This window comes from Paraburkholderia sp. GAS33 (assembly GCF_050436645.1).
Taxonomy (GTDB): domain Bacteria; phylum Pseudomonadota; class Gammaproteobacteria; order Burkholderiales; family Burkholderiaceae; genus Paraburkholderia; species Paraburkholderia phenazinium_B.
In genome coordinates this window covers 1257327-1314086 of the sequence record NZ_JBNDMP010000001.1, presented here as the reverse complement: position 1 = coordinate 1314086, position 56760 = coordinate 1257327, and the positions used below count along the sequence as shown (strand labels likewise).

The window sequence follows — 56760 nt, the reverse complement described above, 5'->3', positions numbered from 1 at the left end:
TACGCGCAAGACCGACCGGCTGACCTTCGCGATCGGTTGCGGCATGGCGGGTGTGGCCGGCGCCGCGTTCACCGCGATCGGCTCGACGGGGCCGACCAGTGGCTCGCTTTATATCGTCGATTCGTTCCTGGTCGTGACGTTCGGCGGCGCGGCCAGTCTGCTCGGCACGGTTGCCTCAGCGTTTGGCATTGCTCAGATGCAGTCGATCAGCGAGTTCTTCATGACCGGCTCGTCGGCCCGCGTGGTGACGCTGTTGACCATTGTCATCGTGCTGATGTTGCGCCCGCAGGGTCTCTTCGCTTCAAAGGTGCGCCGTGTCTGACGAGCGAAGCAAGACACTCGTGGGTGGGCGGCCGCGCATTGCGCCGCAGCGTGTTTCGCGTGCACCGCTAAGACGTACTTTCAATCGATTCAGCCCGGAGAAATGCGTATGGACCCGCTGAACCCTTCCGCCGCCTCTGCCACGCCGCCCGAGAGCGCTGGCGAGGCCACTCGCAGCGGCCTGCGGCCTACACTGCTGCGCTGGTTCACGACCGATGGCTACGGCAGCATCATCGTGCTGGCACTGCTGATTCTCGTGGTGTTTCCGCTCGCGCTCGATGCGTTCCGTCTCAACCTGATGGGCAAGTATCTGACCTACGCGTTCGTCGCCGTCGGCCTCGTGATGGCGTGGGGCTACGGCGGCGTGCTGAGCCTGGGGCAGGGGGTGTTCTTCGGCCTCGGCGGTTACTGCATGGCGATGTTCCTGAAGCTCGAAGCATCGGACCCGATCAGCACGAAGATCCAGTCGACGCCAGGCATTCCTGACTTCATGGACTGGAACCAGATCACGGCGCTGCCGGTCTGGTGGAGGCCGTTTCATTCGCTGCAGTTCGCGCTTGCCGCGGTGGTGGTCGTGCCCTGCGCGCTGGCGTTCGTGGTCAGCTTTGCGATGTTCAAGCGGCGCGTGGGCGGCGTCTACTTCGCCATCATCACGCAGGCGGTGGCGCTGATTCTCTCGGTGCTCATCATCGGCCAGCAAGGCTACACCGGCGGCGTGAACGGCATCACCGACCTGCGCACGCTGTACGGCTGGGACATTCGCGGCGACGGCGCCAAGCTGATCCTGTACTTCCTGAACGCGGTCCTGCTGCTGGTGGCGATCCTCTGCTGCCGGCTTATCCAGCGCAGCAAGCTCGGTACCCTGTTGCTCGCCATGCGCGACAAGGAAGACCGGGTGCGTTTCTCGGGCTATGACGTCGCCATGTTCAAGGTCTTCGCGTTCTGTGTCGCGGCGGTGCTGGCGGCCATCGGCGGCGCGATGTTCACGTTGCAGGTCGGTTTCATGTCGCCGTCCTTCGTGGGAATCGTGCCGTCCATCGAGATGGTGATCTACGCGGCGGTGGGCGGACGCATGTCGCTGGTGGGCGCGGTCTATGGCGCGGTGCTCGTCAATCTCGGCAAGACCTGGTTCTCCGAAAGTTTTCCGAACCTGTGGCTGTTCCTGATGGCCGGGCTCTTTATCGGCGTCGTGATGGCGTTTCCGAACGGCCTCGCCGGTCTCTACGACAGCCATGTGAAGCCCTGGCTGCTGCGCCGCGCCTTGCGGAGGACGACATGAGCAATACCGATTTCGTGCTGGCGGTCGAGGGCTTAAGCGTGTCGTTCGACGGCTTCAAGGCGATCGATGCGCTGAACCTCTATGTCGACCGTGGCGAGTTGCGCGTGGTGATCGGCCCGAACGGCGCAGGCAAGACGACACTGCTCGATCTGATCTGCGGCAAGACACGGGCCAGCGAAGGCAGCATCAAGTTTCGCAACGAGGAGATGACGCGGCTGCCGGAATTTCGGCGCGTACGCAAAGGGATTGGCCGCAAGTTCCAGACGCCGTCGATCTACGAAAACCTCACTGTGTTCCAGAACCTCGAAGTGTCGTTTCCGCGTGGGCGGGGTGTGTTCGGCGCGCTCGCGTTTCGCCGCACCAGCGATGTGCTCGACCGCGTGCGCGACGTGGCCGGCGAGATTGGTCTTGCCGCCCAGCTCGATCTCGAGGCCGGCCTGCTGTCGCACGGGCAGAAACAGTGGCTCGAAATCGGCATGTTGCTGATGCAGGAGCCGGAACTGCTGATGCTCGACGAACCGATTGCCGGCATGAGCGTGCGCGAGCGCGAGGTGACTGCTGAGCTGTTGAAGCGGATCTGCCAGAACCGCTCGATGATCGTGATCGAACACGACATGGCGTTCGTCGAGCAGATCGCGCACAAGGTCACCGTGATGCACCAGGGGAAGATCCTCGCGGAAGGGGCGATGGAGCAGGTGCAGGCCGATCCGCGGGTGATCGATGTATATCTCGGGCACTAGGTTGATCACGGAATCAGGCATTGAACCCGCATTGAATTCAGCTGCGAGACCAGCGAATGAGGAGCCCAGCATGTTGAATGTCGACGACGTATTTGTCAGTTACGGCCAGAGCGAGGCGCTGCATGGAATCAGTTTCCAGGCGGCTAAAAACGAAACCGTGGCGATCATGGGACGCAACGGCATGGGCAAGACCACGCTGTTCAAGTCGCTGATCGGCATCTTGCCGCTCAAAGGCGGTGCAGTGCGCGTGGATGGCGCAGATGTGTCGCATGACGAAAGTTTCCGGCGCGTTGCCAAAGGTATCGCGTACGTGCCGCAAGGGCGGCAGATTTTCGCCACGCTCACGGTGGAGGAAAACATCCAGACGGGCCTGGAAAACGCCCGTGACAGGCGCATCCCCGAAGAGATCTACGCGCTGTTTCCAGTGCTGTACGACATGCGCGCGCGCAAAGGCGGCAACCTGTCCGGCGGCCAGCAGCAACAGTTGGCTATCGCCCGTGCACTGGTTACACAACCCAAGGTGCTGCTGCTCGATGAGCCGACCGAAGGGATCCAGCCGTCGATCATCAAGGACATCGCCAAAGCGTTGAACGAGATTCGCAAGCTGCGCGATATCACGATCGTGGTGTCGGAGCAGGTGTTGAGTTTCGCGCTCGATGTCGCCGACCGGTTGTTCGTCATCGAAGGCGGGCGTCTGGTGCACGAGAGTCCGCGCAGCGCCGCCGACACCGCGAAGATTCGCGAGTACCTGTCGGTGTAAACCGGCTGTCCGTCATTTCCAAAAAGGAGGATTTGCAATGGCTGAAACGCTAATCAAGGTCGACCTGAACCAGTCGGCCTACGAGAACGAGAACATCCACAACCGCTGGCATCCGGACATTCCGATGGCCTGCTGGGTCAACCCGGGTGATGACTTTATCCTCGAGACCTACGACTGGACCGGCGGCTTCATCAAGAACAACGACAGCGCCGACGACGTGCGCGACATCGACCTGTCGATCGTGCACTTTCTGAGCGGCCCGGTGGGCGTGAAGGGCGCTGAGCCAGGCGATCTGCTGGTCGTGGATCTGCTGGATATCGGTGCGAAGCAGGAGAGCCAGTGGGGTTTCAACGGCTTTTTTTCGAAGAAAAATGGCGGTGGCTTCCTGACCGATCACTTTCCGCTCGCGCAGAAATCGATCTGGGATTTTCATGGCCTGTACACCAGTTCCAGGCACATCCCGGGCGTGAACTTCGCCGGTCTGATCCATCCGGGGCTGATCGGCTGCCTGCCTGATCCGGCGATGCTCGCGACGTGGAACGAGCGCGAAGCGGCTTTGATCGCCACTGATCCCGAGCGCGTGCCCGGCCTTGCCAATCCGCCGTTCGCCTCGACCGCGCATATGGGGCGGCTTGCCGGCGACGCGCATGCCAAGGCCGCGGCCGAAGGCGCCCGCACGGTGCCGCCACGCGAGCATGGCGGCAACTGCGACATCAAGGACCTGTCGCGCGGCTCCAAGGTGTACTTCCCGGTGTATGTGGATGGCGCCGGCCTCTCGGTGGGCGACCTGCACTTCAGTCAGGGCGACGGAGAAATCACCTTCTGCGGCGCTATCGAAATGGCCGGCTGGGTGCATATGAAGGTCGGGCTGATCAAGGGCGGCATGGCCAAATACGGCATCAAGAACCCGATTTTCAAGCCGAGCCCGATTACTCCGAACTACAACGACTACCTGATCTTCGAAGGCATTTCGGTAGACGAGCAGGGCAAGCAGCATTATCTCGATGTGCATATCGCCTACCGCGAGGCGTGCCTGAACGCGATCGAATACCTGACGAAGTTCGGCTACTCGCGAGCGCAGGCCTATTCGATTCTGGGGACGGCGCCTGTACAGGGGCACATCAGTGGGGTGGTTGATGTGCCTAACGCCTGCGCGACGTTATGGTTGCCGACCCAGATCTTCGACTTCGACATCCGGCCAACGGCGGCGGGTCCGATCCAGCATATTGCTGCGGGTGGGGTGGACTTGCCCTTGTCGCCGGATCTCGTTTGACGCGTAGCGGCCGCAGTGTGCCCGCCAGGTGGTGGGCACCTGGCGGGGCAGCACTGATTCACGGAACCTGAGAGGACATCATCATGCCGACTTACGACTACCGTTGCGACCATTGCGGCGCTTTTGCGGCGATTCGCCGGGTTGCGGAGCGCGATACGGCCTGCGCGTGCCCCACTTGCGGCGGCGAGGCGCAGCGCACGCTCAGTCTGCCGGTTTTATCGCTGATGCAGGCGACCACGCGCACGGCGCACGCGGTCAACGAGCGCGCGGCACATGCGCCGCAACGTTCAGGTGAGTACAAGCATCGCCATGGGCCGGGCTGCGGATGTGGGGCGAAGGCCGCCTCGGGGTCCACGACAGGCAGCGGACTCAAGACGAACCCAGCTGGCCGGCCGTGGATGATCAGCCATTGACGACGGTGACGGTAACGGTGGCTTCCGCCGACGGTGATGAGCCGTAAGCGGCGGTGCCGATCAACCCACCGTTACGGCAACGAAATCGTCAGATTGGCCGACTGCGGCCCGAGCTTGATGATCTGCGAATACGGCGCGAGCGTATGCAGTGTCGAGTCGCGCAGATAGTTGTTCAGCCCGAGATAGGCCAGCAGTCCCACCAGCGCAAACACCGCGCCGATGCTCCACAGCGGCACTTCGCGCTTGAGGCGGTGCGCGACCTGATCCGGCAGCGGCCAGTGCGGCGCGAACGGCGCACGCTTGCCCTTCAGATGCGCGATCTCATCACCGATCCGCGCGGTCAGATACGCGAGCTTCTCCGGTCCTTCAAGCAGATACTTGCCCTGAAAGCCGAGCAGCAGGCACATATGAAACACCTCCAGCGACTGCAGGCGCGCCGCGCCATGAGCACGGCATTCTTCGAGGTAATGGAAGAACTTCTCGCCTGCCAGTTGCTCGCCGAACAGCACGAGCTGCAACGGCCGCCGCTCCCATTCCGTGCGGATCTTGAACGACGACGACAGCACCGATTCGTCGACCGCCGCGCAGAACGCAAACTTCGACGCATACACATCGTCCGCCGACGCGTTCAGCTTTTTCGCACCGCGCTCGAAATCCGCCAGAAAGTGCTGGATGCGCTGGCTGAACTCGTTGGCGTCGCCAGGTTCACGACCGTTCTTCAACAGGAACAGCATGAAGAAGCCGTCGTACAGCAGATCGAGCAGCGAGCGGACCTGGTAGGTGGGCTCGACGGTGGGGGCGGGCGTGACAGACGGCGTGCTGTCGCCAAACAGGGAGGGCGCGTAGCTCATGATGTGACGGCGATCAGTTCGAGGTTGAGGTCGTTGATTCCTGACGGCGTGTAGATCATCGCCGACTGGGCCTGCAGCATGCGGTCATAGAGCGCGCCGCGCGGTTCGAACGAAAAGTAGCAGGCGCCGGGCCGCACCGGAATGGCGGGCGGCACCTGCGGCGTGTAGACGAGGCGCACGCCGGGCATGGCCGAGAGCACCAGCTTGTCGACGTCGTCCGGCGCGCCGACCTTGAAACGGGCCGGCACCGCTTCCACCAGTTCGACGGTTGGCATGTTCGCCGAGACGGCAATATAGAACATCGTCTTTTCGTCGATCTTGCCCGAGTCGAGCCGGCCCACGTGGAACGACGGCCGTACTTCGTCGAGGGCAATTGCGAAGTAGCGCGTGGAGATCACCGTCTCCAGCAGATCGCGCAGCATCGTATCGAGGCGTGCAAAGCCGGGGCCCGGGTCGTCGTGGCGATAGGCGGGCAGATCGGCGAGCGCATAGCCCTTCGAGAACGTCATCAACTGGCCGGCAAGGCGCAGCAGTTCCTGGAACAGCCGTTCCGGATGCAACGCAGCGTGCTGGTAAAGATGAGCGAGCGATGCAAACGCCGCGTTGGCCGTATGCAGCAGCCAGAACGACGCAATATCGCCAGAGCGGAATTCGATGATGTTCTTGGTCGGCTCACGATGGAAGCCATACAGCGCATTCACCTTGGCCTGCAGCGCGTCGATCAGCTGGCGCAGGCGCTGATGCAGGATCGGCGAGGCCTCGATGGCGAGCGAGGGCGGTACGAAGCTGTCGTCGAACTCGAAGCCGGAGGTGGCGGTGCGGCGAACGCGCGCGAGCGGCACCGAAAGCAGCTGATCGCGCGGCTCACTATGAGCGATCAGCTTGACGCTGGTTTTCAGGAACGTGATATCGGCTTCGGCAGCGTCCGTGAAGTGATCGGCGACCGACGACTGCTCGCTGACATAGCGCGAGACAAATCCCGTGTTGCGATCGGGCGAGTAGTTCGCGCCGGTTTCACGCAGCGGATGCAGCGCCAGATAGAACGTGAACTCGTTGATGCCGTCGGGCAGCGTGTCGAGCGCGATGGGCGGCGGCAGATCGTCGGCCTGCGGTGCGGAGTACAACGCGCCGTCTGGAAACACGAGCGACAGTTCGCTCACGCGCAGCACATTGCTGCCGAGTGCGTCGCGGTCGAACTTCACCGAGCGCACGCCCCAGTTGTAAGGCTGGATGGCCTGAAGCGATTCGAACAGGCGTGCCTCATGATAGGCGTCCTGACGCTGAAAATGCTGAGGCCTCAGAAACAGGCCTTCCCCCCAGAGCACCTTTGCGGAATAACTCATCTCAAACCTGTTATATGCGTCAAGCGGGTTGCATGCCCGATGATAATTGTATCCGGCCCTGCAATTGTTAAATCGTCAAATACGGTTAAATTGCCATTCAAATGCATTTTTAGCCACAACTCACCGAAGACAGCATATTCAGCGATTGAACCGGGAATCCCTGTTCAGGTGGGATCACAGTGCCGTTGGTCACGGTCATTGCACAGTTATGCAGACCGATCATAATGCCAGACTTCTCGGACTTTGCCGGATCGAAGGCGAATTTCCAACGCTGTATTGCCGGGTCGCGGAATAGCGCGACGATACCGAATGCCTGCGCTTCGCGCGAGACTTTCTCGGTTACGGTGTAGTGCTGCCCCGGAATCAGGGTGACTTCTCTCACACTCAGCAAATCGCCGCCCAACGTGCTTTTTTCCTTGTCGGGATCGGTGAACGCATTGAATGGCGCCTGCTGGAACGAGGTGGGATCTTTCAGTACATAGAGGCGCACCACCAGCGCCAGCGGCTTCTGGTCGTTGGCGGCGTTCAGATTCTGCGCGGCGTACAGCGTCAGGCCGAGGTCGCGCGGCGGCTTCTGGGCGTCCGGTACATCGGGCTTGCCGAGGCCGGTCATCTGCAGGGCGGCGGAAGCGGCCGACCCGAGCATCGGCACGGCGGCCGCACAACCCGCAAGAAGTATCGCGCTCATCGCCAGTAACGATGCATAACGAATAAAACGCAAATTCATTTACACCGATCGGTTCTGTGCCGATCGCCCCCGGTCGAATCGCTACTCAGCTAAACCAATCGGGGGAGTGCGCCTGTTCTATGCGTAATGCATTGAATGGCGCTACTACCCCGTCCGAATGGGCGGAAAAACTTTCCGTCCTCGAGAATAACGGGCTTTACGCCCGGAAACTATTTCTTATCCGGTCCTTATGTGATGCTTATGTGATGCGCTCTCGGTTTTTTCGTGCAATGCTTTGTCACACGAAAGTTGAATTATCAAAAATTGACCTGTACTATACCCGCGCACTTGAAGCAAAGCAAAACTCCAGTTTCTCGTTGAATTAAAAAACTCGCACGCCGGTGAAAAAGCGATGAAAGAGCGTCTCTTTGTAAAACTATCAGGGGTGGTGTTGGCATGTGGCGTGATCGCCGGATGTGCAAGCCAGAGCAACAACGTCGCGACCACGCCGGAGGCTTTCAACAAGTCGCTGGCAGACGCCGATACCGTCGCCAAGTCAGGTGACCAGGACAAGGCCATGGCGCTTTACCAGCAATTGGCCAAATCCGATCCGACGCGCGAAGAACCGTGGTCGCGCATGGCGCAGATCCAGTTCACACAGGGACATTACGGTCAGGCCATCGTCGACGCACAGGAAGCCTTGCAGCGCGACCAGACCGACCGTCAGGCGAAGAGCGTGCTGGCTGTGGCAGGCCTGCGCGTCGCCACGCAATCGCTGGGCGAGTTGCGCCAGGATGCGTCGCTCGCAGGCGATGCCAAGACCGATGCCCAGGCGCTCGCCAAGGAACTGCGCGACACGCTGGGCGAAGCCACGTTGTTCCCGCCGGACGACAGCGACAAGCCGGTGGTCAAGAAGAAGTACGTGAGGCGCGTCGCCAAAAAGCCGGAGGCCACCACGGCGGCGGCGCCGGCTGCACCGGCCACGCCGGCGCTGTCTGCTCCGGCGCCTGCAGCACCGGCTGCGCCCGCGAGAGCGGCACAAAGCGGTGGCGCGTCCGACCCGTTCAGCGCGCTTCGCTAATTCACCCGCAAGACCACCTGCTTCAGGGAGCCGACGATGGCGAAGAAAGAAAGTATTCAAAAGCGCTTGCAAAAAGTCCGGCCGCCGCGCGTTCAATTGACTTATGAGGTTGAGCGTGGCGATGCAATCGAGATCAAGGAGCTGCCCTTCGTCGTCGGCGTGGTTGCCGATCTGGCGGGGCAATCCGAAGTCGAGCAACCCAAGTTGCGCGATCGTAAGTTCGTCAATATCGACCGCGACAATTTTGACGATGTGATGAAAGGCATCGAGCCGCGGGCGGCATTTCAGGTGGAAAACCGCCTGAGCGAGGCCGGCGGACGCTTTGCGGTGGACCTGCGGTTCCGTTCGATGGCCGACTTCAGCCCGGACGAAGTGGTCTCGCAGATCGAGCCGCTGCGCCGTCTGCTCGACGCACGTTCGAAGCTGGCCGACCTGCGCAACAAGCTCGCGGGCAACGACAAGCTCGAAGACCTGCTGAGCGAGGTGCTGTCGAACACGCAGCAACTGCAGGCCCTTGCAAAAAGCCAGGGCGAAGCAGAAGAGCACGGCGATGCGCCGGGTAAAGACCAGCAGGGCGAATAAGTACGGGGTGTGAGATGAACCAGCAAACGGCAGCAGCCCAACTCGCCAGCGCGCACGACGGCGCTGAGACCTCGCTGCTCGACGAGATCGTCGAGAAGAGCAAGGTGGCGAAGTCCGATTCGGAACACGCGCGTGCGAAAGACCTGATCGGCGAACTCGTGCACCAGGTGCTCGACGGCACGGTGATCGTGTCGGACAACCTCTCGGCCACCATCGACGCCCGCGTGGCGGAGCTCGACCGGCTGATCTCCGCGCAACTGAGCGCGGTGATGCATGCACCCGAGTTTCAGCGCCTCGAAGGCACGTGGCGCGGTCTCGACTATCTGTGCAAGGAAAGCAACACCGGCTCGACGGTCAAGATCAAGGCGCTGCATGCTCCCAAGCGCGATCTGGTGCGCGACTTCAAGAATGCGATTGAATTCGACCAGAGCGCGCTTTTCAAGAAGGTCTACGAAGAAGAGTTCGGCACCTTCGGCGGCGCGCCGTTCGGCACGATCATCGGGGATTTCGAGGTGACGCGTCAGCCGGAGGACGTGTACTTCATCGAGCAGATGGCGCACGTCGCCGCTGCTGCGCATGCACCGTTTATCGCATCGGCGTCGCCGGAACTGCTGGGTCTCGAATCGTTTGCCGACCTCGGCAAGCCGCGCGATCTCGGCAAGGTGTTCGACACGGTCGAATACGCCAAGTGGAAGTCGTTCCGCGATTCGGAAGACTCACGTTATGTCGGTCTGACGCTGCCGCGCTTTCTGGGCCGCCTGCCGTTCAATCCGAAAGATGGCGCGACCGCTGAAGGCTTCAACTTCGTCGAAGACGTGGACGGCACCGATCACAGCAAGTATCTGTGGTGTAACGCGGCTTGGGCTTTCGCTGCGCGCCTGACGGCCGCATTCGACGACTTCGGCTGGTGCGCAGCGATTCGCGGCGTGGAAGGCGGCGGTCTGGTCGAAGACCTGCCCACCCATACCTTCAAGACCGACGACGGTGAAGTGGCACTGAAGTGCCCGACCGAAATCGCGATTACCGACCGCCGCGAAAAAGAACTGAGCGATCTCGGCTTCATTCCGCTCGTGCACTGCAAGAACTCGGATTACGCCGCGTTCTTTGCTGCCCAGTCGGTCCAGAAAGCCAAGAAGTACAGCACCGATAGCGCCAACGCGAACGCCGTGCTGTCCGCGCAGTTGCAGTACATCTTCTCGGTATCGCGCGTGGCGCACTACCTGAAGGCGATGATGCGCGACAAGATTGGCAGTTTCGCCTCGGCACAGAACGTCGAAGTATTCCTGAACCGTTGGATCTCGCAGTACGTCTTGCTCGACGACAACGCGACTCAGGAGCAGAAAGCGCAGTTTCCGCTGCGTGAGGCATCCATACAGGTCTCGGAGATTCCTGGCAAACCCGGTTCGTATCGTTCGGTCGCGTTCCTGCGCCCGCACTTCCAGCTGGATGAGCTTTCGATCTCTTTGCGGCTTGTGGCTGACCTGCCGAAGCCGGCAAATTCATAAATGAAGTCAACATGCCCGGGCTGGCCGCCCGGGTTGACTGTAAAAACCACCTCTTTGGGGAGTCGATGAGTTATGAAGGACATCTATTTAAAATTCGGCAATCCTGCGATCAAGGGCGAGTCTGCCGATAAGGACCATCAGGGCTGGATCGAGATCGACTCCTGGAGTCACTCCATCACGCAACCGCGTTCGGCAACGGCCTCTACCGCTGGCGGCCATACGGCCGAGCGCTGCGAGCACGGCGATATGGTCTTCACGAAAGATATCGACGTGGTCAGCCCGCTGATCTACCAACACGCATCGGGCGGTACGACGTTCGACGAAGTGACGGTCGACTTCATGCGTTCGGATGGCGAAGGCAACCGGATCAAGTATCTGGAAGTCAAGCTCAAGTACGTGATCATCTCGAGCGTGGCGCCGGCTGTCGGTTCGCCGACCGCGACGACGGGTACGAGCGACGCACCGGGCGTGTCGTTGCCGAACGAGCAGTTCACGCTGAAATACGCTGCGGTGCAGTGGAAGTACACCCAGCAGAAGATCGGCGGCAACCAGGGCGGCAACGCGCAAGGCGCGTGGAGCCTGACGAAGAACGACAAGACGTACGCAGTTTGATGGGCGGTGCGGCGTCCGTACTTGACCTGCGGGCGCCACACTGCGTTTTGCACCGCTTCTTCGGCAGCTGATGAAACGATTCGAACCGAGTTTCCTCGACAAGCTGTTCGACGACGAACCGCATTTGCCGGCTTCCCCGGCGATGCGGCAATTGTCGCTGGACGAGCTGAAGGCGACTGTCGCACGTGACGTCGAGGCCATCCTGAACACCCGGATCGCCTTGACCGAACACGAACTGGCGGCGCTGCCCGAGTGTCAGAAATCGGTCTTGACGTACGGTCTGAACGACTTCGCGGGCCTGAGTCTCGCGAGTCACTACGACCGGACGTTCATCTGCAAATCGATTCAGCAGGCCATTGCGCGGCACGAGCCGCGACTGAAGCAGGTGGCAGTCACGCTAGAACTGAACGAACAATCGACCAACGCGCTGTATTTTGCCATTCAGGCGTTACTGGTCGTACATCCGGCAGAAGAACCGGTGAGTTTTGATGCGATGCTGCAGCCTTCGACGTTGCAGTATTCCGTATCGCGCGCACGCGCGAAGCTTTAATACCGCATGCTGGCTGCCGTTACGCGCAACGGCGGCGCGGGTGTATCAGGTCCGGGGACAGGTTGATGGAAGAATTGCTGCCATATTACGAGCGCGAACTGGCATTCCTGCGGCGCTACTCGAACGATTTCGCAGATCGTTACCCGAAGATCGCCGCGCGCCTCGCGATGTCCGGCGAGCACTGCGAAGACCCACACGTCGAGCGGATGATCGAATCGTTCGCGCTGCTGGGCGCCCGCATCAACAAGAAGCTCGACGACGACTACCCCGAATTCACTGAAGCACTGCTCGAAGTGCTTTATCCGCACTATCTGCGGCCGTTTCCCTCGTGTTCGATAGCCCAGTTGGGCACCTCCGCTGCACTCAGCAATCTGACCGAACCGGTCACGATCGAGCGGGGCACCGAACTCAAATCGCGCACGATCCGCGGCGTACAGTGCCGCTTTCGCACCGCTTACGATGTGACGCTGGCGCCGATTCGCATCTCGGAGGCGAAGTACACGTCCATCGCGATGGCGCCGAGCGCGACTGTGTTGCCAGCCAACGCGTCGGCGATTGTCTCGATCACGCTCGAGTCGACCGCGCCGCAACTGGATCTCGGTGCGCTGAAGCTGTCCACGCTGCGCGCGCATCTGCATGGCGAGCAATCGTTTATCGCGGGTCTGACCGACTGCCTGTTCGTCAATGCAATGGCCACCTATGTCGAGGCTGACCGCCGCGGCGTGTGGACCGCGATGCGCACCTCGCCGCTCGCACAAGCCGGCTTCGACGAAGAAGATGCGTTGATCGACTACCCCGCCAAGTCGCATCCGGCGTACCGGTTGCTGACCGAGTACTTTGCGTTTCCCGACAAATTCAATTTCGTCGATTTCGATCTGGCGGCAATGACGCGCGCCAGCGGCCGCTGCAGCCGTCTGACGCTGCACGTCGTGCTGAAAGACGTGCGCAGCGACTCGCATGTCGCGCGGCTGCTCGAGACGCTCGCGACGCAGCACTTCCGCCTGTTCTGCACGCCGGTCGTCAACCTGTTCAAGCAGCACGGTGAACCGATCCGTCTGACTCATCAGTCGATCTCGTATCCGGTGATCGCCGAAGCGCGCCGGGCGTTTGCCTACGAGGTGTATTCAATCGATTCGGTGAAGCTGGTCCGGCAGCAGGCGAACCAGGAATCGGTGATCGAATTCCGGCCGTTCTACTCGCTGCATCACGGCGAACGGCAACGCGCCGGGCATTACTGGTTCGCGCGCCGCAACGACTGGGTGGCGGAGAAGAGCCCGGGCTACGAAACCGAGATTTCGATTGTCGATATCGATTTCGAACCAGCCGAGGCGCAAACCGATACGCTGAGTATCGAGCTGACCTGCACCAATCGCGATCTGCCGGCCGGACTGGCGATGGGCATCGAAGGCGGCGACCTGTTTCTCGAGGGCGGTTCGTTGACCGGCAACATTTCGATGCTGCGCCGCCCCACGCCGAGCGTGCGTTTCGAGCGTGGCCGTGCCGCGCACTGGCGGCTGATCTCGCACCTGGCGCTCAATCACGTCTCGCTTGCGAGCAATGGCCTCTCTGCGCTCAAGGAAATGCTGGTGCTGTACGACATGCGGCGCACGGCGGTCTCGGCGCGGCATATCGACGGACTGGTCGGCATCGAGCAGCGCGCGGCCGTGCAATGGCTGCCGGGCAAGCCGTTCGCTACCTTCGTGCGCGGCATGGAAATTCGCCTGACCATCGACGAGGACCATTTTGTGGGCACGAGCCTCGCGTCGTTCGTGCGTGTGATCGACACGTTTTTTGGGCTGTACGTGCATCTGAACAGCTTTGTGCAACTGGTCGTCGTGTCGAAGCGCACTGGCGAGGAGATTCTGCGATGCAAACCCCGCAGCGGCGAATCGATCCTGGCGTAATCGAGCAACTGCTCGACGAACCGCATCGCTTCCAGTTTTTTCAGGCAGTGCGGATTCTCGAGAAGTGGTTTGCCAGGGAGAACTCAACACGGCCCGGCGAGATCGTGGCGCAGCGTCTGGCGTTTCGCAATACGCTTTCGCTGGGCTTTCCGCCGAGCGAGATTCACAGCGCGCAGTCCTATGACGATGAAGGCACGGCGCTGAAGGACAAGCCGCAGCGTACCGCCGCCGTCGAAGACGGCAAGCTTGGCCGAGTCGATATCACGCCGGCGTTCTTCGGGCTGCTTGGCGGGCAGGGCGCATTGCCGCTGCACTATACCGAGCAGATCATTGCGCGCGAGCAACTCAGGCGCGACCGTGCGGCGCGCGAGTTCTTCGATGTCTTTTCGAATCGGGCCACCGCGCTGTTCTACTCGGCATGGAAGAAATACCGGCTGCCGTTTCATTACGAACTGGACCGCGACGAGCGCTATCTGCCGTTGCTGCTGGCGCTTGCCGGTGTCGCCGATGCAGAGAGCCGCAGCACTCTGCAGGAGGGCGACGGTGCGCTGTTCGACGAGGCGATTGCAGGCTATGCGCTTGCGGCGCGGCATCGGCCGGTGTCGGCGGCGTACTTGCAGCGGACGTTGTCCGAATACTTTCAGGTACCGGTGCGCGTCGATCAGTTTGTCGGCAAATGGTACGACGTGCCGCCGGATCAATTGACGGTGCTGGGCAGCGTCAACGCGACGCTCGGCGCCACCGCGCTGGCAGGCGAACGGGTCTGGCAGCGCGACATGCGTGCGCGGTTGGTGATCGGCCCGCTCGCAAAAAAAGACTATGAAGCCTTCCTGCCGGGCGCCGAACGTGCCATCGCACTGGAACGGATGCTGACGCTGCTGGCCGGCGTGACGCTTGAATACGAGGTCTCGCTGGTGTTGCGGCGCGCCGAGGTCGGCTCGATTCAGCTGGGCCACGGTGGACGGCTCGGCTGGGACGCGTTTCTCTGCACACACGACGCCGACCGCGACCGCTCCGACGCCCGCTATGAATTGCACGTCATCCACTGAACATCGCAACGCGCCACGCTATCAACAGAACCTGGACCGCACGACATGAGCACGCCCCTCAAGACGCTGATCGCGAAACTGAATCCGACCTGCCGCCAGGCCACCGAGCGGGCGGCGAGCAATTGCCTGTCGCGCGGTCACTACGAGGTGGACCTCGAGCATCTGTTTCTGGCCTTGCTCGACGAGCCGGCGAGCGATGCGACGCTGGTGCTGCGCGCGAGCCGTATCGACGCGCATGCGTTGCGTGCCGATCTCGAACGCGAGTTGCAGCGCCTGAAGACGGGCAACGCGCGCACGCCGGTGTTTTCCGTGCATCTGATCGCGCTGTTCGAGCAGGCGTGGCTGCTGGCATCGCTCGATGCGCAGATCGGCCGGATCCGCTCCGGCCATCTGCTGCTCGCGCTGCTGAGCGCACCGGATCTCGCGCAGTTTGCGCAGCGTATGTCGCCGTTGTTTCGCGACGTGCGTGTGACCGATCTCAAGCATAAGTTCGATGAACTGACGGTCGGCTCGTGCGAGGCAGAGCGCAATCCTGCGGCGTCCGACGATGCCGATGGCGATGACCGCGATGCCAGCCTGCAACCGGCACGAAGCGGTGGCCCTTCAAAGACGCCCGCGCTCGATACCTACACGACCAACCTGACGCAACGCGCCCGCGATGGCCATATCGATCCGGTGATCGGCCGCGAAGCGGAAATTCGCCAGACGATCGACATTCTGATGCGCCGCCGCCAGAACAATCCGATCATGACGGGTGAAGCGGGGGTTGGCAAAACCGCCGTGGTGGAAGGGCTCGCATTGCGTATTGCCGCTGACGACGTGCCCGCGCCGCTGAAAGGCGTCGCGCTGCACGTGCTGGACATGGGGCTGCTGCAGGCCGGAGCGAGCGTCAAAGGTGAATTCGAAAATCGCCTGAAAAACGTGATCGACGAGGTCAAGAAAAGCGCGCATCCGATCATCCTCTTTATCGACGAAGCGCATACGATCATCGGCGCGGGCGGTCAGGCTGGACAGAACGATGCGGCGAACCTGCTGAAGCCGGCGCTCGCACGCGGCGAACTGCGCACGATTGCGGCCACCACGTGGAGCGAGTACAAAAAGTACTTCGAGAAAGACGCGGCGTTGGCAAGGCGCTTCCAAGTCGTGAAGATCGAGGAGCCGAACGAGACGCTTGCGGCGTCCATGCTGCGCGGCATGGCGGCTTTGATGGAAAAGCACTTTAACGTGCGCGTGCTCGACGATGCGATTACCGAAGCGGTGCGCCTGTCGCATCGCTATATCAGCGGCCGTCAGTTGCCGGACAAGGCTATCAGTGTGCTCGATACGGCCTGCGCGAAAGTCGCCCTGGCGCATAGCTCGACACCTGCAACGATCGACGACACGAAAAAGCGGATCGAGAGAATCGATGCGGAAGTGAACGCGCTCGAACGGGAAGTCGCGAGTGGGGCGGTGCACGACGAGCGTCTTGCGGAACTGCGCAGCCTGCGGGAAGCGGACGTAACCGCGCTTGCCGCCGGCGAAGCGCGCTACGACAAGGAGCGCGCGCTGGTGTCGGAGATTGGCGAACTGCGGGCGCAAATCGATGCAACACGCGGCGGTAGCGCAGACGCGGAGCAGGCCGGGAAAGCCGCGAGTGCGCGTGAGACGCTCGCGGCGCGCGTGAGCGAACTGCGTGCGCTGCAAGGCGGCCAGCCGATGGTGCCGCTGCAGGTCGACGGCCACGTTGTCGCAGAGATCGTCGCGTCGTGGACCGGCATTCCGTTGGGACGCATGGTCAAGGACGAGATTCAAACCGTGCTGAACCTGCAACCGCTGCTGGGCGCTCGCGTGATCGGCCAGGACCACGCGCTGGAAGCGATCGCCCAGCGCGTGCGGACCGCCAGCGCGAACCTCGAAGATCCGAACAAGCCGCGCGGCGTGTTCATGTTCGTCGGCCCTTCGGGTGTCGGCAAGACCGAAACGGCGCTGGCGCTGGCCGACATCCTGTATGGCGGCGAACGCAAGATGGTCACGATCAACATGAGCGAGTATCAGGAGGCGCATAGCGTCTCTGGTCTCAAAGGCTCGCCGCCGGGTTACGTCGGGTATGGCGAAGGCGGCGTGCTAACCGAGGCGGTGCGTCGCAATCCCTATTCGGTGGTGCTTCTCGACGAAGTGGAAAAGGCCCACCCGGACGTGCTGGAAATGTTCTTCCAGGTGTTCGACAAAGGCACGATGGATGACGCGGAAGGCCGCGAGATCGACTTCCGCAATACTCTCATCATCCTCACCTCGAACGTCGGTTCGCAGGCGGTGATGCAGGCGTGTCTGAACAAGAGCGCGGAAGAACTGCCGGGCGCCGATGAACTCGCCGAGACGTTGCGCCCGCAACTGTACAAGACCTTCAAGCCGGCCTTTCTCGGCCGCATGAAGGTGGTGCCGTACTATCCGATTTCCGACGACGTGCTGGTGGAGATCATCGAACTGAAGCTCGAGCGGATTCGCCGGCGCATCGAAGCGAATCACAAGGCGACCTTCGAGTGGGACGAATCGCTCGTGGATGCCGTATTGGCGCGCTGTACCGAAGTCGATTCCGGCGCGCGCAACGTGGACCACATCCTGAACGGCACGTTGTTGCCCGAAGTGGCGCAACAGGTGCTCGAGCGCATCGCGGACGGCACGTCGCTTGAGCGCATCGCGGTGCGGGCGAGCGAGGCCGGTGAATTCGAATATACGGTCGCCTGAAGCGTGCGCGCGCGTGTCAATGTCGTCGCACGGGTCTTCCTGTTTTAACGCCTGAACCCAGGCACTTACGTTACGGCTTTCTGTCATGCTCATGCCCGCTAACATCACCACGCTGCTGGAACCGGTCAGCGAAACTTCGCCCTGCGGCGACGACCTGTTGTTCTCAGCCGATTTCGACGCGATCCAGAACGCGCGCCGCTTCGACGACCCCTCGCTCGATCAGGGCGAGTGGGTGACGGAGATCAAGGAAGCGAACTGGCCGTTTGTCGTCGAGCGCAGCACGAGCCTGCTCAAGACGCAGACCAAAGATTTACGGCTGGCGGTGTGGCTCACCGAGGGCCTGGCGCTCGAGGAAGGCATCACCGGCCTCACCGACGGCTACCGGCTGATTACGGGGTTGTCCGAGCGTTATTGGGATCATCTGCATCCGCTGCCCGAAGGGGACGATACCGAATATCGCCTCGGCAACGTGGCGTGGCTGGTGGGCCGCACGGCTGAGCTACTGCGCGCGATGCCGCTGACCGCGGCACCGGCGGATCTCTACAGCACGGTGGATTGGGAGGTGGCGACCCACGTCGCTCAGGCGGTCAAGCGCGATCCGGATCACGCTGACGATATCGCCCGGGGCAAACCGTCCGTCGAGCAGATCGAGGCATCGAAGCGGGCCACGCCGGTGCCGTTCTACGCCGGGCTGCTGGCCGATCTGGCGGCCTTTGAAGCGGCCATGCTGGCGCTCGAGCAGGAGCTGGACCGCCGCGCAGGCGATTCCGCGCCGAGCTTTCGTCAGGCGAAAGACGTGTATGAAGGGGTGTACCGGCTCGCCGAGCGCTTTGCGCGTGAAGTGGGTGTGACGGCCGAGAGCGCGGCCAAAGCGCAGAAACCGGAGGCCGTCGAGCGAGCCGAACCCAGTTTCAAGACCGCAACGCAACGGGAGGAACCCGTGTTGACGACCGTATCGACGAGCTCGCAAGCGAGTAGCGCTGGGATCCAGAATCGCGCGCAGGCCGTCGCGCAGTTGCGGGCGGTGGCGCGGTTTTTCCGGAGCACCGAGCCGCATAGCCCGGCTGCGTATCTGGCGGACAAGGCGGCGGAGTGGGCGGAGATGCCGTTGCATCAATGGCTGTCCACGGTGGTCAAGGACGACGGGTCGCTGGCGCATATCCGTGAACTGCTGGGCGTGAAGCCTGAAGAAGGCAAGTGAGTTTTCCGGCGGGCTGCCTGTGAAAGGCGGTGAAAGGGTAGCCCGTCGCATCCTCCAGATCCCCAACCTAAAGAAATCGCCCCGGCTTGCCGATATATGAGCTAGCCGGGGGAGCGTCGCTTTCCTGATGCCTTACGGCGTAGAAAGAAACTGGAAAGAGGCGCGATGACATCTGCAACTGCTGCATCGAAGGGCCGGGCGTTGCCTGAGCGCATTTTTGTACGGTTCAAGGTGGCCGTGCTGCTCGGAGTCCTGACTGGATGCAGCGATGGCATTTCACAGTCGGACGTGCAATTCGTCGTAGCCGGGATGCCGGCCCAGTTCCAGTCGCTGCGCATGTACCACACCGTGCCTGACGACGCAGCACCTCTCGGCAGCTCGGCTGCTCACGCTGCTGTGCGGCTGCTGCAGGGTTGCGAAGCGATTCTCCGTTTGCCCGGTGGCGAAAAGCGCGAGGCGGTCACTCTCGGCAGCGACACCGCGGCCTCCTTCGATCTCGACGCCGTCCGCACCGCCGACGGATGGAGCGTGACCTCCGATGGTCTTTCCCCGCCAAGCGACAACCCCGTCGCATTTCGCACCCAGTTCACGAACTGCGTGAGCGCGATCCAGGACAAGTATCGGGCTGAACCGGATAAGGCGCCGTTTTCTGCGTCGATGGTGTTCAAGTAGTCGAGCACCGCAGATGGTTTTAAGTAGTTAAGTAGTGCAGATGATGTTTCTTAGGGGTGCAGGTGACGGCTTTGAGCTTTAGCTCTTCGCCAGGCCCTAAAGCTTCGCGATGCGAAGCCGATATCGTGGCAATGGACAACGAAAATTCCGGCAGAGAACCGTCCATAGGCGTATCACATCACCACTACGGGAGGAGAGCGTGTGCTGTTTCGCATAAGGCGAGGTTGCGCGCGTAATGCTATGTTCAAACGCTTAACGATACAGAATGGGCTCACGCTCACGATCGCGGGCTACACGCTCGCGTTGATCGCCACGATGCTGGTCGCCGTGCTCGGTCTCAAGCAGAGCAACGATGCGCTTAAGCAGACATATGCGACCGACACGGTAGCGATCACCCATCTGAAGACGAGTTCCGAGCTGATGCTGCAGGTGCAGCTGGCGCTCGGCAACTACGAGACACTGTTTTCGATGGGGCGCGCAAGCGACGACCTGCTGGTAAAGGCGCGCGCCGTGCTCAAGGCGAGCGACGACAACTGGGCGGCGTACCTTGCAAAGCCGCGTAACGCTGAAGAGTCGCGCGCCGCCGATGCAGTGCAGGCAGCCCGCGCGGCCCTCATCAAGCAGGCGCTTGAGCCCGAGTTCCAGCAGCTCTCGCAGAACGACTACTACAAATTCCATACGACCCGCGGCGAGGCCGACCCGCTCAACGCCCGCTACGCGCAGGCGATGAACGCGCTCGAAGCGTTGCAGGTGGATCACCAGCAGGCGCGTTTCGAACAGGCGCAGGCGCAGTTTCATCGTCTGATGGTCGGTGCGGCGCTGATCGCACTGGCTGCGCTCGGCATTGGCCTGCTTGCCCGCGCCGTGCTGGCCTCAGTAATTGGACGCCCGCTCACCCGCATGCAATCGATGATGAGCGAGATCGCATCGAATCAGGACTTCACCCGCCGCGTTCCGGTGGGACGGATGGATGAGATCGGGCGCTCGATCGTCGCGTTCAACGAGATGATCGAGAAGATCCAGCAAAGCTCCGCGCTGCTCAAGCAGAAAACCGCGGACATCCAGGCGATGCTGCAGAACATTCAGCAGGGGATGTTGACCGTCGTCGGCGGCGCGCTGGTGCACGCCGAGTACTCGGCCTACCTCGAGGCGATCTTCGAGACGAAGGACATCGCCGGGCGTCCGGTCATGGATCTGGTGTTCGACAACACCGATCTGAACTCCGATGTGCGCTCGCAGGTCGACGCCACGATTCAGGCCTGCATCGGCGAGGACGCGATCAACTTCACCTTCAACCAGCACTTGCTTGTGAACGAGGTCGCGAAGACGATGGCCGACGGCCGCGTGAAGACGCTCGACCTGAGCTGGTCGGCGATCACCGACGAGAACGACACCGTCATGCGTCTCATGCTGTGCGTGCGCGACGTGACCGAGCTGCGCCAGCTTGCCGCCGAGACGGGCGAGCAGAAGCGCCGGCTCGAGATGATTGGCGAGATTCTCGCGGTCAACGAGGAGAAGTTCCATAACTTCGTCGACAGCGCGACGGGCTTCGTCAACGAAAACGAGCGGATCATCCGCCAGCACACGCAGGCCGACAGCGAGGCGCTCGCCGAACTGTTCCGCAACGTGCACACCATCAAGGGCAACGCCCGAACCTACAGCCTGCAACACCTGACGAGCATCGTGCACGAAACCGAGCGGCGCTACGACGCGCTGCGCCGCAACGATGTCAGCGAAGAGTGGAATCAGGAAGTGCTGATCGCGGACCTCGAGCGCGTGAAGGAAGCGATCGAGCGTTACAGGACGATCAACGATGTGAGCCTGGGTCGCAAGGACGGCGGACGTCGCGGCAGCGCCGAGCACTATCTGATGGTGGACCAGGGGCATATCCAGGAGAGCCTGCGCATTCTGGAGGCCGCCGACCCGGTCGACGTTCGCAGCCTGCAGACGATGCGCGATTCGGTGCACCGCAGCTTGCGCATCCTCGGCACCGAAACGATCGAGGACACGCTCTCGGGCGTGCTCGAATCGCTGCCGTCGCTCGCACGTGAACTCGGCAAGGAGCCGCTCATCGTACGTATCGACGACGATGGCTACCGCGTGAACAGGCAGGTGAGCAGCACGCTGAAGAACGTCTTCATGCACCTGATGCGCAACTCGGTCGATCACGGCATCGAGACTGCAGCCGCCCGCGCCGAGCAGGGCAAGCCTGCGGCCGGCACGATCGTCATCGAAGCCGGCGTCGCCCGGGGCGCGCTGCAGATCACCATGAGCGACGACGGCCGCGGCCTCGCGCTCGGGCGCATTCGGGGCATCGCGAGCGCACGCGGCTGGCTCGACGACGACGCGCAACTGAGCGACGAGCTGGTCGCCGATTTCATCTTTCATCCGGGCTTCTCGACCGCTGAACGGATCACGGAAGTGTCCGGGCGCGGCGTCGGCATGGACGCGGTGCGGGATTTCCTGAAGCGCGAGAACGGGAGCATCGAGCTGCGCTTCACGGACGACCGGCGCGGCGCCGACTATCGCCTGTTCGAGATCGTAGTCTGCCTGCCCGAGCGCTGCGCGGTGCACAGCGCAGGTGCGACGGACAGGAAAGAAGAGAAGCCGTTGCAGATCGACGCGTTGTCCGCTTGAACGACTTGGAGAAGGGCAGTGGTCGAACGATATGGAATCCTGATTGCCGGATTGGCGCTCGGCCTGCTGGCTGCGCTCGCGGTAGCGGTTGCATGGCGCGAGCGGCGCCACGGTGCGCAGGCGCTCGCGCAACTGCGCGCTGAAGCCGAGGCGCACCACACGGCCTCACTCGCACAAGCCGACGCCCGGCATCAGGAGCGGGCCGAACAGGAAAAGCGCGAGTACGAGTCGCTCGTTGCGGGGCTGCGCGATGACCTCGTCCAGCGGTCGGCGAGCGAGGACGATGCACGCGCGGCGCGCGCCGCCGTGCTCCAGTTCAAGGAGGAATGGGGGCGGCAGGCCGCATCTATCGCAGGCGAAGCGATTCGGCTCAGGGAACTCGCCGTGACGTTCGAGCGCTGGCACGAGCAGATGATCTCGCTGATGGAGCAGAATCAGGAGATGCACAGCAAGAATCAGGAGCTGTCGTCGATCGTCGCGCACGTGCTGATCGTCTCGCTGAACGCGTCGATCGAGGCGGCGCGTGCAGGCGCTGCCGGACGCGGCTTCTCGGTCGTCGCGAGCGAGGTGCGCACGCTCGCGTCGCGCTCGCAGGATCTGTCGAAGAGCTATCGGGACAGCCTGCATCGCAACGACCTGATCACGACCGCGACGTTCCAGGACATTCAGGCAGGCGGCAAGATGATCGTCGCTTCGCTCGGCAGCGTCGCGGCGCTCGCGAACCAGCTTCAAACCCAGCTCGAGCAGGCGGCGACGTGATTACCGAGCAAGCGAAAGACAGCATCGAGCGGATCTTCCGCCAGGCCGCCCGTCTGCGCCTGACGGTCGGCGCAGGCGACGCGTGCGACATCGTGCACGGGACGCCGCATGACGACGCGGTGGACGGCGAGCTCATCGTGCTGACGATTTCATCGATTTCTTTCAGGCTCCTGCTGGTCCTGCATTTCGACAACGACGACGCGACGCGCGACTACTACCTCGGCAGTGGCGAGGCGACGCTCGAGGAAAGGTTGCTGGAAATCTGCAACCTGTGCTGTGGCGCAATGAACCAGCAACTCGTCGGCTATTTTCCGGATCTCGGGATGTCGACGCCGTACGTGCTGAGCGGTCACTGCGTGTCGTATCTGGATCAGTTGAAGCCTGATTTCCTGGTGTCGTATCGCGTGACGGTCAACGGCGCCGTGCAACTCGGCGCGACGGTGTGCGTGTGCGCCGACGCGCCGCTCGACTTCGTCGCGACCGTCGCCGAGGTCACGGAACTCGCCGAGAGCGTCGGCGAGCTCGAACTTTTTTGATGTGTGAGGAAGGCAGCATGGACATGAACAAGCCGGTCAGCAAGGTACTCGTGCTCGACGACTGCCCGGCGCATACAGAGGCGATCAAGCGCTTCTGCGACGAGAACAACCTGGTTGGTTTGACGGTAAGGACGCATCGCCTGTCGGCGGTGCTGCGCTCGAACATCGATCTTGGCGCGATCCTGCTCGCGGAGAACTACGGTGGATCGCCTGCTGAGTGCGCGGCAATCGCGACGCGCATCGATGCGCTGCGCCCGGAGTTGCCGATCATCCTGCGCCGCGACGAGCACGCGACGCTCGACGATCTGCCGCACGCGTTACGCGAAGTCGTGTGCGCCGCGTACGTCGCGAGCGATATGGCGCCGCTGCGCCTCGCGATCGACGAGTACCTGTTCGTTCTGGACTATCCGAACGCGCTCGTGCGCGGCATTACCGAGATCACCGAGTTCAAACTGGCGAACCTGTTCCGCGATCTGAAAGTGACATGGGACACCCCGTGCCTCGTGCGCGACCAGATCATCTACGGCGAGGTGTTCAGCCTGATCGCGCTCGAGAGCGACTGGTGCCGCGGCTACATGATGGTCCAGACCGACGAGCAGCCGCTGCTCGAACTGCTCGGCCGCAATCAGACGAGCGACAGTGTCCCGGATTTTCGCGACCTCAACAGCGTGCTGGGGGAACTGACGAACCTGATCTGGGGCGCGTTCAAGGACCGTTATCTCGGCAACGCGCAGGCCGCGCGCAGCCAGGTCCAGGTGCCGCTCATCATCAATCACAAACAGCGCTACATCTCGTTCGGCACGACCAACCCGCAACTGTGCTTCAAGTACCACGTGGTTGACGAGGCGTCGGGCCGCTCTGTCGTGTTCGATCAGCGTTTCATTTTCAACCTGAGCTGGTCGCCGGAAGATTTCGAGGAGGGCGCCGACGATGTCGACGCGCTCGTTGCGGCTGGCGAGCTGGATCTATTTTGACAAATTGTCTGTCAACGATTTAAGAGGGAAACATCATGGCAAAAATTCTGGTGGTGGACGATTCGAGCACCGTGCGCGACGAAGTGGCGGGCTTCCTGAGAAAGAATGGTCTCGACGTGGACACGGCTGTCGACGGTAAGGACGGCCTTGCGAAGCTGCGCACGAGCCCGGGAACCCGGCTTGTGATCAGCGACGTGAACATGCCGAACATGGACGGCCTGACGATGGTCGAGAAGATCCGCGGCGAACTCGCGAATCAGACCGTCAACGTGATCATGCTGACGACGGAAAGCAGCCCGGCGATGAAGGAGCGTGGCAAGGCAGCGGGCGTGAAGGGTTGGATCGTCAAGCCGTTCAAGGGCGAAGTGGTTCTCGAGACGTTCCGTAAGCTCGCGGGCTGAGCGGCCGGTCGAGTTTCTTTATCGCCAGTGCGTCAGGCGCCCGCTCACGGAGCGGGCTGAAATACTACGACTGTCTGGACGAGGCGGGGTCAGTGGGGGATAGCGGGGCGTGCCACGGCATTACGCACCGCCGCCGCCCAACCCTGCCCGGAACTCGATGCGCCGGTTTCTCGCCCGTCCATCGTTCGTATCATTGGACGCAATCGGCTGATCCGGTCCAACGCCGGTGGTGGACAGCTGCTGCGGCGCGATTCCCTTCGACACGAGATACCCCTTGACCGCGTCTGCGCGTGCCTGGCTCAAGGCGATATTCGACGTCCGGTTCCCCGCGTTATCCGTGTGCCCAATGATATCCACGGTGTTATTGGTCATCTTCGCCAGCACCGCGGCCATCTGATCGAGAATGGCCTTGCCTTGCGGCGTGAGCGTCGCGCTGCCGGTTTCGAACTCGATGGTCCGGTTAGCCAGCGTCTGGTCGAGCAGCCCTTGCTGCGAAGCGCTCACGCGCAGGCCGTTCTTGATGGTGTAAGTCGGGTTCAGCGAATTCGCCATATCGCTCGCCAGCTGCTGACGTTGCGATTCGTTGCTCACTTCGCCCTTCACATCCACCTGCGTGCCGTCGATCTTCAACTGGCCCTTGCTGATCTGTTTCAACTGCGGCCCGATCAGCTTTTGCACATTGGCGGTCCAGTTGGGCGGCGTAGCGACATCGCCCACTTCGATCTGATCGACCACGTTGGCCGCGCCGTAGGTGTCGCGCAGGCGCTGCAACACGGCCGCCTTGGTGGCTTCGTCCGGCACCTTGCCGCCCACCACGACCTGACCCGGCGTGGCGTTGGCAGGCGCGGGCATCTGACGGACCGCACCGGTACCTGCACCCGTACTCGTCCCGCCTGCGCCAGGTGCCGCGCCGCCGGCCGAGGACTGCGCCGGCAGGACTGTCGTACGGATCTGGGTGCCGCTGTTATCGACCGGTGTCACGCTCGCCGGCCCCGAGCTATCGGCAAAGGCCCCCGCGCTGCTGAACATTCCGCCGAGCAGCGCTGCCAGTACAGCAGCAACGGGAACCGCGCGCGCGTGGCTCAAGAAGCGCGCCGGCGACATCGTCGAACGATCGGTTTTGGCAGGCATCGTCTTACTCCCCGGCGAAGGCTTCACGGAACGTGTCGATGCTGACGCGCAGCGACAGTTGCGGTTGGTCGAGGTAACTGACGAGCTTGCTGATCCCATGGTCGTTTTGTGCGTGATCGTCGATCCACTCGGGGTCGTCGATATCGATGTTATGTGCGGCGTAAGCCTGCGGGTCGACCACGCTATGCAGCGTCTTCGCCGAGGCGCCGTTAAAGCCGATCACGAGCCGCTCGCGCTGCGCCAGCGTGCCGATGAAAATCGCCAGTTCGAAATCGGCGCGCGAGACAAACGGCGCGATCAGTTCGAGCCAGAACGCGGCCACGAGGCTGCGATAGAACGGATCGTTCGGCAGCGGCAGCGTCAGTCCACGTTCGAGATGCGACGAGCCGCTGTTCATCACTGGCCGCAGCAGCGAGCCGAGCGCCAGCATCGCGCCGCGCAGCCGCACCGGATGGCCGCTTGCCAGCAGCATCTGTTCGAGGCCGGCGAGGGTCTGGTGCTCGACGAAATCGTTGAAGGTGCCGTCGTGCGGATTGTCCGGGCCACCGCCCACCTCGATCGGCACCTGCGTCTCGCCCAGCGCCTGCAATGCGCCGGCAGGCTCGCTCGGGCTCAATAGCGGCCGCATCTGCGCTGCCACCCGCGACCACAGCCGCGCAAACGCGAGCGGGCTGCGGGCCAGGAACGTCAGCGGCTTTTCGACTTCGAGCGCGGTTGCGGCAAGAAACGGAAAGCGACGCGACGACTGGTCGTGGCTCGCCATCATGTGCCCGGCAATCGCCAGCTTGCTGCGCGAGCCGAGGAAGGCGAAGTGCAACGGCTTGGCGCCTTCGTAGACGATCTTCCAGCGCGGATCGTCGGTGAGCAGCTCCATCGCTTCGGCAATCCAGCGGTCCAGCGTTTGCAGCAATTGTGGGTTATGCGCGCTCTTGACGAAGTCGCCGCGCGACGGAATCTTGCCGAAGTAGGCGATTTGCGCCTGTACGGTTTGCGTCATTGCGCACCCCCTGTATTCGAGTTCGCAGTCACAGCGGCATTCGGGTTCGCTTGCAGCGCGGCGGAGCCGTTCGCCGAGGCCGGCGCGGGCGAACTGCCGCCTCCTGCCGGGCCGGCGGCTCCGGACGCGCCGGTCTGCGTGGCGTTGACCGAATTCGCCGCCGCGCTCACATCCGCCACCGAGGACGGCAGATGCAGGCCGCGCAGGCTTTGCTGCTGTGGCGCGTCGCCACTGCCGCTCGACGGCTGCGAGGTGCTGATGATGCGCATGCTCACCGCCACGGTCACGTTGCCCTGCGTCCACGACAGATCGAACGTGCCGTCCGGCTGGCGTTTGCGTTGCGCCGAGTTGATCAGCTTCTCCAGACCGTAGCGTCCCGGCTCGTTGACGAACTGGATCGTGCGGCCGTCGAAGGTGGTCGCGGACAGCGTCGCCCCCGGCGAGCCGGACGGATTCGGCCAGACGAAGTTGGTCCACTGGGGCGGCGTGTTGCGGTAGCGCAGCTGCTGGCCATCGATCGCCAACGTGTACTCCGTCGTGCCGGTGCTCGGCTGCGGCAGGATCTGGAACACGGTCTGCGGTCCGGCTGCACCACTGCCTTGAGCTGTGCCGCTGGCAGCGCCGCCGGAGAGCGGGGCGACCCAGCGCGCGAAGCCGCTCGTGAAGTCAGGCGTCAGCGCGAGACCCATGTCGCCCCATGTGCGGGCCGTGAGCGTGTCGCCGCGGCGCACCGCGAGCGGCCCAAGCGTCGTGCCGACAAACTTCGCGATCGAGCCATCGGGACCGAACACCTGGGCGATTTCATCCGCGCCGGCTTCCACCTTGGCGTCGCCTGCGAACGGATATTTGTTCGCGAGCGAGCTCTGGAACGGCTGATACACCTGCGCATTCCACACCTTGTTCACTTCGACGCTAGCCGGCTGGATCACCACCGCGAACGCCTGCATCAACGGACGCACCAGCAGCGGACGCAGCGACCTGCGTTGCGAATCGGTCAGGCCCGTCAGCATCTGCTCGTCGACATACTTCAGCGAATCGGCCAGCTCGGAGCCGTTGCCGTCGAGCGTCTGCTGCATCAACTGACGCGCACCCGGTCCCGGATCGCCCTGGTTCTTGATCACGTTAAAGCGGGTGCGAACCTTGGACAGCGTGTCCATATAGCCCTGCAGCATCGAACCGTTGTCCTGCTTGACCACGATCCGGCCGAGTGCCGCGAACTCCTGACCAATCGGCCCCATCGGCAATTCAACCGGGTTGCCGTTGATGTCGATGTTCGCGTTGATCTGGCCCACCGGCGACGACGTCCCACGGTTGAACAGCTGCTTGAACCAGCTCGTGACGCCGGTCTGCGCGCCCTTCACGCCGGCGCTGAAGAGCAACGGGTTGTCCCACGAAGTCTGGTCGTAAGCGGTGTCGAGTACCTTGCGGATCGGCGAGTCCTGCGGGTCGCCCAGGCGGTTCATTGCCTCCACGGCCTGGTTGAAGGTGCCGAAGTTCTGCACCGCGATGCCCTGCATGAACTTCTCCCAGTGCATTGCGTACTCGGTCTTGTACATCGCCACCAGCGCTTTCTGGATCTGCTCCGGACTGCCTTCGAGCGTCAGGTCGTCATGCGCCGAGGTATTGAGCACCCAGTCCTTCGCCTGCAGTTCCTTGGTCGCGGCGCCACGGATCGCCGGCTGCACGTACTGGAACCATGCATCGCGCGTGAACGTGCCGGGGATCGCATAGCTGCCGGCAATCAGGCTGGTGTTGTTGTCGCCCACAATGCGGGCGATCGTCATCGGCGCGAAGCGGGTCGAGGCGCGCGCCTTGATCTCTTCGTACACGCGCTGGCGGGCCGGCATGCCGCGCACCACACGGCGCAGGTTCTCGCGCGTCTGGTCGACGAGCGAAAGATTCTGGTCGATCATCGGCCAGTCGTCGTCCGACACGCGCGACAGGTAGAAGGTAATCATGCGTTCGGCGCTGCGAATCATCTCGTCGCGCGGCATGTTGCCCCGGTTGGTTTCGAGCCAGCCACGCCAGAAGCGCGCCACCTGATCGGTCAGGTGGGCCGTTTCGACGTGGCGCTTGTCGCCGAGCATCAGGTAGGTCTTGAGCGCGTTGTAGGCGTCTTCCACGTTGGTGGGGGAGGCGTCGCTATACAGGCCGCCCTGGCTCGTCGCCACCATGGCGGAGGCGTGCGACGACACGGGCACCGCACCGGAGTCCGGCGTGCGCGTCATCGGCGAGAGCTGCTCCGGATGCGTGTTGACGTCTTTCAGAAAGCCTTCGAGGTTCTGCGCCACCGGGTTCAGCATGATCTGCCGCACGCCGTTGTAGTACTCCGTCAACAGATGCTGCTCGAGACGGTCGCCCTGGTAGAGACCGAGCGAAACTTCCAGCGGCCGGTCGCGACGGAACTGTTCGAGCTGGTCGATGCGGTCCTCGAGAATATCCATGGCCTCGAGGCGCGATTGCAGGTCGTTGCGGTTCTGCTGCAGACGCACCACGTTGTCGAGGTCGGCCTGTACGTTCGAGGCGAGCTGCTGGTTGTTGACCGTCGACCATGTCCAGCCTCCCAGCGCCAGCGCGAGCACGGCAACGAAGGCGAAGAATGTCCCATAACGCATACGCGTCTTGGCGGGGCTGGCAAACTGCTTGACCGTTTGCCGGTCGGCAAAAATGACCTTGGAGAACAGGTCGCGCAGGAAAAAGCCGTTCTTCGAAAACGCGCTGCTCGGTTTGGGGATGCTGCCTGAATCGAGCCCGAAGCGGGTGGCAATGCGCTGTGCCGCTGCGCTGTTGGTTTCGCCTTCCTGCAGCGCGCTCGTGAAGTAGAAGCCGCGGAAAATCGGCTTGTACTGGAACGGATTGGTTTCGAACAGCGTGGCAAGGAACGAGCGCAACGCGGGCTTGATCGTGGAGAATTCGAGCGGAAAGCTCAGTTGCCCCGGCGAGAGTTTGTTGCCGCGGCTGATCGACATCTGCGCGACGCTGATCTCTTTCAGGCCGTCGTACAGCTCCTCGAAGCGCTCGTCGAACTGGGCCACGACATCGCGCTTCTCGTCCGGCTCGTAGGGCAGCGTTGCGCCCCACACACGGTCGTACTCCTGGCGCTCGCTGCCGCTGAAGAATTCGGTGAAGCCTGTGATCAGGTCGGTCTTCGTGAACATCACGTACACCGGCGCGAACACCTCGAGCTTCTCGGTCAGTTCCTGCACGCGCTGGCGCAGATTTTTTGCCAGGTTGATGGCGAATTCGGGGCGGCTGCTGGTCAGCTCGGCAATGCTTGCCGTCACGATGATGCCGTTGATCGGCGCCTTCGGACGATGGCGCTTGAGCAGGCTCAGAAAGCCCAGCCATTCCGTGCGGTCTTCCTCATGCACCGAATAGCGGCCTGCCGTGTCGAGCAGAATGCCTTCAGTGGTGAAGAACCAGTCGCAGTTCCGGGTGCCGCCAATCCCGTGGATGACGGCGTTGTTCTTGTCGGCGAACGGGAACTGCAGGCCCGAGTTCAGCACGGCGCTGCTTTTGCCGGCCGCCGGATTGCCGATCACGATGTACCACGGCAATTCGTACAGCGCCGCGCCGCCCGAGACCTGACCGATCTTCGAGGTCTTGATGGTTTTCACGGCATCCACGAGGCGCGTGCGCAGCGCGTCGAGTTCCGCCTGACGGGCGGGCGTCGCCGCCGGGCCGCCCTCGGTCTGTTTCTCCGCCTGCTGCTCGAGCATGTCGCCGAGCTTGCGGTTGGCGCGCCGCGCCGCGAGCCGGCGCCACAGCCACACCACGAACAGCAGCGCCAGCACTGCGCCCAGCGCGACGGCCGGCCACAACGGATCGATCTGGAAGGTGTCGGCGGCGATGAACAGCACGGCAGCGAGCGCGAGCAACCCGATGATCGAGAGCGTGCGAGAGTGGGTCAGCACTTTGAAGATGCGTTGCATAGGCCGGTCAGGTCTGGATGTTATGGGTAGCGTGCGGTAGGACGATCAGCGGAGCGCATGGGCGGGCGTCGGCTAGTGTGGTGGCGATGCGTGTTGCATGAGGGGCGGCGCGGCGCGGGTTTGCGACGTGCCTGACGCGGTAATCACCGTGCCACGTGGATCGGTCTTTTCGCCGAGAAGAATAAATGAACGCCCCATGCCCAACCCCATTATTTGCCGCTTGATGCCACTTAATGCCGCCCGAGTACGAAGCCGGGTTTGTGATATTCGACGTGCCCCAGATCCATCAATTTCCACCGGCCTCCCCATACCAGACCGCATTGTTCCGCGGTCTGTCCGTATAACTGATAGCCTCGCATGGCCCAGGGATCTTTTTCTGAAATGACAAGCTTGCCGTCACGTAAAAATGCATTGTCCGCGGCTAGCCCGTATTGGTGATAGCTCTGAAATGCGGCAGCATTGGTAACGTTTCCTCCCATTTGCGCCAGACGGTTTTGCCGCTCCGGGCTGCGATAGCCTTCCAGTAAAGCCATTTCATAACCGTATTGCTCGTGCATGATTTTGTAGACGAGCAATAAACGGGTTCTAAAGTCGGCATCGAGCAAATTCCAGTCGCGACTGGCATCCTGTAGTGCTGGGCGAACCTGCTCCACTTCCTGTGTTGCAAAAACCTCTGGCGGCAATGCTGGTGGCGGGACGAGCTGTTCGCCGTTAAGGAGCGCGGCAATTTTCTCGTCGGGAACGCGTACGGTGTCGTCATACTGAAATAATTGACGACCGCGCAGTGCGATCGCGACCAATGGCGGCGTCGCAAGAATACCTGCGGTCGTTAAAATCAGCAAGCGTCGCTTCACCAGTAAATTTTGCATATCGATTGCTGTCGATTGCGAAAATTTTGCCGAGCGAGTTAATTGGCCGCGTGCACGCGCAGCGCTATAAGATGCATTGCGCATAAATCGGCCTTGTAAATCACGCACAATGTTAAATATTGAAGATCGCACTGATGGCAATAGCAGCATGGCTGCGATCAGCACCGCGATGGCGAAATAAGCGACGAGAACGACGGCAATCAATGGAATCCCCGGAAATTTGGAAACAATTGTATTTTGTAATGCTTGCTCTTAGAATCAGGCCTGCTCGAAGTCGAGCCGAAACGGTATTATCACGGCGAAATAAACCAGGATTCAATGAGACAGTGAATGAGTGCGCCGGACAGCTCGAATTCCAAAGCCCCGCCTAGCCTGCTTGCCGACACGGCAAAAGGCTCGCAAGCCAATGGTTCGCGGATTCTCGCGAACCTCGAAGGCCGCGTCGAACCGCCCACAGACAAGCCTCGCCGTTCCAAAGCGCCTGCCGTGCTGGTGGCGTTGCTGGTGATCGCCGCGGGCGGCTGGGGCGCGTGGCACGTGCAGCAGCGTGGCCATGGCGAACATCCACAGGTAGCCGCATCGCCAGCGCCTGCGGCTACCCAGACGGCTGCGGCGCCTGCCGGCGCCAGCATCGCCAGCACGGCCAGTGGCGCGCAGGTGAGCGCGAAGGCTGTGCCTGCGGAGGCGGCCTCTGCCTCGCAAGCGGCGACCATCGTCGCCGATGACAGCGATAGCAAGGATTCCAAACTTTCTGCGGATGCGGCAGCTTCAGCCGCCAGCGGCGTGGACGATAGCAACCGTCTGTCACGGGCGCTTGCGAATGGTGCGGAAGCGAGCGAAACCTCGGCTCCGCCCGCGGAAGCCGCCAAGGGCGCGAAGCCGGCTGCGACAGCGGCAAGTCACGCGGCGCCGCATCACGAACGCGAAACGGTCGCAGCGCACGCAAAGCACGAACACGACGTGGCGAGCAATCATCACGCGAGTGCGGTTGCGGTGGCGCAGGAGAAAAAAGACAAGCAGCATCCCGCCCATAACACCACGGTAGCGAAGGACGATCCGGATGCCGATCTGCTGGCGGCACTCGTTGCGCGCACCAAACCGGCGGCCACGAAACCCGGCGTGAATGGCGCGACGACCAAGGTCAGCGCATCGACCGGCGACCCGCAGCTTGCGGAGCGTGTGAAGGAGTGCGGCACACGCGGCTTCTTCGAAGACCAGTTGTGCCGCTGGCGCGTCTGCGACGGCCACTGGGGCAAGGATCCTGCCTGCCCAGGAGCGGCGCCGGCGAAGCCGCAGCAGTAGAACCTCGCAGCGAGACTTCGCTGTAAAACCTGATACATAGAACATGGCCCCAAGGCTCGACGAGAGCCTTGGGGCCATGTGCATTTTTCAGGGATGCACCCAGGTCCTCAAGCCGGATGCAATCCGCGCAACAGCTGCCGTACCCGCGACATGTCCTGATCGACGTGCTCAGCCTGCTCGAAGAGCACGGCCAGCCAGTCGACAAAGGCCCGTACACGCGGTGAGACGCGCCGGCTCTTCACATAAGCCACTGATACCGACATCGGCACCGGCTTCCATTGCGGTAGAACCTCGCGCAAGCGCCCTGAATCGAGGTATGGCTGCGCCGCGATGCGGGCCGGCTGGATCAGCCCGAGCCCTTGCAGGCCACAGGCAAGATAGGCCTGTTCGTCGTTAACCTTGACGAAGCCATCCACCTTCACGTTCAGCGCGCTATCGCCAACCTCGAAGTCGAAGTTCACTGCGCGGCCGTTATGACCCATGCAGTTGACGGCGACGTGATGCGCGAGATCGTCGAGATCGGTGGGTACGCCGTAGCGCTCGAGGTAGTCGGGGCTCGCGCAGGTCACGTGTTCGAGCGTGCCCAGGCGTCGCGCCACCAACCCGGAATCGGGCAACTCGCCGAGCTGGATGCTGCAATCCACCGCTTCGCCGACCAGATCGACTGTGCGATTGCTGACGCCAATCGCGAGATCGATGTTCGGATAGCGCTCGTGAAAATCGTCGAGTGCGGGCAGGACCAGCGCAGTGGCCAGCGCGCCTGGCATTTCGACACGCAGACGGCCGCTCAGCTGATCGGTCGAATGACGCAGGCTCGCTTCCATTTCGTCGATGTCGGCGAGGATCTGCATGCAACGTTCGTAGTACGCAGCACCTTCGGGGGTCAGGCTGAGCCGCCGCGTAGTGCGCACCAGCAGTGCGGTGCCGAGCAGCGCTTCGAGATTCTGAACCAGCGTTGTTGCCGTGGCGCGCGGCATATCCAGCGATTCCGCGGCACGCGTGAAACTATTGGTATCGACGATACGGATAAAAGTGCGCATCGCCTGAATACGGTCAATCACGGGCAATCTCCTGTTCAAACAGTAAACAAACAGCAAACACGCGGGACAATCCGGACTAAGGACGTACAGCCAACGTGCCTCGTCCGTGGGGGAGGCGCGTCGGCAGACAATGCGAGGCGGGAGCAGGGCAGGCCGCCGCGGGTGGCGCGGCCTGTGCGTGACGCGCGACGGGTGTTGAACCCGCCTGCGTGACGACCTGTGGAACTACCGGGGTAAAACGTGAAACAGGACGACCGGCAGTTACTTCCGGAGCGAATCGAGATCGATCACAAAGCGATACTTCACATCGCTCTTCAACATCCGCTCATACGCATCGTTAATCTGTTGCATCGGAATCACTTCGATGTCCGATGTAATGCCGTGCTCTCCGCAGAAATCGAGCATTTCCTGGGTTTCAGCAATCCCGCCAATCAGCGAACCCGCCAGACGCCGGCGCTTCATGATCAGGTTGAACACCTGCGGCGACGGGTGATCGTGTTCCGGCGCGCCGACCAGAGCCATCGTGCCGTCGCGGCGCAGCAGGTTCAGGAACGGGTTCAGGTCATGCTGGGCTGCCACGGTGTTGACGATGAGATCGAAGCTGTTCACATGCGCTTCCATCTCTTCCGGGTTTTTCGAAATCACCACTTCGTCTGCACCAAGACGTTTCGCGTCTTCGACCTTCGACTGCGAGGTCGTGAACAGCACCACGTGAGCACCCATCGCATGCGCGAGCTTGACGCCCATGTGGCCGAGTCCGCCGAGGCCGACAATGCCGACCTTCTTGCCGGGACCCGCGCCCCATGTGCGCAGCGGCGAGTAGAGGGTGATACCTGCGCACAACAGCGGCGCCGTGCCGGCCGGATCGAGATTTTTCGGCACGCTCAGCACGAAGTCTTCGTCCACGACCAGTTGGGTTGAATAGCCGCCCAGCGTGATGTCGCCGGTGATGCGGTCCGCACCGTTGTACGTACCGACCCAGCCGTTTTCGCAATACTGTTCGAGTCCTTCCTCGCAACTCGGGCAGGTACGGCACGAGTCGACGAGGCAGCCTACGCCGACGAGGTCACCGACCTTGTGACGCGTGACGTCGGGACCGACAGCGGTCACCCGGCCGACGATCTCGTGACCCGGCACGACCGGATAAATCGAGTTCTTCCACTCGTTGCGGGCCTGATGCAGATCCGAATGGCACACGCCGCAAAACAGGACTTCCATCTGCACGTCATGGTCGCGCAATTCCCTGCGCTGAAATTCGAATGGGGCGAGCTTCGATTGCGCGTCGCTCGCAGCATAGGCGTAAGTCGTGGTCATGAGTGCTCCTGCAAATGGATGGGGTTGCACAAGGCGCCGGCGGTAGCGACACGCGGTCGCTGAAGCGGCTGAACCTCGAATTGAACCGGATCACATCGGCTTCCACAGGGGCCAGCGGGTTGCCGCAGGTCGTCGCGGCTGGCTGGTTATCTGCGAGTGCAGCGTGGGCAAATGGGTGATCCGGCAGGGTTCCCATCGTAGGCGGCGGGAAGCACCTGGGGAATACCTGAATATCTCGAAGGTTTGCCTAATTCTCTGGAGCGCGAGCGCTATAGGCCGTTTGATGCTAAATTTCAAGCCTTATTCTCTGCTGAATCAATAGGCACTGTCATGCAAACGACTCAAACGCCCCGCGCAGCCATTAGTCCGGCCCAGCAGCGCATGGTCGAGCTCTTCGATGTTCTGGCGCCGTCTGTCGGCTTCACGCCTTCATGCCTGGACGGCGTGAAGTTCATGCGCGCGAACCGGCCGATGCCGCGCATGCCGGTACTCTACGAGCCGAGCATCGTGATCGTCTGCCAGGGGCGCAAACGCGGCTATCTGGGTGAGAAGACGTATTTATACGACGCGCAGCAATATCTGGTGCTGTCCGTGCCGCTGCCGTTCGAGTGCGAGACGGAGGCGAGTCCGGAGGAGCCGTTCCTCGGCATCTCGGTGCGGGTGGACCTGACGATGGTAGCGGAGTTGTTGATGGCCTTGAACGAAACCCACGGCACGGCGCACACCGAACCGCGCGGCATCTATTCGACACCTCTGGATCCGGTCATGAGCAATGCGGTGCAGCGTCTGCTCGAAGCGCTCGCTTCACCGCTCGACGCGCGAATTCTGGCGCCTGCCATCATGCGCGAGATTTGCTACCGCGTGCTGACTGGCGAGCAGGGTGACGCGATCCGCGCGGCGCTCACGCATCAGCATCACTTCGGGCGCATCGCCAAGGCGTTGCGGCGCATTCATGCGGATTATCAGGGCGAACTCGACGTCGATACGCTGGCGCGTGAAGCAGGCATGAGCCTCGCGGTATTTCACGCGCAGTTCAAGGGCGTGACGGCGACCTCGCCGATGCAGTATGTCAAGACCACGCGGCTGCATCACGCACGCCTCCTGATGGTGCAGGACGGTTTGAACGCGGGCGCGGCGGCGGCGCGGGTCGGCTATGAAAGCGCTTCGCAGTTCAGCCGCGAGTTCAAGCGGTTGTTCGGCCTGAGTCCCGTGGATGAAGTGAAGCGTATGCGGGGAGTGATGGAATCGCCGCCACCACGCACGATGCCGACGCCGGAAAGGTATGTGACGGCGGTCTGAGCGCAGCGGGGCGGCGCGTCTTATTCCGGTTCGTGGCGGCATACACAAAGCTTGTTGCCGTCCGGATCGCGAAAGTAGGCGCCGTAATAGTGCTCGTGATACTGCGGCCGCAAGCCGGGCGGCCCTTCGCACGAACCGCCGTGGGCGAGGGCAATGGCATGCGCGCGGTCGACATTGGTGCGCGCCGGCGCCAGTAGCGCGAGCATCTGACCATTGCCGGGGCTGGCCGGATTGCCGTCATAGGGACGGCTGATCACGAATAGCGGCCGGGGCTGGTCTGCCCGCATCCAGCCGGCCCAGCCGCGTTGTTCGTCGCGGAATTTGAGCTTGAGGCCCAGCGAGTCCAGCAACGGGGCGTAGAAACCAAAGGCGCGTTCGAAGTCGGTAATGCCGACGAATACGTGAGACAACATCCCGTTCGCTCCTCTGTCGAAGACATGTGATTGGCCTGCGTGGCGTGGCACGCCACGGCAGGTATTGAATCACGCTTTCCACTCTTGCGGTGTGCTGGACGAATACAGCGTGAACGGATGATGGCTCGTTTCGACGACGTGCATGCGGTGTTCGAGATCGACGAAATCGGCTGATGACGCCAGATACGTGTCGCGTTGTTGCTCTTCGGTGCGGACAAACAACGCGCTGAGTCGCTTTGCAAGGTTGGCAAACATAATGGGCTCCAGTCTTTAACGTGAGTGCGACGTTTCGGATTCCGATCCAGTTCATCGCCGGGGTTGCGGCGCGCGGTCCGGATTCGTCTGGAATCACAGCACCGCTTGTCGATAGACCCGATCGTAGACGCGAAGAATGAGCCGAAAATGAGCGGCAGCAGGGCCCAAATGAGAGGCCGAGGGTGCGACCCGTGTCGCAGGCAGGTTCGTAATTCGTGGCTCAGTTTGTCTCGCCACAATGCCGTCACACGAATCCACTGCCGATGGAGTCATCATGAATGTTCCGGATTACCAACCGATCACGTCCTCGCAACGCGTCCAGAGCGAAGCCAATCCTCGCCGCGCCGAGAGCTGGCAGGCCGCCTGGGTGCGCCGCGCGATTCCCCTCGTAATGGCGTTGCGCTTCGGTTCCAGTCAACGCCCCGCACCTGACGTCCATGCCCTCCGGCAGCGTGCACATCGATACACGTGGCCAGCCCGTTTCGCGGCGAGGCTGCTTTACCCGAGGACGCGTCGGCATCCCGACTTTCATCTGGAGGGCGAGTGGATCAGACCGGAGACGGCCGCCGCGGCTCATACAGAGACTGTCGTGCTGTTTCTGCATGGCGGTGCGTATTATTTCGGCTCGCCTGCGACGCATCGAGCCGTCACCCGCGAGCTGGCGCATGCATCTGGCTCAGCCGTATTTGCGCTGGACTACAGTCTCGCGCCTGAACATCCATTTCCTGCTGCGCTGGAAGATACCCTGCATGCGTATCGCACGCTGCTCGCGCGCGGCATTTCGCCGGGTTCGATCGTGTTTGCCGGCGATTCGGCCGGAGGCGGGCTAGCGTTGGCTGCGCTGGTAGCGTTGCGCGACGCGGGTGAACCGTTGCCCGCCGGTGCAGTACTGCTGTCGCCGTGGGCCGATCTGACGACGATCTGGCGTGCGAAGCACAACGTGTTGTCGATGAATCGTACCGCCATGGAAATGGCCGCAAAGATGTATCTGCAGAACGCAAGACTGTTCGAGACCCTGGCGTCGCCCGCGCGCGCAAAACTGCATGGGTTGCCGCCGGTCCACATTCAGACCAGCGATTCCGAGGGTTTGAACGCGGACGCACACGAACTCGCCGCCAAACTGCAACGCGAAGGCACGTGGGTGGAGTTCGCAGAATGGCATGCGATGCCGCACGCGTGGCATTGCTTTTCGCCGTTCGTGCCCGAAGCGCGAGCCGCTCTGGCACAGGCAGCCGTGTTTATGCGCGGCTGTTGGGTAAAATCCGTCCACGATACGAGCACCTAACCTGCCCACCGGACGCCCACCATGCTTCACGAACTGACCCGAACCATCCTGGTGATCGTCGCCGCGCTCTTTCCCATCATCAATCCTCCTGCGGCGGCGTTCATCATCCTGAGCATGGTGCCGCATGCGTCGCCGGCGCAGCGCGCGGAACTGGCGCGACGCATCGCGATCAACAGCTTCGTGATCCTGCTGGCGTCGCTATCGATCGGGGCCTACCTGTTGTCGTTTCTCGGGATTTCCATTGCGGTGTTGCGCGTCGCTGGTGGGCTCATCATTGCAATGGCCGGCTGGAATCTGTTGCAGTCGTCCGGAGACGAGACTGAAGAGGCACAACCGGATCCGATGACCGGAAGCGATCCGACACTACGTGTAAAGGCTTTTTATCCGCTGACTTTGCCCGTGACCGTCGGTCCCGGTTCGATTTCCGTTGCGATTGCCCTGGGTACCGGCTCGCCGCGAGAGGGCTTGCAGCCAGTCCATTTCATAGGGGTGGGTGTCGCTTTGGGACTGCTTTGCGTCAGCATTTACCTGTGCGTGCGCTTTGCCGGCAGCGTCGAGCGGCTGCTGGGCCCGTCGGGTACGCAGGTCGCGATGCGGCTGTTTGCCTTCGCGATTTTTTGTATCGGTGTGCAGATCTTGTGGCTCGGGTTATCAGACCTGATCAACTCGTTGCATCTGCATTGATCGGCCTGTTGCGCGGCGCTGGACAAAACGCCGGAGGCCCACTTTGGCGACTTCGACCAGAATCAGGAAAATCGAGCCGGTCGCCGCAGCGCCGGCCACGGCCAGTGAGATGTCGAACAGCCATTCGAACAGTGCAACCATGATGTCCTCTGCAGGTGTAAGTGGATCGGATTCGCTAGCCTGATTGATCAACGAGGCGGCCATCTCAAACGCCACTGGCCATGGCGAGCATCAGATAGGGCAACAATTCGTCGTACGTGGCGGGTTGTTCGGTGGCCGTTGTGTCGTTTTCGGGCGCGCGGACCGGTTTAACAGGCTGAACCGCGGCTTCGGCATAAGTGGCGCTCGCGGTGGCAGGGTGGTTGAAAAGCGGAAACATGATGAACATCCTCTCGGTCGGATCAGGCGAATCGTTGATTCGGATGACCTATCTTCGTGGATGAAAATGAGGCGAAAATGAGCGTGATACCCGAGCTTGTGCCGTCTGGCGCGAGATCTCCCCGGTACGCACTTAAATGCGCCGGTGACGGTAATGAACGGGCTGGCTTGCCGCTGGCGAAGTCAAATGAAATCTTCTCTGAGAAATAACCTTGCCATCGCACTCGGCCTGCTGGTCAGCGCAGCGGCGATCGCGCAAGGCATCAGTTCCTATCAGTTGTGCCGCTCGGGGATGAGTGCGCTCCTCGATCTGCGGCTCGAGCAGGTCGCTGTGCGCATGCGCAATGGACTGGCGGACTCGATTCCGGCGACACCCGCGCGTGGTTCGCAGCCCAGCCGCGATATCGTGATCACGATCCGCAAGCCGGGTGCCGAGGTACCGCTGCGTTCGACCGATCCATCGTTGCAGCTGCCGCAGGACGCCGCCGCAGGTTTGAGTTCGGATGACGTCAACGGCGAGCGCTGGCGAATCTACACGTTGCGCGACGCCGGAAGCCTGATCCAGGTTGCGCAACGCTCATCCGTCCGCGAAGAGCTGGAACGCGAGGCGGCGCTGACGACCTTGTGGCCGACGCTCGTGCTGCTGCCGCTGGTGCTCGGCGCGGTGCTGCTGATCGTACGAGTGTCGTTCCGCAAGATGAACCAGCTCGGCAACGAGGTGCAGGAGATCGACGCGTCGCGCCTGAGGCCGCTGCCATCGGCGGGCGTGCCCAGCGAGCTGCAGCCCTTCGTCGACTCGATCAACCGGATGATCGGGCGTCTCGCTCAATCGATCGAAGCGGAACGGAAGTTCATCGCGGATGCCGCACATGAACTGCGCACCCCGCTCACCGCGTTGCAGTTGCAGGCCGATAACCTGCAGCCGCATATCGTCCCCGGCAATCAGGAGCGCTTCAACGAATTGCGAAGCGGGATCGGCAGAAGCAGTGCGTTGATCGCACAACTATTGCGGCTCGCGCGGGCGGATGCACCTTTGTCCGGCAGCACGATCGAGCCGACCGATGTTTCGGAGATCGTGGTCCAGGCGGTCTCCGATGTGTTGCCGATCGCCGCGGCGCGCGGGATAGATATTGGCGCGGAAGAGATGGTGCAGGACAGGGTCGCGGCGTCCGCTGCAGATGTCGCCATCGCCGTCAAAAATCTGGTGAGCAATGCGATCCGCTACACGCCGGATGGCGGCACGATAGATCTGCGGATGCGCACGGAAGGCACTATGCTGTGGGTCGAAGTAACGGATACAGGACCAGGCATCGCGCCGGAGTTGTTGCCGCGTGTGTTCGACCGCTTCTTTCGGGCCAATCTGGATATCGAAGGCACCGGTCTCGGGCTGTCGATCGTCAGGTCGATCACCCAGAAATACGGCGGCGATGCGCAGATTCGCAACCGCAACGATGGCCGCTCGGGGATCGTTGCTGCGGTCAGTTTTCCGCTGGCAGAGATGTTCACGGGGGCCTCCGGCCACGGTGCTGGAACAACGACGGGCAAGCTCGCGCAAGCAACGGGGGCGACCCGCTACCTGCATGGGAGAGACGTATGAGAGTCCTTCTGGTTGAAGACGATCTGCAGATCGGGCAAAGCCTGATGCGCGCACTCAAGGACGCGGACTATAGCGTCGACTGGGTGCGCGACGGCATCGCCGGGCGCGCGGCAATGGACGCGGCCGAATATACCGTCGTACTGCTTGATCTGGGTTTGCCCGGGCTGTCGGGAATCGAACTGCTGCGCTCGGCGCGAGCCGGCGGCAATCCCGTGCCGGTCCTGATCCTGACCGCACGCGACGACCTCGACTCGCGAATCGAAGGCCTGGATATTGGTGCGGACGACTATCTGCTCAAGCCCTTCGAAGTGGGCGAACTACTGGCGAGAATTCGCGCCGTGCTCCGCCGCAAGGCGGGGTATGCCGTATCGCGGCTCGGTGACGACACCATCAGCCTTAATCTCGACCAGCGCACGCTTACGTTCGGCGACAAGGTCGGCGCACTCTCCGCACGCGAATTCGCGCTGATGCATGCCTTGCTGGAGCACCCCGGCACCATCTTCTCGCGCGCCCAGATCGAAGACAAGCTGTACGGATGGGGCAAGGAGGTCGAGAGCAATGCCGTCGACGTGCTGATCCACTCGGTGCGAAAAAAGTTTGGGCAAGACGTGATCCGCAACGTGCGCGGCCTCGGCTGGACCGTCATGCTGGGCAAGGCGGGCTCCTAGCCCGCTTCTAAGTCTTTGCCTCAGTCTTCGCCTCAGTCTTCGCTCGAACCAGCCTGTATCTGGCTCGCGTAAAACGCGCGTTTTTCGTCGTACATGAGCAGGTCCGCCCGCTGCACGACGGCCTCCAGCCGTTCACCGTGATGACAGGTTGCCGCTGCCATCGAGAAGCTCAATACCGAACCTGGGTAGAACTGATTGTTCATTTCCACCAGTTGTCGGATCGTGTCGATCATCGCGGCGCCACCACGCTCGTCGGTATTGGGCATCAGAATCGCGAATTCGTCGCCGCCGATCCGCGCTGCGTGAAACGGCGTTTCCAGCGCTTTTGCCAGTACTTCGCCGGCACGTCGCAGAAGTGCGTCGCCGGCAGCGTGGCCCAGTTGATCGTTGATCCGCTTCAGGCCGTTCAGATCCGCCATGATGACGGTGACAGGGAACGGGCCTTTGCGCTCGAGCCGGTTCAGTTCGTCGACATAGAACGAGCGGTTACGCAGCTTGGTCAGCACGTCGTGCTTGCCGAGAAACTCCAGATATGCCTCGGCTTTCTTGCGCGCAGTGATATCGGTGAGGGCCACCAGCACCAGATCCCAATCGCGCTCATGACCCGGCAGCACCGAGAATTGCAGGAGCACGTGCACCTCGCTGCCATCCAGCGAGTAATTGAGAACTTCGCGTTGCTGGAACAGCTTGCCGTCCCACAGATCGATCAACTGCTCGCGGAAATGCGGGCGCATGTCGTCACGAAACACATCCGGCAGCCTCGATAGCAGGGTCTGCTTGTCCGGTGCAGCGAACATGGCGAGCGTGTGCCGGTTCACGTCGAGCACGTGGATTTCCTGCATGCAGCGTTCGACGAACTCGGGATGGACGTCTGTGAACACCCGAAAATCCGCGATACCTGCTGCACGTGCTTCGTTCAGCAAACGTTTAACGGCGCTGAAATCCTCGACCCAGAGCGACACCGGCGATTCTTCGAACAGGCCGCGCGCATATTCTTCGGCGTGCGAAAGACGATGACGGGCGCCTTCCAGTTCGGTGACGTCCTCGAGCGATACCAGCACGCGGTCCCAGCGTTCTTCGTGGCCGGGCAGGACGGCGCCTTTGAGCAGCACGTCGAGCCGCCGGCCACCGAGCGTGTAATTGACGGTCTGGCTCGTGAAGCCTGGTGCGCCCGTCCACAACTGGCACAGCTCTTCGAGGTGGGTCTTCAGCATGTCGTCGCGGAACACGGTGCCGAGATTGCTGGTGAGCGTGCCCAAGCTGTCCGCTTCGAACATGGTCAGCGTCTTGCGGTTGACCTTGACGACACGGATGCTGTGCGCGCATTGCGCCACCCGCTCGGGATGAGCGCGGAAATGGGCACGCAGATCGGTCACGCCTTCGGCGCGCCAGGCGTCGAACAGTGCCCGCACCTCGCTGAAGTCTTCCAGCCAGAGCGAAATAGGCGCCAGCTCGAACATTTCCGAGTCGTCGCTCGGCTGCGCGTCGCCGCGCGGCGTGTCTTCAGCACCAAGGGTATCCAGCATGAGCAATCCGTATTCGAGAGTGCCGCTATTTTAAGGGGAACTCGGGTAGAGAAGCATGTAGCAAGCGCCAGCCAGCACGCCTTCCGGAGCCTTGTTACACTTTCCCGCGTCGCAGTTCCCCCTCAAACAACCGTTTCAGGCCATGACAAAACCTTACCTGCTGGTTTTGATTCTTCTGAAGGACGCCAGTCTTGCTGGCGTCAAGTCTGCTTATGAGGTCATCTATGCCCCCGATGAGGGCACGCGTACGGAAGCGATTGCCGCGCACGGCGAGAAGGTGCGCGCGGTCCTGACCAACGGCACCACGGGCCTGACAGCTGAAGAAATCGACCGGATGCCCAGGCTGGAATTCATCAGCGCGCTCGGCGCCGGCTACGAGAACATTGCTATCGACCATGCACGCAGCCGCAATATCGTCCTGGCCAATGGCGCGGGGACCAACGCCGCATGCGTCGCCGATCACGCTTTCGCGCTGCTGCTCGCGGTAGTGCGCGATGTGCCGCAGCTCGATCAGGCGACCCGCCAGGGCGTCTGGCGCGACACGCTGCCAATGCATCCGGGCGTGTCGGGCAAGCGGCTGGGCGTGCTCGGGCTGGGCCATATCGGCAGCAAGGTGGCGAAGCGCGGGGCAGGGTTCGATATGGAACTGGGGTATCACAACCGTAAGCCGCGTGAAAGCGAGCCCATCCGCTACTTCGATAGTGTCACGGCGCTCGCACAGTGGTGCGACTTCCTCGTCGTCACGACGGTAGGTGGGCCGGGCACGCGGCATCTGATCGACAAGGCGGTGCTCGAGGCGTTGGGGCCGGACGGTTTCCTCGTGAACGTTTCGCGCGGCAGTGTCGTCGATACGGCGGCGTTGGCCGAGGCGTTGAGCGCCCGAACAATCGCAGGAGCCGGCCTCGATGTCTATGAAGGCGAGCCCGATCCGCCAAAAGCATTGATCGGACTACGCAACGTCGTGCTGACGCCGCACGTGGGCGGCAGGTCGCCGGAGGCGATCGCGGCGTCGCTGCAGAACTTTCTGGACAACGCGGCGAGGCATTTCGCGGGCGAGAAGGTGTTGACGCCGATCTGAGCTATGGAGTGATGAGTGAGCGGCGGCCCTCGATACGCGCCGCCGTTCAGCCAATCAGCTTGAGCCCAGGCGGCAGCGACTCGCCGAAGACGCGTCCCTCATCGGCTTCGTCGAGTTCGACCGTCTCGCGGACCATCGTGATCCAGTTGGCCGGCGCGTGCGCGGTTTCGAGCCGTTTGATGACGCTCGCGCGGATTTCCGCAGACAGATCGCGCGACCGGTCACCCGTCATGCGAGCGATCTGTACGGCAGCAAACGCGGCCGGTTCGACCTTCCGCCAGTCGAGCGTGAGAATCGTCCCGAGCCATTGCTCTGCAATGTCCGGCGGAACGACGCTATGCGCGCTGCCATAGAAAGGCCGACGCGCACCGATACGGCCGACGGCCCACCATCCCTGATGATTTTCCGACGGCTTCGCGAGTCGCTCGATCAGTCGCGCACCGAGTTCGATCTTGCGTTCCGCAGGCACGCGTTCGAGCGACGCTTCGAGGCGCACCATATCGGCGTAGCCGGACTTCGCCGGATCGAACGGTAGTTTGGAGCGCGCCGCGCCGGCGGCCTGCATGAAGGCCGCCGCGTCGAGCACATCGAGCTGTTCGCTCTCGCCCAAGCCGCCCGCTGCGCGGCGCCACAGCGTCCACCACTCCGACCAGACCTGGCTGTCGTTGATGTACTGAATGCCGTCGTCGAAGAGCGACCACAGTTGTTCGACACGCCACTCGTCGAGCGGATAGCCGAAGCCGGGACGCACGCAATACCCGGCCAGATTGAGCCAGAGACGCTCGTGATCCGCCGAGCGGCGCCGGCGTTTCGCGCGTTCCCACAGCGCGTTGAACAGTTCGCGCAGCAGCGCACTGTTCCAGCTTGCACGTGGACCGAGGACCTGTTCCAGTTCGGCCCGTGTGCGCTTGACCTCCTTGGAATCGACTTTCTGCGAGCGCGAGCCGAAGGCGCGGTCGATCAGTTCGAGCGCTTTGGGCAGGGCAGGGTGCGGCGCTTCGCCGGATACGGTGACTTTGGCTTCGCCGCGGCGCAGCTGGAACTCGAGCAGCCAGCGCTGTGTGGCGTCGCTGGCATCGATACAGTGCATTTCCAGCGTGCCTACTTCGGTGAGCGAAGCGGCGAGCTGGACCGGTGTTTCTGCCGCCTGGCCCGAGCCGCGTGGGGCGACGACCGTGGCGATAGGCGGCAGGCGCACGAATTCGCCGAGGGGCAGTTCGGCCAGGTCACCCGGTTGCCACGCGGTGTCCGATACAGAGGACACCAGATGAAATTGCACAGGATGTCCGAGCCGTAGTGCGAAGGTGCGGTCGGCGAGGTGAATCTCGCGGCTTTCTTCGGTGCCGCGCGGCAGTACGCACACCCCGCGCAGCATTTGCGCGTCTTCCTCCAGAACCAGGAAGTAGCTGCGTGGCGAGCCGCCGCCGATCCGCGGCGCCTGGCCTGCACGGGCGAGTGCGTAAGCTACCGCGCCGCGTGCCACGGCTACGTCGGGGTTGTCGTTGTGGAGGACCTGCAGAGGTTTGCCGCGCCAGGTGCCCAGCGTGGCGGCGAGGCGTTCGGTAAGCGCCTCGGCGCGGAATACGCCGCCGTTGAGCAGCAACGTGTCGGGCACGGGCAATGCGTTTTCGCTTTCGTCAGCGGTCCCTGACGAACCCAACGCTTCTCGCGACTGCGTCGCGAGCCGGCCCAGAAACGCCGCGACGTGCCGCGTGATTGCCGGGTCGCTCGCGTAAGGCAAGCCGAATTCGACGATGGCGCCGCGCGGGCGCCCCGGCCGCGTATCTGCGGAAACGGCTGGGAAAAAGCCATCTACGACTATCTGCTCGACTTCCGCGCGCGTGATCTCCACCGTACGCGCGCCGCCGATCAGCTTCGAACCCGCACCTAGCAACGTGATCGATGCAGAGTCTGGCGCCCCGGGCCCCAGCAGCTGCTCTTTCGCGGCGCGGCAGCGCTCGACGAGCTGCGAGAGGCTCGTCGCCGACAGCCGCGACTGTGGCGTCGACAGCCGGCTCTCGGCGAGATGCGCCAGTGCGAGGTCCATGTTGTCGCCGCCGAGCATCAGGTGGTTGCCCACGCCGACGCGCGTGAGTTGGGGCTGACCGTCCTGCATCTGCACCTTGATCAGGGTGAAGTCGGTCGTGCCACCACCCACGTCGCAGATCAGTACGAGCCGCGTTTCGGCGAGCTCAGTGCCAAGCGAGCTGCGGTGCCGGAACAGCCAGTCGTAGAAGGCTGCTTGCGGTTCTTCCAGCAGACGCAGCTTGGGCAGATGCGCCATGCGGGCTGCTTCGAGCGTCAGCGCGCGAGCACCGTCGTCGAACGAGGCGGGCACAGTGAGCACCACGTCCTGCTGTTCGAGAGGCGCATGTGGAAAGCGATGATTCCACGCGGAGCGCACGTGGGCTAGATAGCTGGCGCTGGCGGTGACGGGCGATACCTTGTCGATGTCGTCGCCGGCGCCCCACGGAAGAATCGCTGCGGTGCGATCCACCGATGCATGCGACAGCCAGCTTTTCGCGCTTGCGACGAGGCGCCCCGGCACCTGAGCGCCGAGGCTGCGCGCGAGGCGGCCGATCACGGCGCGATGCGTTTCCGCGCTGTTCGCGCTGAGAGTGTGCCTGTTCGCGGCATGCGCGGCATGCGCAGCGTGCGCGATATTCGCAGCCTTTGCAGCATCCGGCGCAGCAGCGGACCACGGCAACTGCAGATCGCCGTCGCTCAGTTCGCCGCGCGCAGCGTGATAACGTACCGACGGCAGCAGCGGTCGTGCCGCTACCTCACCGGGACCGACGAGCTGCTCGATCTCGAAGACGCGAATGTCCCCGGACCCCGCCTCGACATACGCGACGACCGTGTTGCTGGTGCCCAGATCGATCCCGACGAGGTACTGCTTCATCGCGTTCAAACGTTGGCGTTGCCGCGCACATCGAACTCGACTTTCCAACGCTCGCCCGTGCCGCGCGGGATGGCTTCCAGTTCGAGCGTGCCGGCTTCAGTGACGCGCGCATGCAGTTTCACCGGCACGATCTCGCCGGGGCTGCGGCCTTCGGGCGGCAACGTGGCCTGAATCTCGTCCAGCTCGTGCAATTCCTCCGGCGACCAGTAGTCGAGCAGCGTACCCACCTGGTCGTGACGTCGCACGGACGAACCGAAGAAGCGGAAGTGCACCGGCTCGCCGACGACGAGCCCAAACTCCTGCGCCGGCAATTCCGCCTCGGTGCCTTCTTCCATGCCGAACGGCGCGACGCACAGCGCTTGCACCGGCGGTTCGAGTCCCGGCACGGCGGGCATGGCGGATTCGACCGCGATATAGAAAGCCCGCGCGATGCCGCCGCGAATCCGCACGCCCTGGCCGCGCTTCACGTAGCCGTAGTAAGCCGCACCGCGCGCAACGGCGAGATCGAGATCCGCACCTTCGAGCAGACGCGCAGGCGCGGCGCCTTCCGCGGCAAGCCAACCGTTGAGGGTCTGCAGAATGCGCTCGACCAGCAACGGCGACTTGAACACGCCACCGTTGAACAGCACCGCGGTGGGATGCAGGAAACTCGCGCCTTCCGGCTGCGCGCTTTGCAGACCGTCGAGTTCGGCGAGCGCCGCAACCTGACGGCCGAGGAACGCCGCCAGATGACGCGTGACGGCCGCGTCCTGCGCGTACGGCAAGCCCAGTTGCGTGAGGCCGACGCGGGCCCGGCTCAGCGGACGCGCGCTGCTTTCGACCAGCGGGAAAAACCCATCCAGGATCGTCTGCGTCAGTTCCGTGCGGGTCAGTTCGGTGCGGATCGAGCCGCCGATCAGCTTGGCGCCGCGACTCGGTACAACGAGCGGCACCGCGTCGGTGGCGGCGTCGGTGAGGAGCGTCTCCTTGGCCGCGCGGCAGGCGTAGGTCAGCGCGCGCAGTTGCCACGGGTCAGGCTGCGTCCCCTGGGCGGCCAGTTTGCGCGCCACCACGTGGGCGAGGGCGAGGTCCATGTTGTCGCCGCCGAGGAGGATGTGCTCGCCCACGGCGACGCGATGCAGTTCGAGATTGCCTGCACGCTCGACTACCGCGATCAGCGACAGGTCGGTAGTGCCGCCGCCCACGTCGACGACGAGGATGATATCGCCCACTCGGACCTGCTTGCGCCACTCGCCGCCGCTCTTCTGGATCCAGCTATACAGGGCGGCCTGCGGTTCTTCCAGCAGCGTCATGCCTGCATAGCCCGCGGCCTGCGCAGCCTCGGCGGTCAATTCGCGCGCGGCCGGATCGAACGACGCGGGAATCGTGACGGTAATTTCCTGCTCGCTGAAAGGCGCGTCGGGATGGGCATGGTTCCACGCTTCGCGCAGATGTGTGAGGTAGCGAATCGAGGTTTCGAGCGGCGACACGCGTGTTACTTCAGGGGGCGCATCGTTGGGCAGAATCGCGGCGCGACGGTCGACGCCCGGATGGCACAGCCAGCTTTTCGCGCTCGACACGAGACGGATCGGCGTGCCGGCCCCGCGGCTGCGCGCCATTTCGCCGACAGCGAAGTCGCGCTCGCCGGTCCACGGCAAACCGAGGTCGAACGGCGCCAGTTCGCTCGGATGCGGCAGGTAGAGGAACGAGGGCAACAGCGGCAGATTGTCGATCGTGGCCGGCGCGGTGAGCTGCGTGACCGGCAGGATTTCCTGAGTGGTCTTTTCGCCGTCGCTGGTGGCGAAGTCGACGTACGAGAGGGCACAATGGGTTGTGCCCAGATCGATGCCGATCGAATAGCGCGGATCGCTCATAGCTCCACCTCGGCCGCTGCAATGATGGAGGTGTCGTGGCTCGCGGCGAGCTTCGGCAGCCGCACGTCCTGAACGCGCCAGCCGCGATGACTCAGGCTGCCGGTAAACGGCGCCTTGCCGACCACGTTGCCGGTCAGACGGACGGCGGTGGCGTCGAACCCTTCGGGCAGCGTCACACGGCTGCCTTCGGCCTCTTCGCGCACGGGACGGATCGTGAAATGCTCGCGCAGCACCGTGCGGCAGCCTCCATGCACGACGCGGGCGGCGGCGCCGATGTCCGCATCCGAGTAGCCTGCCACGTCTTCTTCGACGAAGTCGATAAAACGCGCATCGCGCTGCAGCAAGCCGAGTAGCTGAAGGGCAGCGTCCGGGCTTGCCTGCTTCAGGGCGGGGACGGCAGGTTGAGGGGCGGGCGCAGGTGCTGGCGATGCAACCGGTGCTGCCGTTGGCGCTGCTGTGACGGGCGCGCCGCTGCGCAGGCGCTGCACGCGGGCGGCGAACTCGCCGTCGCCGAGAATACTGAAGAACGTTCCGACGGCCAGCGAAATCCTGCCGAGGAAAGACACGTTCGAGTCGGTCATAAAAGTGGCTCCTGAGGGGCTCTGTCAAAAGGACGAGCGGCCCTTGGGCAACGCCGGATCTGGCCGGGGTCGCCGCGGGTTATCGGGTTGCGGACATCGATGCGCGAGGCAGCATGGGCTGGCTCGCACATCGGTTGAATTGGCGGCCCGGATTGGGCATGGCCCATCGGGGCCTCGTCTCGCATTTTACCTTCCGGGTGAGACTAGCCCCGGCAATGGCCTCGAACGTGGGAATGAGACGTTCTGCATGCTGCAACGCAGTGCAAATTTTACCGACCTGGAGTGCGGGCTGCGTCAAGATCGGGAAATTACTCATGAAGTATCTGCTGGGTTCGCCGATATCATGTGAGCGCATTCGTAACTGGCTGGGTCACGCGGCGGTCGGCGCCGCAGTTCACCCCCGGGCCGCGCTGGTCTCGGACGCAACCGGTCGTAGATGTTTGGCCGGTACCTCATTGCGAAGAACGCCCGCGCTGCTCATCGGCGCGCGAGGCGGACTTCATTTCAACGGCTTCGCGATGCGCCTGGCGCGCCTCGCCGACAGCGACCCGATAGCGCGCCAAGCCGCGCTTTCACTTACCTTGTGACGAAGCGAGCATCCCGAACGAGTGCTCCGTTTCAATCTATAGTTCTCTCACCACTCGCGCAAAGCTTGCGTCCGCAACCAGTTCGTATGCTGCTCGAGTGTGGCCACCAGGTGTCTCGAGCGTTTTCTTGAACGCCTGAGCGGGGTTCGGTATAGTGGGCGGCACCATCGAGGCGTGGATTAACGAAGTTTCGATGATGAGGGTAAGCGGATCGTGCATGAAAAAATCGACACGTGTGCTTCGAGGAGTATCCATTGATGAAAAGAATAATTTGCCTGGCACTACTGAGCCTTGCGTGCATGAGTGCGATAGCGGAGACAGCGGACGAAGCCGGCGTCAGCGCCGCGGTACAGCGTTTGAACGCAGCGATGCTGGCTGGCAATGCGGATGAGATGAAAGCGGTGACATCGGAGGCCTTGAGCTACGGCCACTCGAATGGCGCCGTACAGGATCAGACGGTCTTCATCCAGACGATAGTGAGCGGTGGAACACGGTATCGAAGAATCGACTTGAGCAACACGAAGACGACGCTAGCAGGAGACGATGCGATTGTCCGCGACCACTTTTCGGGCACGGTGGAGAGCGGAGGCAAGGTGGGCGAGGTCGAGCTCGAACAGTTGATGGTCTGGCAAAAACGCGATGGTGTATGGAAACTGCTGGCGCGTCAGGGATACAAACACTGAGCCGACGCGTACAAAGCCCGAAACCGCGAAACACCACCGGGAAATAGCGTGAACAACCCACGTGCAATAGTTGCACGCCCAACCTCAAGCCGCCTTCAACTCCCCAACCAAACTACACAAAGTCTCAACAGAAATCATAGCGGCAGCATTAGAAGGCGCCGGCCGCTCAGCCGGCTTAAACACTGCATCACCCCGCCGAATCTTCCGCCTTGACACAGCGCAAGTGCCGGAAGTATGAGCAGACCGCCGCCGCCACCGCTGCTCGCCGTAATGACAACGACCCGGCTCAACCCAGCGAATCACAAGCGTGGTATCAGAGCGCTCAAGAATCTCGATGCGTACGCCGTTGGCACCGTCAAGTGGCAAGGACTCTATGGTCTTCATCGTCGGCTCCGTATATGTGGTGTGCCGAATGTATTCCTGCGCGGGCCTTAGAGCCATTGTGCGCCGGTTGAAACACTGTTCTTGAATTAGCAATAATGCCACTTGACTTCAGTGGGGATACGAAAAGACGCGGGTTTGCGGGCAGTTAACAGCATGCTTTTTCTATAGAGCGAATTTTTGCAACGCAGTGTTGATCGCAGCGCGACGGACAGCGGGGGAGTCGATGTGACGGAAGGGCGCGAGCGCTTCCTTTAAGATGTGAACATTGACGAGCAGAGCCGGGGCTAGTTTAACGGGTTTGCGTTTTTCCGGTCGGCTCGCGCGCACATCTCCCAGAGGTTACATGGCCACACGCCCACCCGCAGCATCTCCAACACCCCCGGAACTGGATCCGCCGAGCCGCCGGAAAATGCAGCAGGCTGCAACCGCACTGCTATACGCCGTCCTGGTGCTGCTGGCCTTGTGGGTCATCCGCGATTTCCTGCCGGCAGTCGGCTGGGCCGGCGTGATTGCCATCGCCCTGTGGCCGGTGCTGCGCAAAATCGAAAGCCACAGCTGGCTGTCCGGACGCACCACGCTGATCTCCGCCGTCCTGACCGTGGCGATTGCATTGCTGGTCGTGTTGCCGGTGGCAATGGGAATCGGGCAAGCCAGCCATGAAGCGCACGATGTGATCGAGTGGATCAAGAACGTGCAGGAAAACGGCATCGCGATGCCGGACATCGTCCAGCATCTGCCGTTCGGCGCACCGCAGATCACAGAATGGTGGCAGGCGAACCTTACCCAGCCGCTACGCGAGTCGCCCGCCATGAAAGGGCTGCACGGCGAAGCCGTCATGACCTTCGGCCGCCATTTCGGCGCGCGAGCCGCACACGGTCTGATGGTATTCGCTTTCATGCTGGTCACACTGTTTGTGATCTTTCAGGCCGGGCCGCGTCTGTCCGGCGCGTTGCTCAAGGGGGCACACCGCGCCCTCGGCAGCAACGGCGCGCAGCTTCTCGAACGGATGGCCTCCGCTGTGCGCGGCACAGTGGCCGGCCTCGTAGTGGTGGGGATCGGCGAGGGCGCACTGCTCGGCCTTGCCTACGAGATCGCTGGCCTGCCGCACGTTATCCTGCTCGGATTCGTCACGGCCGTGGCGGCCATGCTGCCGTTTTGCGCGCCGCTCGTGTTCTGCGGCGCGGCGCTGTGGCTGTTCGCGCAGGGATCGGTGGCGTGGGCGATCGGGCTTGCTGTATTCGGCTTCGTGGTGGTGTTCATCGCAGAACACCTCGTGCGGCCGGTGATCATCGGTAATTCGACCCGCTTGCCGTTCCTGCTGGTGCTGTTCGGGATTCTCGGCGGCGCGGAGACTTTTGGGCTGCTGGGCCTGTTCATCGGTCCCGCGCTGATGACCGTGCTGATGGTGTTGTGGACGGACTGGGTGCGATAGCACGCTGGCGAACACAGAGGCCGTCGTCACCCGCCAGGCGGGACAGCGGCGGCCGCTATTAACCGCGGCGGCCCGCTTATGTGGCGACTCCACTGCGCCGGATAGTCGAGCGCGCCACCAGCCGTTTAACCGGCTCGCAAACGCGCGCAACCCCGAACAGCGCGCCGACTGCGATTGCGTCGGCCAAAAGCCCAAGTGGTATGTCGAGATACCCGTCGGTGGCTGCATAGAGCAGCGAATCGACGACGAGCGAAATGACTGCGCCCGCCACGAAGCAGATCAACCCTTTTCGTCCGATCATGCCGACCCACGGCAGCCACAGCGCGAGCTTGCGCACCCAGCCGAGCTGGATCAGGTAGGCGACGAGCCATGCGATCGCCAGAAAATTGCCGGCACGCAACCATGAGAGGCTTTGCTTGAAACTGCCGTCGAGCGGCGTTTGCTCGATAAACAGCTTGTAGTACGCTGCGGCCAGCACGACGCCAAATGCCAGCACGTTGACGAGCCATCCCGCGCGGTGTGAGCTGATCTTCCGATACACGGGCTGGACCCGCGCCAGCACGCCGAGCACAAACAGCAGTTGCCAGGCGAGCGGATTGAAATTCCATTGAGCGTCTTCGATTGCCGGCAGATACGCATTCACGGATGGCGCCGCAGCCCAAAGCGCGAGGCTCCCTGCCAGCAGCCACCATGGTCGGCGCTGCGCGAGCGGCAGGACCAGCGGCACGCTCAGCGCGAACAGGGCATACATGGGCAGCACCGACGCCAGATAAGGCTGACGCCGCAACAGCACGATGTCGCGCAGGGCCATAAGCGGCGCATCGATAAAGTCGTCGAGATCGTCGGAGGTCAGATTGGGCGCATCGATGCTGAAGGCGATCAGAACGGCGCTGACCAGCAGCATCAAGCCGGCGGTGACGAGGAAGGCCCGATAGATCTCCAGCGAACGCCGCAAGAAGCGATGGCGCGCGGCTGCCTCGGTGCGGCGCAGGGCGAGCGTGGCGTAAGCGGTTGCGGTGGCAAAGCCGCCGAGGAATACGAACACCTCGGCCGCATCGCACAGCGCGTAGGCGTGCAACGTGACGCGCGAGAGGATGCTGCCGCCGATGTGATCGACCACGATAAACAGCAGGACCAGTCCGCGAAAGAAATCGAGTTCGAGCAGACGGGAGGATGACTTTTGCATTGCATACCGCGCAGGGGATTTTAAACGGGACCAGCGGCCGAGATTGTTGTTCTGCCAACGGGGGTGGTTTCTTTCGAAATTATTTCATGTTCTTACGAAAAGGTGTGCGAGAGCGGCCCGCGAACCGGGTGTTTTCCGCACCGTTAGCCATCCGGCCAAGGGTTCCCCAGCCCGGCGTTTGGGGGTGATCCGGCGTCGGACGAACGCTGTTCGCGACCAAGCCCCAATTGTCAAATTACGCAATATGCGAATGCCTGCGCGTGGGCATTTCGCAACGATTTGCGATGGCTCAACGTGTGCCGATGGACGGCCCGCTATCGGTGTGCAAGCATCGTTTTCATCACTCGTGAACTTGAAGCTCAATGTAAGTGCTGCTTAAAAAAAGAAGAGCCTTCTCAAAGTTGGCTAGCTGCTGGCTGATGGAAAGAGATCCGGGAGATCTTCATGAAAAAGAACATGATTGCGCTGGCTGTGACGGCAGCCTTCGCGCTGCCTGCTTTCGCGCAGAGCAGCATTACGCTGTACGGGGTGATCGACGAGGGCATCAACTACACGAGTAACGCGGGCGACAAATCGGCCTATCAGCTTGAGAGCGGCTATGCGCAGGGCAGCCGCTGGGGCTTGAAGGGTTCGGAGGATCTCGGCAGCGGCCTGAAGGCGATCTTCGATCTCGAGAACGGTTTCGATGTGAATAGCGGCGGCCTTCAGGAGGGCGGCCGCATCTTCGGCCGCCAGGCGTTCGTTGGCCTGACGTCGGCCAATTACGGCACCCTCACGTTCGGCCGGCAGTACGACTCGGTGGTCGACTATCTCGCGCCGACCACGGCCAACGGCAACTGGGGCGGCTATCTGCTCTCGCACCCCTATGACAACGACAACACCGACAACTCGTTCCGCGTGAACAACACGGTCAAGTACGCGAGCCCGTCGTTTGCGGGCCTGCAGTTCGGCGGCACCTACAGCTTCAGCAACGAAACCGGCTTTGCCAACAACCGTACGTATAGTCTCGGTGGCCAGTACACGAACGGTGGCCTGCTAGTGGGCGCGGCTTATCTCGAGGCGAACAATCCGGGCCTGACGGCCGATGGGTCCATTGCAACCGACGACGCGAATTTCATCTCGGAGCGGCTGCGTATTTTCGGCGGGGGCGTCAACTACACGTTCGGCAGCGCGACCGTGGGCTTTGCCTATACGAACACGAACGTCGGCCAGCCGTCCGCAACCGACACTTCGGTCTACGTGGGCGCCATCACGCCGCCGAACGGCGGCGCGATGACGGCGCTCAAGTTCCAGAACTTCGAGGTCAATGGCAAATACCAGTTCACGCCGGCCTTCTTCGTCGGCGTGCAATACGTCTACACGGCGGCCACGATGGACGCGACCTCGGGCAACGAGAACCCGAGATATCACACGTTCGGCCTGATGGCCGACTACAACCTGTCCAAGCGAACGGACTTCTATTTCCAGGCGGCGTACCAGAAGGTGGCGGGCGACAAGACCGATACCGTGCTGGACGACGCATATATTCCGGGATCGGCGGGGGTGTCTTCGTCATCGAACCAGGTGACGGTGCGGGCGGCGATACGGCATCAGTTTTAAGGGGGATGGGTGGCGGGTGCCTGGGCCGTTATCTCAAGCCAGGCGGCATTCGATGCAACTTTTCGGGGACTCACTCTCTCCACACATTCAACGCCGCATACTGCAGCAACATAATCGTCTTCCCATCGACGATCTCGCCACGCCCGATCATCGCCAGCGCCTCATCGACCGGCAGTTCTAGCACTTCGATATCCTCGCCCTCGCTGACAACACCGCCGCCTTCGCCGATCTTTGCGGCGGCATCGTACTCGCCGACAAAGAAGAACAGCTTCTCCGTAACCGAGCCAGGGCTCATGTACGCCTCGAATACCTTGCGCACCGCATGCACGCGGTAGCCGGTTTCCTCCTCGACCTCGGCGCGGATGCGCTCCTCCGGCGACGCCTCTTCCAGCAGCCCGCCTGGCGCCTCGATCATCATCCCGTCATGACCGTTGACGAAGACCGGCAGGCGGAACTGCCGCGTGAGGACCACCGTCCGGCGCACCGGATCGTGGAGCAGCATGGTGGCGCCGTTGCCGCGGTCGTAGGTCTCGCGGTTCTGACGCTGCCAGCTTCCGTCTGTGCGCTGGTAGTCGAAGGTGGTCTTCTTCAGCACATACCAGTCGTCGGACAGCACTTTGACTTCGACAACCCGTACACGGTCGGCAGTTTTGCTCATGGCGGTTTCCCGAAAGCGCGGTTCGAACCGCGAGATTTCATGGTATCGTGCAATCTCGTGCAAAAACAAGAATTTTCGTGCAATGACGTGCGGGATTCCTTGCCAATGCCCCGCGCTTTGCTTCTTCGTGACGCCCTCGGTTGGCGCGACCCAACGTCACCTTGTCTCCTATTGATGAACCGCCGCTCCATGCTTACTTCGCAAAGAAAACAGCTGATTCTCGATGCGCTCAAACGCGATGGCCAAGTGATCGCCAAGAGCCTGAGCAACGAATTTGGCGTCTCCGAAGACAC

The 56760-nt window shown here is 62.5% G+C and carries 54 protein-coding genes (2 of these 54 running past the window's edge); 33 read left to right on the top strand and 21 right to left on the bottom strand.

Annotated features, from left to right (window positions below):
* The 6 genes from urtB to P3T24_RS05910 form a co-directional block, all read left to right on the top strand.
* Positions 1-322 carry the 3' end of an urea ABC transporter permease subunit UrtB gene (gene urtB / locus P3T24_RS05935; protein WP_123387549.1) on the top strand. The gene continues 596 nt to the left of window position 1, outside the view, so only the last 322 of its 918 coding nucleotides appear in the window; its start codon lies beyond the left edge, outside the window; its stop codon occupies positions 320-322.
* 108 nt (positions 323-430) lie between these two features.
* A complete protein-coding gene (gene urtC, locus P3T24_RS05930; protein WP_429409453.1) occupies positions 431-1600 on the top strand; it encodes an urea ABC transporter permease subunit UrtC in 1170 nt (389 codons plus the stop codon).
* Complete coding sequence (gene urtD, locus P3T24_RS05925; protein ID WP_429433098.1) at positions 1597-2340, top strand: urea ABC transporter ATP-binding protein UrtD; 744 nt, start codon at positions 1597-1599, stop codon at positions 2338-2340. The genes urtC and urtD overlap by 4 nt, the downstream gene beginning before the upstream one ends.
* 70 nt (positions 2341-2410) lie before the next feature.
* Positions 2411-3100 (top strand): urea ABC transporter ATP-binding subunit UrtE, encoded by a 690-nt coding sequence (urtE, locus tag P3T24_RS05920; protein WP_074268299.1) that lies wholly within the window; start codon positions 2411-2413, stop codon positions 3098-3100.
* 37 nt (positions 3101-3137) lie between these two features.
* Complete coding sequence (gene fmdA / locus P3T24_RS05915; protein WP_429433096.1) at positions 3138-4373, top strand: formamidase; 1236 nt, start codon at positions 3138-3140, stop codon at positions 4371-4373.
* A gap of 83 nt (positions 4374-4456) precedes the next feature.
* Complete coding sequence (locus tag P3T24_RS05910; RefSeq protein ID WP_429288741.1) at positions 4457-4786, top strand: zinc ribbon domain-containing protein; 330 nt, start codon at positions 4457-4459, stop codon at positions 4784-4786.
* Between the two features lie 71 nt (positions 4787-4857).
* Here the strand turns inward: P3T24_RS05910 and icmH are convergent, their stop codons facing one another.
* From icmH to tssJ, 3 genes are all read right to left on the bottom strand, one after another.
* Positions 4858-5637, bottom strand: a complete 780-nt coding sequence (icmH, locus tag P3T24_RS05905) for a type IVB secretion system protein IcmH/DotU (protein WP_074268302.1) — start codon at positions 5635-5637, stop codon at positions 4858-4860.
* Positions 5634-6980, bottom strand: coding sequence for a type VI secretion system baseplate subunit TssK (tssK, locus tag P3T24_RS05900; protein WP_074268303.1), 1347 nt, complete (start codon positions 6978-6980; stop codon positions 5634-5636). The genes icmH and tssK overlap by 4 nt, the downstream gene beginning before the upstream one ends.
* Positions 6981-7089: 109 nt before the next feature.
* On the bottom strand, positions 7090-7707 hold the full coding sequence (tssJ, locus tag P3T24_RS05895) for a type VI secretion system lipoprotein TssJ (protein ID WP_074268304.1): 618 nt from the start codon (positions 7705-7707) through the stop codon (positions 7090-7092).
* Positions 7708-8059: 352 nt separating this feature from the next.
* Here tssJ and P3T24_RS05890 point away from each other — a divergent pair, with 352 nt between their 5' ends.
* From P3T24_RS05890 to P3T24_RS05820, 15 genes are all read left to right on the top strand, one after another.
* Complete coding sequence (locus P3T24_RS05890) at positions 8060-8728, top strand: tetratricopeptide repeat protein (protein ID WP_429433094.1); 669 nt, start codon at positions 8060-8062, stop codon at positions 8726-8728.
* Between the two features lie 36 nt (positions 8729-8764).
* On the top strand, positions 8765-9310 hold the full coding sequence (gene tssB, locus P3T24_RS05885; RefSeq protein ID WP_074268306.1) for a type VI secretion system contractile sheath small subunit: 546 nt from the start codon (positions 8765-8767) through the stop codon (positions 9308-9310).
* A 14-nt stretch (positions 9311-9324) separates the two neighbouring features.
* Entirely contained in the window at positions 9325-10815 is a 1491-nt protein-coding gene (gene tssC, locus P3T24_RS05880; RefSeq protein ID WP_429409458.1) for a type VI secretion system contractile sheath large subunit, read from the top strand.
* 72 nt (positions 10816-10887) lie between these two features.
* The gene (locus P3T24_RS05875; RefSeq protein WP_074268308.1) at positions 10888-11427 is read left to right on the top strand and encodes an Hcp family type VI secretion system effector; all 540 of its coding nucleotides are present in this window, start codon (positions 10888-10890) and stop codon (positions 11425-11427) included.
* Between the two features lie 70 nt (positions 11428-11497).
* Positions 11498-11977 (top strand): type VI secretion system baseplate subunit TssE, encoded by a 480-nt coding sequence (tssE, locus tag P3T24_RS05870; RefSeq protein ID WP_074268309.1) that lies wholly within the window; start codon positions 11498-11500, stop codon positions 11975-11977.
* Positions 11978-12042: 65 nt separating this feature from the next.
* Complete coding sequence (tssF, locus tag P3T24_RS05865; RefSeq protein ID WP_429409460.1) at positions 12043-13881, top strand: type VI secretion system baseplate subunit TssF; 1839 nt, start codon at positions 12043-12045, stop codon at positions 13879-13881.
* Positions 13845-14930, top strand: a complete 1086-nt coding sequence (tssG, locus tag P3T24_RS05860; protein WP_429409461.1) for a type VI secretion system baseplate subunit TssG — start codon at positions 13845-13847, stop codon at positions 14928-14930. Before tssF ends, tssG begins: the two co-directional genes overlap by 37 nt.
* Before the next feature lie 45 nt (positions 14931-14975).
* Positions 14976-17654, top strand: a complete 2679-nt coding sequence (gene tssH, locus P3T24_RS05855; protein WP_429433092.1) for a type VI secretion system ATPase TssH — start codon at positions 14976-14978, stop codon at positions 17652-17654.
* A gap of 91 nt (positions 17655-17745) precedes the next feature.
* Complete coding sequence (gene tssA / locus P3T24_RS05850) at positions 17746-18855, top strand: type VI secretion system protein TssA (RefSeq protein WP_429433263.1); 1110 nt, start codon at positions 17746-17748, stop codon at positions 18853-18855.
* Positions 18856-19020: 165 nt separating this feature from the next.
* Positions 19021-19527 (top strand): hypothetical protein, encoded by a 507-nt coding sequence (locus P3T24_RS05845; RefSeq protein ID WP_429288746.1) that lies wholly within the window; start codon positions 19021-19023, stop codon positions 19525-19527.
* A gap of 240 nt (positions 19528-19767) precedes the next feature.
* On the top strand, positions 19768-22164 hold the full coding sequence (locus tag P3T24_RS05840) for a Tar ligand binding domain-containing protein (RefSeq protein ID WP_429433090.1): 2397 nt from the start codon (positions 19768-19770) through the stop codon (positions 22162-22164).
* Between the two features lie 18 nt (positions 22165-22182).
* Entirely contained in the window at positions 22183-22923 is a 741-nt protein-coding gene (locus P3T24_RS05835) for a methyl-accepting chemotaxis protein (protein ID WP_429433088.1), read from the top strand.
* Positions 22920-23459 (top strand): hypothetical protein, encoded by a 540-nt coding sequence (locus tag P3T24_RS05830; protein WP_429433086.1) that lies wholly within the window; start codon positions 22920-22922, stop codon positions 23457-23459. Before P3T24_RS05835 ends, P3T24_RS05830 begins: the two co-directional genes overlap by 4 nt.
* A 17-nt stretch (positions 23460-23476) precedes the next feature.
* The gene (locus P3T24_RS05825) at positions 23477-24433 is read left to right on the top strand and encodes a chemotaxis protein CheX (RefSeq protein ID WP_429433084.1); all 957 of its coding nucleotides are present in this window, start codon (positions 23477-23479) and stop codon (positions 24431-24433) included.
* A 35-nt stretch (positions 24434-24468) separates the two neighbouring features.
* Positions 24469-24834, top strand: coding sequence for a response regulator (locus P3T24_RS05820; RefSeq protein WP_074268318.1), 366 nt, complete (start codon positions 24469-24471; stop codon positions 24832-24834).
* Between the two features lie 120 nt (positions 24835-24954).
* Here the strand turns inward: P3T24_RS05820 and P3T24_RS05815 are convergent, their stop codons facing one another.
* The 4 genes from P3T24_RS05815 to P3T24_RS05800 all read right to left on the bottom strand — a co-directional run bounded on the left by P3T24_RS05815 (position 24955) and on the right by P3T24_RS05800 (position 31967).
* Positions 24955-25938 carry an OmpA family protein gene (locus tag P3T24_RS05815; protein ID WP_074269415.1) on the bottom strand — a complete coding sequence of 328 codons (984 nt, stop codon included), beginning with the start codon at positions 25936-25938 and terminating at the stop codon, positions 24955-24957.
* 31 nt (positions 25939-25969) lie between these two features.
* Complete coding sequence (tagF, locus tag P3T24_RS05810) at positions 25970-26962, bottom strand: type VI secretion system-associated protein TagF (RefSeq protein WP_074268319.1); 993 nt, start codon at positions 26960-26962, stop codon at positions 25970-25972.
* The gene (gene tssM, locus P3T24_RS05805; protein WP_429433082.1) at positions 26959-30894 is read right to left on the bottom strand and encodes a type VI secretion system membrane subunit TssM; all 3936 of its coding nucleotides are present in this window, start codon (positions 30892-30894) and stop codon (positions 26959-26961) included. Before tssM ends, tagF begins: the two co-directional genes overlap by 4 nt.
* A gap of 230 nt (positions 30895-31124) precedes the next feature.
* Complete coding sequence (locus tag P3T24_RS05800) at positions 31125-31967, bottom strand: M15 family metallopeptidase (RefSeq protein ID WP_074268321.1); 843 nt, start codon at positions 31965-31967, stop codon at positions 31125-31127.
* A 126-nt stretch (positions 31968-32093) separates the two neighbouring features.
* Between P3T24_RS05800 and P3T24_RS05795 the strand changes: the two genes are divergently transcribed.
* Entirely contained in the window at positions 32094-33065 is a 972-nt protein-coding gene (locus P3T24_RS05795) for a hypothetical protein (protein WP_429433080.1), read from the top strand.
* Positions 33066-33172: 107 nt separating this feature from the next.
* Here the strand turns inward: P3T24_RS05795 and P3T24_RS05790 are convergent, their stop codons facing one another.
* A complete protein-coding gene (locus P3T24_RS05790) occupies positions 33173-34126 on the bottom strand; it encodes a LysR family transcriptional regulator (protein WP_429433078.1) in 954 nt (317 codons plus the stop codon).
* Positions 34127-34366: 240 nt separating this feature from the next.
* Positions 34367-35419 carry an NAD(P)-dependent alcohol dehydrogenase gene (locus P3T24_RS05785; protein ID WP_429433076.1) on the bottom strand — a complete coding sequence of 351 codons (1053 nt, stop codon included), beginning with the start codon at positions 35417-35419 and terminating at the stop codon, positions 34367-34369.
* Positions 35420-35749: 330 nt separating this feature from the next.
* Between P3T24_RS05785 and P3T24_RS05780 the strand changes: the two genes are divergently transcribed.
* Complete coding sequence (locus P3T24_RS05780) at positions 35750-36718, top strand: AraC family transcriptional regulator (protein ID WP_429433075.1); 969 nt, start codon at positions 35750-35752, stop codon at positions 36716-36718.
* Between the two features lie 20 nt (positions 36719-36738).
* On the opposite strand, the gene P3T24_RS05775 is transcribed toward P3T24_RS05780, so the two are convergent.
* Positions 36739-37131 carry a VOC family protein gene (locus P3T24_RS05775; protein WP_429433073.1) on the bottom strand — a complete coding sequence of 131 codons (393 nt, stop codon included), beginning with the start codon at positions 37129-37131 and terminating at the stop codon, positions 36739-36741.
* Between the two features lie 69 nt (positions 37132-37200).
* Positions 37201-37386 carry a DUF3563 family protein gene (locus P3T24_RS05770; RefSeq protein WP_429433071.1) on the bottom strand — a complete coding sequence of 62 codons (186 nt, stop codon included), beginning with the start codon at positions 37384-37386 and terminating at the stop codon, positions 37201-37203.
* A gap of 274 nt (positions 37387-37660) precedes the next feature.
* On the opposite strand from P3T24_RS05770, the gene P3T24_RS05765 reads away from it, so the two are divergent.
* A complete protein-coding gene (locus P3T24_RS05765) occupies positions 37661-38671 on the top strand; it encodes an alpha/beta hydrolase (RefSeq protein WP_429433069.1) in 1011 nt (336 codons plus the stop codon).
* Between the two features lie 21 nt (positions 38672-38692).
* Positions 38693-39355: a MarC family protein gene (locus tag P3T24_RS05760; RefSeq protein WP_429433067.1), complete on the top strand. Its 663-nt coding sequence runs from the start codon at positions 38693-38695 to the stop codon at positions 39353-39355.
* Here the strand turns inward: P3T24_RS05760 and P3T24_RS05755 are convergent.
* Both P3T24_RS05755 and P3T24_RS05750 read right to left on the bottom strand, forming a co-directional pair.
* Complete coding sequence (locus P3T24_RS05755) at positions 39323-39559, bottom strand: hypothetical protein (RefSeq protein ID WP_429433065.1); 237 nt, start codon at positions 39557-39559, stop codon at positions 39323-39325. The two genes, P3T24_RS05760 and P3T24_RS05755, sit on opposite strands and share 33 nt — an antisense overlap.
* 1 nt (position 39560) lies before the next feature.
* Entirely contained in the window at positions 39561-39734 is a 174-nt protein-coding gene (locus tag P3T24_RS05750; RefSeq protein WP_167379452.1) for a hypothetical protein, read from the bottom strand.
* Between the two features lie 186 nt (positions 39735-39920).
* Between P3T24_RS05750 and P3T24_RS05745 the strand changes: the two genes are divergently transcribed.
* Together P3T24_RS05745 and P3T24_RS05740 are read left to right on the top strand one after the other, a co-directional pair.
* A complete protein-coding gene (locus P3T24_RS05745) occupies positions 39921-41330 on the top strand; it encodes a sensor histidine kinase (RefSeq protein WP_429433063.1) in 1410 nt (469 codons plus the stop codon).
* Entirely contained in the window at positions 41327-41998 is a 672-nt protein-coding gene (locus P3T24_RS05740) for a response regulator transcription factor (protein ID WP_429433061.1), read from the top strand. Before P3T24_RS05745 ends, P3T24_RS05740 begins: the two co-directional genes overlap by 4 nt.
* Positions 41999-42030: 32 nt before the next feature.
* Here the strand turns inward: P3T24_RS05740 and P3T24_RS05735 are convergent, their stop codons facing one another.
* Positions 42031-43524 (bottom strand): diguanylate cyclase domain-containing protein, encoded by a 1494-nt coding sequence (locus tag P3T24_RS05735; protein ID WP_429433059.1) that lies wholly within the window; start codon positions 43522-43524, stop codon positions 42031-42033.
* A gap of 142 nt (positions 43525-43666) precedes the next feature.
* On the opposite strand from P3T24_RS05735, the gene P3T24_RS05730 reads away from it, so the two are divergent.
* Positions 43667-44602: a 2-hydroxyacid dehydrogenase gene (locus P3T24_RS05730; protein ID WP_074268335.1), complete on the top strand. Its 936-nt coding sequence runs from the start codon at positions 43667-43669 to the stop codon at positions 44600-44602.
* 46 nt (positions 44603-44648) lie between these two features.
* On the opposite strand, the gene P3T24_RS05725 is transcribed toward P3T24_RS05730, so the two are convergent.
* Genes P3T24_RS05725 through P3T24_RS05715 form a run of 3 tightly spaced genes read right to left on the bottom strand, consistent with a single transcriptional unit; the run spans position 44649 to position 49938 of the window.
* The gene (locus P3T24_RS05725) at positions 44649-47504 is read right to left on the bottom strand and encodes an Hsp70 family protein (RefSeq protein ID WP_429433056.1); all 2856 of its coding nucleotides are present in this window, start codon (positions 47502-47504) and stop codon (positions 44649-44651) included.
* A gap of 5 nt (positions 47505-47509) precedes the next feature.
* Positions 47510-49357 carry an Hsp70 family protein gene (locus P3T24_RS05720; RefSeq protein ID WP_429433054.1) on the bottom strand — a complete coding sequence of 616 codons (1848 nt, stop codon included), beginning with the start codon at positions 49355-49357 and terminating at the stop codon, positions 47510-47512.
* A complete protein-coding gene (locus tag P3T24_RS05715; RefSeq protein WP_429433052.1) occupies positions 49354-49938 on the bottom strand; it encodes a DUF2760 domain-containing protein in 585 nt (194 codons plus the stop codon). Before P3T24_RS05715 ends, P3T24_RS05720 begins: the two co-directional genes overlap by 4 nt.
* Before the next feature lie 314 nt (positions 49939-50252).
* On the opposite strand from P3T24_RS05715, the gene P3T24_RS05710 reads away from it, so the two are divergent.
* Positions 50253-50525, top strand: coding sequence for a hypothetical protein (locus P3T24_RS05710; RefSeq protein WP_429433050.1), 273 nt, complete (start codon positions 50253-50255; stop codon positions 50523-50525).
* Between the two features lie 36 nt (positions 50526-50561).
* Here P3T24_RS05710 and P3T24_RS05705 read toward each other — a convergent pair whose 3' ends face one another.
* Positions 50562-50744, bottom strand: a complete 183-nt coding sequence (locus P3T24_RS05705; protein WP_429433048.1) for a hypothetical protein — start codon at positions 50742-50744, stop codon at positions 50562-50564.
* 38 nt (positions 50745-50782) lie between these two features.
* Here P3T24_RS05705 and P3T24_RS05700 point away from each other — a divergent pair, with 38 nt between their 5' ends.
* Complete coding sequence (locus P3T24_RS05700; RefSeq protein WP_429288765.1) at positions 50783-51208, top strand: nuclear transport factor 2 family protein; 426 nt, start codon at positions 50783-50785, stop codon at positions 51206-51208.
* A gap of 84 nt (positions 51209-51292) precedes the next feature.
* On the opposite strand, the gene P3T24_RS05695 is transcribed toward P3T24_RS05700, so the two are convergent.
* Positions 51293-51592, bottom strand: coding sequence for a DUF3331 domain-containing protein (locus P3T24_RS05695; protein WP_074268339.1), 300 nt, complete (start codon positions 51590-51592; stop codon positions 51293-51295).
* Positions 51593-51935: 343 nt separating this feature from the next.
* Here P3T24_RS05695 and P3T24_RS05690 point away from each other — a divergent pair, with 343 nt between their 5' ends.
* Positions 51936-53024 (top strand): AI-2E family transporter, encoded by a 1089-nt coding sequence (locus P3T24_RS05690; RefSeq protein WP_429433046.1) that lies wholly within the window; start codon positions 51936-51938, stop codon positions 53022-53024.
* 76 nt (positions 53025-53100) lie between these two features.
* Here P3T24_RS05690 and P3T24_RS05685 read toward each other — a convergent pair whose 3' ends face one another.
* On the bottom strand, positions 53101-54210 hold the full coding sequence (locus tag P3T24_RS05685; RefSeq protein WP_429433044.1) for an OpgC domain-containing protein: 1110 nt from the start codon (positions 54208-54210) through the stop codon (positions 53101-53103).
* A gap of 444 nt (positions 54211-54654) precedes the next feature.
* Between P3T24_RS05685 and P3T24_RS05680 the strand changes: the two genes are divergently transcribed.
* Positions 54655-55809 (top strand): porin, encoded by a 1155-nt coding sequence (locus P3T24_RS05680; RefSeq protein ID WP_429433042.1) that lies wholly within the window; start codon positions 54655-54657, stop codon positions 55807-55809.
* Between the two features lie 70 nt (positions 55810-55879).
* Here P3T24_RS05680 and P3T24_RS05675 read toward each other — a convergent pair whose 3' ends face one another.
* Positions 55880-56467 carry an NUDIX domain-containing protein gene (locus P3T24_RS05675; protein WP_429433040.1) on the bottom strand — a complete coding sequence of 196 codons (588 nt, stop codon included), beginning with the start codon at positions 56465-56467 and terminating at the stop codon, positions 55880-55882.
* Between the two features lie 189 nt (positions 56468-56656).
* Between P3T24_RS05675 and P3T24_RS05670 the strand changes: the two genes are divergently transcribed.
* A protein-coding gene (locus P3T24_RS05670; RefSeq protein ID WP_429433038.1) for a DeoR/GlpR family DNA-binding transcription regulator crosses the window boundary here: on the top strand, positions 56657-56760 show its beginning. Its footprint extends 652 nt past the window's final position; the window shows 104 of its 756 coding nt (coding positions 1-104); the start codon lies at positions 56657-56659; the stop codon falls past the right edge of the window.

Coding starts and splice junctions, on each gene's coding strand:
- urtC (WP_429409453.1), top strand. CDS start 431: ATGGACCCGCTGAACCCTTCCGCCGCCTCTGCCACGCCGCCCGAGAGC.
- urtD (WP_429433098.1), top strand. CDS start 1,597: ATGAGCAATACCGATTTCGTGCTGGCGGTCGAGGGCTTAAGCGTGTCG.
- urtE (WP_074268299.1), top strand. CDS start 2,411: ATGTTGAATGTCGACGACGTATTTGTCAGTTACGGCCAGAGCGAGGCG.
- fmdA (WP_429433096.1), top strand. CDS start 3,138: ATGGCTGAAACGCTAATCAAGGTCGACCTGAACCAGTCGGCCTACGAG.
- P3T24_RS05910 (WP_429288741.1), top strand. CDS start 4,457: ATGCCGACTTACGACTACCGTTGCGACCATTGCGGCGCTTTTGCGGCG.
- icmH (WP_074268302.1), bottom strand. CDS start 5,637: ATGAGCTACGCGCCCTCCCTGTTTGGCGACAGCACGCCGTCTGTCACG.
- tssK (WP_074268303.1), bottom strand. CDS start 6,980: ATGAGTTATTCCGCAAAGGTGCTCTGGGGGGAAGGCCTGTTTCTGAGG.
- tssJ (WP_074268304.1), bottom strand. CDS start 7,707: ATGAATTTGCGTTTTATTCGTTATGCATCGTTACTGGCGATGAGCGCG.
- P3T24_RS05890 (WP_429433094.1), top strand. CDS start 8,060: ATGAAAGAGCGTCTCTTTGTAAAACTATCAGGGGTGGTGTTGGCATGT.
- tssB (WP_074268306.1), top strand. CDS start 8,765: ATGGCGAAGAAAGAAAGTATTCAAAAGCGCTTGCAAAAAGTCCGGCCG.
- tssC (WP_429409458.1), top strand. CDS start 9,325: ATGAACCAGCAAACGGCAGCAGCCCAACTCGCCAGCGCGCACGACGGC.
- P3T24_RS05875 (WP_074268308.1), top strand. CDS start 10,888: ATGAAGGACATCTATTTAAAATTCGGCAATCCTGCGATCAAGGGCGAG.
- tssE (WP_074268309.1), top strand. CDS start 11,498: ATGAAACGATTCGAACCGAGTTTCCTCGACAAGCTGTTCGACGACGAA.
- tssF (WP_429409460.1), top strand. CDS start 12,043: ATGGAAGAATTGCTGCCATATTACGAGCGCGAACTGGCATTCCTGCGG.
- tssG (WP_429409461.1), top strand. CDS start 13,845: ATGCAAACCCCGCAGCGGCGAATCGATCCTGGCGTAATCGAGCAACTG.
- tssH (WP_429433092.1), top strand. CDS start 14,976: ATGAGCACGCCCCTCAAGACGCTGATCGCGAAACTGAATCCGACCTGC.
- tssA (WP_429433263.1), top strand. CDS start 17,746: ATGCCCGCTAACATCACCACGCTGCTGGAACCGGTCAGCGAAACTTCG.
- P3T24_RS05845 (WP_429288746.1), top strand. CDS start 19,021: ATGACATCTGCAACTGCTGCATCGAAGGGCCGGGCGTTGCCTGAGCGC.
- P3T24_RS05840 (WP_429433090.1), top strand. CDS start 19,768: ATGTTCAAACGCTTAACGATACAGAATGGGCTCACGCTCACGATCGCG.
- P3T24_RS05825 (WP_429433084.1), top strand. CDS start 23,477: ATGGACATGAACAAGCCGGTCAGCAAGGTACTCGTGCTCGACGACTGC.
- P3T24_RS05820 (WP_074268318.1), top strand. CDS start 24,469: ATGGCAAAAATTCTGGTGGTGGACGATTCGAGCACCGTGCGCGACGAA.
- P3T24_RS05815 (WP_074269415.1), bottom strand. CDS start 25,938: ATGTCGCCGGCGCGCTTCTTGAGCCACGCGCGCGCGGTTCCCGTTGCT.
- tagF (WP_074268319.1), bottom strand. CDS start 26,962: ATGACGCAAACCGTACAGGCGCAAATCGCCTACTTCGGCAAGATTCCG.
- tssM (WP_429433082.1), bottom strand. CDS start 30,894: ATGCAACGCATCTTCAAAGTGCTGACCCACTCTCGCACGCTCTCGATC.
- P3T24_RS05795 (WP_429433080.1), top strand. CDS start 32,094: ATGAGTGCGCCGGACAGCTCGAATTCCAAAGCCCCGCCTAGCCTGCTT.
- P3T24_RS05785 (WP_429433076.1), bottom strand. CDS start 35,419: ATGACCACGACTTACGCCTATGCTGCGAGCGACGCGCAATCGAAGCTC.
- P3T24_RS05780 (WP_429433075.1), top strand. CDS start 35,750: ATGCAAACGACTCAAACGCCCCGCGCAGCCATTAGTCCGGCCCAGCAG.
- P3T24_RS05775 (WP_429433073.1), bottom strand. CDS start 37,131: ATGTTGTCTCACGTATTCGTCGGCATTACCGACTTCGAACGCGCCTTT.
- P3T24_RS05770 (WP_429433071.1), bottom strand. CDS start 37,386: ATGTTTGCCAACCTTGCAAAGCGACTCAGCGCGTTGTTTGTCCGCACC.
- P3T24_RS05765 (WP_429433069.1), top strand. CDS start 37,661: ATGAATGTTCCGGATTACCAACCGATCACGTCCTCGCAACGCGTCCAG.
- P3T24_RS05760 (WP_429433067.1), top strand. CDS start 38,693: ATGCTTCACGAACTGACCCGAACCATCCTGGTGATCGTCGCCGCGCTC.
- P3T24_RS05755 (WP_429433065.1), bottom strand. CDS start 39,559: ATGGCCGCCTCGTTGATCAATCAGGCTAGCGAATCCGATCCACTTACA.
- P3T24_RS05750 (WP_167379452.1), bottom strand. CDS start 39,734: ATGTTTCCGCTTTTCAACCACCCTGCCACCGCGAGCGCCACTTATGCC.
- P3T24_RS05745 (WP_429433063.1), top strand. CDS start 39,921: ATGAAATCTTCTCTGAGAAATAACCTTGCCATCGCACTCGGCCTGCTG.
- P3T24_RS05740 (WP_429433061.1), top strand. CDS start 41,327: ATGAGAGTCCTTCTGGTTGAAGACGATCTGCAGATCGGGCAAAGCCTG.
- P3T24_RS05735 (WP_429433059.1), bottom strand. CDS start 43,524: ATGCTGGATACCCTTGGTGCTGAAGACACGCCGCGCGGCGACGCGCAG.
- P3T24_RS05730 (WP_074268335.1), top strand. CDS start 43,667: ATGACAAAACCTTACCTGCTGGTTTTGATTCTTCTGAAGGACGCCAGT.
- P3T24_RS05725 (WP_429433056.1), bottom strand. CDS start 47,504: ATGAAGCAGTACCTCGTCGGGATCGATCTGGGCACCAGCAACACGGTC.
- P3T24_RS05720 (WP_429433054.1), bottom strand. CDS start 49,357: ATGAGCGATCCGCGCTATTCGATCGGCATCGATCTGGGCACAACCCAT.
- P3T24_RS05715 (WP_429433052.1), bottom strand. CDS start 49,938: ATGACCGACTCGAACGTGTCTTTCCTCGGCAGGATTTCGCTGGCCGTC.
- P3T24_RS05710 (WP_429433050.1), top strand. CDS start 50,253: ATGAAGTATCTGCTGGGTTCGCCGATATCATGTGAGCGCATTCGTAAC.
- P3T24_RS05705 (WP_429433048.1), bottom strand. CDS start 50,744: ATGCACGATCCGCTTACCCTCATCATCGAAACTTCGTTAATCCACGCC.
- P3T24_RS05700 (WP_429288765.1), top strand. CDS start 50,783: ATGAAAAGAATAATTTGCCTGGCACTACTGAGCCTTGCGTGCATGAGT.
- P3T24_RS05695 (WP_074268339.1), bottom strand. CDS start 51,592: ATGAAGACCATAGAGTCCTTGCCACTTGACGGTGCCAACGGCGTACGC.
- P3T24_RS05690 (WP_429433046.1), top strand. CDS start 51,936: ATGGCCACACGCCCACCCGCAGCATCTCCAACACCCCCGGAACTGGAT.
- P3T24_RS05685 (WP_429433044.1), bottom strand. CDS start 54,210: ATGCAAAAGTCATCCTCCCGTCTGCTCGAACTCGATTTCTTTCGCGGA.
- P3T24_RS05680 (WP_429433042.1), top strand. CDS start 54,655: ATGAAAAAGAACATGATTGCGCTGGCTGTGACGGCAGCCTTCGCGCTG.
- P3T24_RS05675 (WP_429433040.1), bottom strand. CDS start 56,467: ATGAGCAAAACTGCCGACCGTGTACGGGTTGTCGAAGTCAAAGTGCTG.